Raw genomic sequence first — 54,174 nt, forward strand, 5'->3', positions numbered from 1 at the left:
CACCGTCGCGGCCAGGATGATGGGCCACTCGGTGACGATCCACACCCGCACCTATCACCACTGGATCACCCGGCGTGATCAGCAGCAGGCGGTGGATGCAGCCCTAGCCCGGCAACCGGCCTGACAACACCCTGTCTGCTTGTTTTCACTTCAACGATGACCTCATTTCTGAGGCCGCTGGCCTACCGCTACCGCTGGATTTACGACACGGTCACGGCGGTGTCGTCGCTGAGTGTTGGCGGGGTGGAGCGCCTGCGGGGCCTCGGGCTCGAGGCGGTGCAGCCCCATCTCAAGCCCGGCGCGTCGGTGCTGGATCTCTGCTGCGGCAGTGGCGAAGCAGCGGCCCCCTGGCTGGCGGCGGGATACGCAGTGACGGGGCTCGATGTCTCCCCCCGGGCCCTGGATTTGGCCGCCCAACGTCACCCCAAGCTGAAACGGGTGGAAGGGCTGGCCGAAGATCCGCCCCTGGCCGATGCCAGCTTCAGCGCCATCCAGCTGAGCGTCGCCCTGCACGAATTCCCCCGCAGCGATCGGGAACGGGTGCTGCGCAGTGCCCTGCGGCTGCTGGAACCGGGCGGCTGGTTGGTGCTTGTGGATCTGCATCCGGCCGGACCTTGGCTGAAGCTTCCCCAGCAACTGTTTTGTGCCCTGTTTGAAACCGACACCGCCACCGCCATGCTGGAGGACAACCTCCCCACCGAGCTGGAGCAACTCGGGTTCAGCAGCGTGAGCCAGGAACTGCTGGCGGGTCGGGCCCTGCAACGCATCACGGCCACTAGGCCTCGATAGAACCAACACCTCCTCTCCCCATGAGCACCAACGACCTCGATCAATCCGCCGCGGAACTGGGCATGGGGGGCAAGCTCGCCCCAGAAACCGACGATGCCGGTTACCGCAAACGGATGGAGCGGCGCCAGCAGGTGCAGAAGCAACGGGTGGAGGAACGAAACAAGGAGAAAGGGCTGGTGCTGGTGTTCACCGGCCAGGGCAAGGGAAAAACCACCGCCGGGCTTGGGCTGGTCCTGCGCACCCTTGGCCATGGCGAGCGGGTGGCGATTGTTCAGTTCATCAAGGGGGGCTGGGAGCCTGGCGAAGCACGGGCACTGCAGGCCTTCGGTGAGCAGGTGAACTGGCATGCCCTGGGGGAAGGCTTCACCTGGGAAACCCAGAACCGAGAGCGGGATCAGCAACTGGTGGAGGCGGCCTGGCAGAAGGCCCTGGGCTATCTGCGCGATGCCAGCGTGAAATTGGTGCTGCTCGACGAGCTGAACGTGGCCTTGAAACTGGGCTACATCGAGGCCGGTGCGGTGATCGCCGGATTGAACGAGCGACCGGAGCTCACCCACGTTGCGGTGACCGGCCGTGGTGCACCAGCCGAGCTTGTGGAGCGGGCCGATCTGGTGACGGAGATGACCCTGGTGCATCACCCCTTCCGCGAACAGGGGGTGAAGGCCCAGGCGGGCATCGAGTTTTAAGGGTGGAACCAGCCGGTCTCAGGCCGCTTCAGCCGCCTCGAGATCATCCTGAAGATGACGGGTGGCCGCGGTGAGCACCGAAAGCCCACTCACCAAAAGAGCGCGATGCACCACCGGTTCACGCCAACAGTCGGGATCCTGACTGGCCCGTTCCAGGGCTGAAAGCGTGAGACGGGCCATCACACCGCTTTGGGTGGCATCGGTCTCTGGCATCAAACAGCCGCGGTTTCCCCATCCAAGCGGCGATCAGAGGCTTGTGCCAGTGCTTGCTACTGTCGAAAGGATCTGGACCGTAGATGACCTACACACGCGTCCTGCTGAAACTCAGCGGCGAAGCTCTGATGGGATCTCAGGGCTATGGCATCGACCCAGCCATTGTTCAGTCGATTGCCTCCGATGTGGCCAAGGTGGTGGCCAATGGCACCCAGCTGGCGATCGTCGTGGGCGGCGGCAACATCTTCCGCGGGCTGAAGGGGTCTGCAGCGGGCATGGAGAGAGCCACAGCTGACTACGTCGGCATGTTGGCCACGGTGATGAACGCCATCACCCTCCAGGACGGGCTTGAGAGGGCTGGTGTTCCCACCCGAGTGCAGACCGCCATCGCCATGCAGGAAGTGGCGGAGCCATATATCCGTCGCAAAGCGATCCGGCATCTGGAGAAAAACCGGGTGGTGGTGTTCGGTGCCGGTTGCGGCAACCCGTTCTTCACCACCGACACCACCGCTGCCCTGCGGGCCGCCGAAATCAATGCCGATGTGGTGTTCAAAGCCACCAAGGTGGATGGGGTTTACGACAAAGACCCGGCCAAGCACGCCGACGCGGTGAAGCACGCGCAGCTCAGTTATCAAGACGTGCTAAGCGGCGAGCTGGGCGTGATGGACAGCACCGCCATCGCCCTTTGCAAAGACAACAACATCCCGATTGTTGTCTTCAACCTGTTTGAACCTGGCAACATCGGCAGAGCCGTGGCCGGGGAACCGATCGGGTCCCGCATCGGCGATCCCTCTTAAACAACGCCAACCCAGTTCGCACGCCTCCTCCCTCAGCAACCATGTCGACCCAGGACCTCGAAGCCAGCATGCGCAAGTCGGTGGAGGCCACCCAGCGCAACTTCAACACGATCCGTACCGGCCGGGCCAATTCCTCCCTGCTGGATCGCATCAGCGTGGAGTACTACGGTGCTGACACGCCGCTGAAGTCGCTGGCCACTCTGTCGACCCCGGACTCCCAGACCATCCAGATCCAACCGTTCGACATCAGCGCCCTGGCCTCGATCGAGAAGGCCATCGCCATGAGTGAGTTGGGCTTCACCCCCAACAACGACGGCAAGATCATCCGCATCAACGTGCCGCCCCTCACCGAGGAGCGCCGCAAAGAGTTCTGCAAGCTGGCCTCGAAGTACGCCGAAGAAGGCAAGGTAGCCCTGCGCAACCTGCGCCGCGACGCGATCGACAAGATCAAGAAGCAGGAAAAAGAAGGCGAGTTCTCCGAAGACCAGAGCCGCGATGAGCAAGACAGCATTCAGAAAACGCTCGACAAGTTCATCGCCGAACTGGAACAGCACCTGGCCACCAAGGAGGCCGACATCCTCAAGGTGTGAGCAACGAATCAGATCGGACCCACGACGTCCTGATCGTCGGGTCCGGGGCCGCTGGCGGTGCCGCGGCAGTACATCTCGCTTTAGCAGGCCATGACGTTCTGACGCTGGAGCGCGACGCCGAGCCGCGGATCAAACCCTGTGGAGGAGGCATGGCGGCCTCAGTTCAGCAGTGGTTCCCCTTTTCATTGGAGCCAGCGGTGGAGCAGGTGATCGATCAGGTGGATTTCAGTTGGTGCCTAGAGGATCCGGTGGTGGCCGAGTTGCCAGGGGATGCACCGTTCTGGATCGTGCGCCGCGAAACCCTGGATCAACTGCTTTCGGATCAGGCCATTCAGGCTGGGGGAAAACGCCTTTCAGGCATTGAGGTCAATGACATCCGGCGCCATGGAGACGTCTGGCACGTCACTGCAACCGACGGACGCCATTGGCAGGGGCGGGCCGTGGTGATCGCCGATGGTTCGGGATCTCCTTGGCCCCAACGGCTCGGCCTGGGGGCCAAACAGCCCCAGATGGCCACCACCATGTCGGTGCGACTCGAGGGTAAAGGCAAACTCAGCGATGGCACCACACGCTTTGAATTTGGCCTGGTGAAACAGGGCTTCGCCTGGGCCTTTCCCCTCGCCGGTGGTGTGAACATCGGTGTGGGCAGCTTCATCGGCAAGCAGGATGCCGACCCGGAGCAGGTGCTGGCTCAGCTGTTGCCGGATCTGGGCTTCGCCGCCGATGCAGGCATCCGTCAGCGCGGCCAACTGCGGGTATGGAACGGCCATCACCGTCTTGATGGCGACGGCATTGTGGTGGTGGGGGATGCGGCATCGCTGTGCGATCCCTTTTTGGCGGAAGGGCTGCGCCCCGCCCTGATGAGTGGCTGCGAGGCGGCCCGATATCTAAGCCCATGGCTCAAGGGCGACAGCAAGGATCTGCGGGGCTACAGCCGCAGCATGCGGGAGCGCTGGGGTGAGTCGATGGCCTGGGGCCGGCGCATTGCCCAGGTGTTTTATCGCTTCCCCGGTGTGGGGTACCAGCTGGGGATCAAGCGGCCTACCGCACCACGGCGCATTGCGCAGATTCTCTCCGGGGAAATGGGCTATGGCGACATCGCCCAACGGGTGATCAAACGGCTGCTGCTGCAGCGCAACTAAAGACCGAGACTGAGCTGCTGGCTGCCATTGTCGGGCTGCTGTGGTTTGCGCCGGCGGCGAGCCGTTGTTGGCTTCAACCCCGCCTTACGTGAACCATGCTTGCGCTGAATCGCATCGGCATGGCGATCAAAACCGGCTGATCGGCGAATCTCCCAGATGCGATCTTTGGCATCCTGCATCGATGCGGTGACATCAACGATCGGTGCTGGCATGCCACCACCCAGCATCCAGGGCTCATGGATATGAATCGTGGGCACATCCTTGAGTTCAGGGCACCACTGACGGATGAACAGCCCCTGGGGGTCGTGGTCCATGCCCTGCTTGATCGGGTTATAGATCCGAATCGTGTTGATCGAGGTGCTGCCCGACTGCATCTGGCACTGGCTCCAGTGAATCCCCGGTTCGTAATCGACAAACTGACGGGCCAGATGCAGGCCACTGTCTCTCCAGGGCAGCCAGAGGTTGTAGCTGGCAAAAGACATCAACATCGCCCGCATGCGGAAGTTGATCCAGCCATGGACCCGCAAGGCGCGCATGCAGGCATCCACAAAGGGAACGCCGGTGCGACCTTCGCTCCAGGCCGTCAAGCGCTTGGCGTCAGCTGCACGAATACCGCGCATGAACGGATGGAAATCGCTGAATTCAATCGCCGGCTGATCCTCCAGCTTCTGAATGAAATGGCAGTGCCAGTGCAGCCGTGATTCAAAGCTGCTGACGCCGCGGCCGCGGTGGGTGCGGCTGGTCTGCAGCACTTCCCGCATCGAGAGACAACCCCAGGTGAGATAAGCCGACAGGCGCGAACAACCGGTGAACGCGGTGTTGGGGCTCGACATCGACCGTTGATAGCTCTGGGAACGGTGCTGCAGAAAGTCGTTCAACTCCCCCAGGCCGATCGAACGCCCACCGATCTGACGCTGCGGACACGCATCCGAAAGCAGCTCTGAACAGGGGCGCTCCGGGATCACTCCAGGATCAATGTCCTCCAGCGATTGCAATGCAGCCGGCACGGGTTTGATGGGCTCCGTCATCTGAACCTCCCAGCGTTTGGCCCAGCCATTGCGGCTGCGCATCCGGCGCGTCACCCCGAACTGCGGGATTTCCGTCCAGGCGATGCCGTGCCGACGGGCCCAGGCACCAACGCGTTTGTCGCGCTGATACGCCCAGCCGTTGCCGGTTTCCTCATGGCTCCACAGCCCATCGATGCCGAACTGACGCCGGGCCCGTTCCAGCACCTGCACCACATCCCCAGCGCGCACCACCAGGGGTTGGCCCCGATCAGCTAGGGCCTGGCGCAACTCCAGCAGCGACTCCCGGCAAAACATCCACTGCCTCTCGGAGGCATCGGGCTGCTGCCACAACTCCGGCTCCACCACATACAGCGGCAGCACCAGACCCCGCTCCACAGCAGCTGCCAAGGGCCGGTGATCAACGATGCGCAGATCACGCTTGAACCAGACGACCTGCAGCGCTGCCATTCACTGCAATGAAGGGAACCCGGTTCTAGTGGATCCGGAGCTTCAGCCAAGCTTCAATCCACTGCCATTTTCATGACATCGGCAAAGCGAGTTTTCACCGTGTTGCGGAAAGCCACCACATCCAAACGGCGCGTCATCAACGCGGCAGCGAGGAAACAAACCATCTGCAGGCCGAACACGCCGCCATAGGCAGCAAACAAATCACCACCGTTCCAGGCTTTGAATAAGGTGAGCAGCCCGCCTCCACTGATGGTGGCCAGGCCGCAGGAATAGGCATAGCCGGCCCCCCAAAAACCAAGCAGAAAGCCGGTGCGTCCGGGCTGCACAAAGCTGAACATCAAGTTGAGGCAGGCATTCATGCACACCCCCAGCGACAGGCCAAACAAGCCAACGGCAGACCGCAACCGGGGGATCGACTGCTCCGCCCCAGCGCACAACATCAGCATCAAGGCCAGTGCAGCCAGCACCGCACCCACCTTGGCAGTGCGGATGTTTCCGGCACGCTCAATCAACCAAAAGCCACTCAGACCCAGGCCAGCGAAGAAGCCCAGGGCAATCAACACATTCAGCGCTGTGGTGGCACAGACACTCATGCCAAAGACTGCAGCGCCGTAGTGCTCAAGCACCGCGTCATTGAGAAACATGCTGAACGTGAACAGGCACAGCACCCCGAGGAAGCGGCCGGCCTGGGGGATGGTGCGCAGTTGAAACAACAACTGGGGCAAAGCCAACCGCTGGGGAACATCGGGCGGGACCGGCCCGGCAGTCAGCATCAAGCCTGTGGTGCGGCGCTCCACGCCAAAGACCGACACCACCCCAAGCCCCACCAGCAGCAGCAGCAGCAGCGGCGTCACCAGCGACAGACGCTCCAAACCAGCCAGCACCGCGGTGCGACTGGCATCAGCCGCACAGGCACTGCCGAACACCTGATTCACCAGAACACTTCCCAGCAACACCCCCAGGAGACGCATCCCCCACACCACCGACAGCACCCGCGGCCGTTCGGCTTCCGTGGTGCGATCGGCGATCAAGGCCGAAAAGGCGGTTCCACCAGCAGCAATCGCGATGCCGATCCCAATAAAAGCCAGGATCAAGAGACCGATCAGCAGCGCATTCAGCTCACCACCGGAGGACTCCATGCTGTTGGCCAAGCGCAGCATCAGCTGGCAGGCCACAGCGAACAACAGGGCAATCGCGACAGTGCTGCTGATGATGAAGAGCGTGCGCCGCAGCCGGCTGATGGGGATGCGATCGGAACGATGGCCGAACCAGACGCGGGTGAACCCCATCAACTGTTGACCACCCACAGCAACAGCCGCCAGCACCGCCGGGACCTGGATGTCTTGAATCAACAGACGATTCAGCAGTCCCAGGATCAGGACGCCGAGGATCCCCAGGCTGAGCTGGAACAGCCCCAAACGCAGACCAAGAGTCAGCGGGCCCAAGGCAGAATTTCAAAAACCTGAGGCAGGTATCACTGGACATCAAAAAAATCGATCGTGATTTGTTCGCGCAGGTTGCCGCTGAGGCTTGGCAGCATCCCCGCCTGCGCCTGAACCACAATTTCCACCGGGAACAGGATTCGGTTCAGCGCTTCCTCAACGCGCTGCAGCCCAGCACCTATGTGCGGCCCCACCGCCACCGGCGCAACGGTTCCGGCACAGGCTTCGAATGTTTTCTGGTGCTGCAGGGCGCCATCGGACTGCTGCAGTTCAACAGTGAGGGCGAGATCCAGCAGCAGCTCCATCTCAGCACCAAGGGGCCCACCCACGGCATCGAGATTGCAGAAGATCAGTTCCACACCCTGGTGGCCCTGGAGGCCGACAGCGTGATCTTCGAACTGAAACAGGGGCCCTACCAGCCCGCTTAAGACAAGGACTTTCTCAACGGCTTCCCCCAGGAGGGCACAACGGAGGCCGCCAGGCAGGAGTCGCAGTGGCGCGACCTTCTCTCAGGATCAGGCCTGACGTGAGGCTTCACGCGAGCGCTGCTTCTCATCCAGCAGTTCCCCTTCCAGTTGCTCGATCAAACGACTCACCAACGCCTGAAATTCCGGCTGGCAACCACGAAACGCCGCTTTGTGACGGATCGGCTCGTTGCGCATGCGCAGATCCGTGAGCATCAGCTGCAGCGAATCGATCCGGGCGTTGGAAGTCATGAACAGCGTCGGCGTTCCAGAACGAGGTTATGACGCAGCTGCTTCAAAGCTCCAGCTCCCGCAGCAGACTGTTTTGGGTCTCCCGGCCGAGGACGGCATGGGCCGCCATGGCACCACTCGCCGCCACGGGGGGGATGCCGATCCCGGGGAAGGTGCTGGCACCACAAAGCCAGAAATTGGCCAGGGGCGTCGTCACGCCCGGGAAGAGACCTTCAGCTGCTGAAAGGGCAGGGCCATAACTGCCCTGATGAACATTGAGGAAATGGCTGTGGGTCAGCGGCGTTCCCTCCATGATCAGCTCACAGCGATCGCGGATGTCGGGAATACGGCGTTCCAGCACCCGCCAGAACACAGCACATCGCTCCTGTTTTCTCTGCTGATACGCCGCGCTGTCGCGCTCCAGATCAGCCCAGAGCTCCCAGGGTTCGCTGGCCGGGGTGTAGGCATGCAGCACATGGCGACCAGCCGGCGCCATCGAGGCATCCAACACCGACGGAATCGACAACACCACAGCATTGCGCTCGGCGTCGATCCCACGCGCCCAGTCATCCACCCAGACGGTGTGGATCGGCAGATCCTCCAGGCCCGTGGCATCAAAGCCCAGATGCAGATGCAGGAAGCCGTTGCAGGCCGGTGTGGCCTGACGCTGACGCTGCCACTTCGGCGCCACGGACTCCGGCAGCAGACCAAGGGTGGACCAGATGTCGGCATTGCAGATCACCTGCCGCGCCGCAATCTGCGTTCCATCGACCAACGTCACACCCACGACGCGATCCCCCTCCACCCGCAGCTGCTGCACCGCCTTGCCGGTGTGCAGGCTGCCGCCGTGAGCTTTCAAGCCACGCACCAGGGCCTCAACCACCGCTGCACTGCCGCCAACGGGATAGTCGAGATGGGCATCCGGCTCAAACCACTCGCCGAACAGCGTGGCCATGGCTGCGGCGTTGGTGTCTCCCATTGGCATGCCGCTGATCAGGAAGGAGAGCAGATCCACCCAATGGCGCAGGAAAGGATCGCTGAGGTGACGATCCACCAGGGGCCCAAAGGAACCGGAGAGGTGACGCATCGCCGCAAGATGCGGCAGCAGACGTCCACCGCGCTTCAGAAGTTGCGCCATGCCATCCACCCCAGGCCGCAGGGCCAACAAGGGCAAAGCATCGGCAGCGGCGGCAATCGGCTGAAGCGCCTCCACAAAACGCCGCCATTCGGCGGCCACCTCGGGGCCGCGCAGACTGCGCACCACAGCCTCAAAGTCGTCGTGCCCAACGGCGATGCGCAGATCCCCTTCCGGCAACAGCACATCCCAGCTGCGATAGGGAATCACCTCCAGGGTCTGACCCAGCGCGCGCAACACCTGGGCCAGGGGATTGCTGCTGGGCCAACGCCCCAGGCCACTCCAGAGGGATGGACCGGATTCGAAGTGGTAACCATGGCGTTGAAAGCCATGGGCGGCTCCACCGGGTTGGTGATGGGCTTCCAGCACCAGCACCTCACAGCCGGCGCGGGCACACAAACCTGCGGCACAGAGCCCACCGATGCCGCTGCCGATCACCAGAACGTCGACGTCGCTTCTGATCATCCGCTCAGCATCCGCGTCATCATTGTGGTCATTGGCGCAAGACGATGCGCACTCGACTGCTGCTTCCCATGCTGATCCTGGCCTTGGCCTGGGGGCAGGAGCTGATCGACCAACTGCTGTTTGCGGGGCAGTGGAACCTGCCGATGGGGCCGGATCAACCGTGGTGGGGGGTGATCACAGCGCCATTCAGCCATGCCGGCTTCGGGCACCTGATCTCCAACAGCCTGGCGTTTCTGCCCCTGAGCTGGCTGGTGCTCAGCCGGGGGATGCGCGATTACCTGAGCGTCTGGCTGTCGGTGCTGCTGATCAACATTCCGGTGGCCCTGTTCTGGCCCGCCCGCAGCCATGGACTCTCGGGCGTGGTGTATGGGCTGCTGGGCTATCTGCTGCTGATCGGCTGGCTGGAACGCCGGATCCTCTCCATCGCTCTGGGCCTGGTGGCGTTCTGGCTTTACGGCTCAGCCCTGATCGCCTTGATCCCCGGTGTATCACCAGCTGGCGTCAGCTGGATCGGCCACAGCGCAGGATTCATCGGCGGCCTTGTGGCGGCTCTTGCGGTGTATCGCGAGCCCACCGCCAATTGAAGACAGCCAATTGAAGACGGCCAGTTGAAGACAGTCAATTGAGCTCAGTCCTGGGCCAGAACCTCATCGAGGAACGCCAAGGGGCGTTCCATTGTGGCGGAGTAGCCGAGCAGGCTTTGATCGCGGTGGCAATAGATCACGCTGTCATCGGCGTCGAGCAACACGGTGGCGCCGCGCTGGGTGATGTAGTCGTCACAGGGCACGTAGGTGCGCCAGTTGCGGAGCACTTCATTCATGTTGCGCAAACGCTTGGTGGCGAGCTCAAACGGTCGCTGGAACCCAGCACCACCGGCCTGGCGGAACAGAGCCCCCCGGAAGCGCGGCAGAGGAAAGGCTTCAACCCACTCTTCGTCGTCGAAGATCTGGGCCGCCGAGCGATCTCCGGTGTAACCGCGCAACACCTCGCGCAGGGTGCCCGGCGAGCCGACGCCGGCGCACATCAGCAGAAAACCAGGCCAGGGCCCACCGGGGAGCTTCAAGCCGCTCTCCAACCCCAGGGCCTGATGCAACAGCGGCGATGGATCGGCGATCAGCTGCTGCAGGGGAAACCCGGTGAAGGCCGCGAAGCGCTCAGCACTGCCGGCGTTGCCGATGCCGAACAGCTGAACCTTGACCCCAAGCGCCGCCAACTGGGGAAGCCTTGGCACCAGCGCCTGGGCGTATTCGATCGAGTCGAAATCCCCTAGCTGGCCCTGCACAACAACAAGGCGCTTGCAGCCGCTCTCCATGCCGGCGACTCCGGCCAGCCGTTGCAGCAGTGGATCCAGTGGAATCATCCCGACAGGCTGACATTTCTCCTCCGAGAACGTGAATGGCGCTTGCGCACCGCCTGAGAGACTCAAGTCAAAGGCAGGAAGCAGATGGGCAAGAAATCTGGCTTCACAAGTGCTGAGATCGAGGAGATCAAGCGTCTGTATCTGCAGGAAGGGCGATCGATCCTGCAGATCCCCAAGATCCTGGGCAAAGGCAGTGAAAACTCCGTGCGCAACGCCCTGCACAAGGCCCGGGTGAAGCATGCGCCGGAGGAACGCACCAAGCTGGAACGATTCAAGCCCGATCAAGTTTTTGGCAACGTCACCCTTTTAAAACGACTCAAAAAAGCGAAAAAACTGAAGTTCCATGCCCGCTGCTCCTGTGGCTACGAATTTGACGTTGACCCATTCCGACTGACGCTGCCGGAACACCACAAAGACAGAATTGCTGCATGCCAACGCTGCAGCAAAGCACAAACAGAGGAACGCTCCAAGCCTGAAGCCTGAGAGAATCAATCAAGATAAGTTCAACAGAGCACACAAAACCAACAAATATTTCAACAGCTTCACAGCAACAAACACAAAATCCCACAACTCGCATCACCCCCCTTCTCCTGTCATTGCAGGGGTTAAGAGCAGAACTTGTATCAAGCTGACGCAGCCTTAACAATGGCTAAAGAGCAAGGTATCAAGCAGAACCTTGCGACATTCGGGCGACGACGTAGAACTCAAAAAGTTTCTATCCATCCCTATTCACGCCATGGAACTCACTTTCTTGGGCAACAAATATGCAAAGACAGAAGCAGTATCAACGAGGCCAACAATCCAACTGAAATACATGGGCAAAAGCTATCGGGCTGAGCAAATCAAATCCGTTCGCAATTGCGTTGCTCTGACCTACCGCGGCGTCTCCTACTCCAAAGCCTGAAGGATCCTTAAGGCAGGGCACTGAGAACGCAGCCGACGTGACGGCATAACGCTGCAGGATCGGCACAATGGCGCGATCAGACTTCTGATCACAGTCCTGATCGCGTCCAGTTCTTTGGCCTGGCCGGTAAAGAGTGCGGAACCAATCTCCCTCGTGGTGGTTCCCTTCGATGCCGCATGGGGGTCGCGACGTCTTCCCGTTCAGCCCGCAGGGTTGCTGCCGCCACCTCCAATCCCTGCACCGAGTCCAGCCAGCGAAGCCAACGCTGAACCAAGGCCGCAACGCCAACGCTGGTGCCGGGGTGGCTGTTGAACGGGACTAGCTGTTGAGCCCGGCGGCTGTTGAACACAGCACGGCTGTCACCTGGAAGCGTTCTGTGTAAACCGAAAGGAGAAGCCCCCTTTCCAGCCCTAACGATGCGAAACGCGGCGCTGTTGATGGCGAGCCTCCTTCTGGGATCCATGGCTCTTGCCGGTGGCAAGCGGGCCACAGCCCAAGGGCCGTCCGAGCAGTTCGCCACCGCTGAGGCGATGCGGGTGATCCCGAAGGGGGCAACGATCACCAACACCACTTGCAAGAGCATTGATGTGGGAGCCAGCAGCCGCTATCAGTGCACCATCAGCTACAGCCCCTGAGCTGATCGATGAAAGGCTGGCGTGCTGCGTGTTGGAGCCTGATCCTGCTGGGGATCCCGGCTGCGGGGCGCGCCGAATTTGAGCAGTGTCGCTTGATCGATCAGGTGCTGAATCGCCTGGGCAACGCCATGGCCATCAACCGTTTGATCATTGCGGAAGGCAAGGACAGCACGGCTGTCGATGCGGCGAATGATGCTCTGGCCGAACAGAACGAGAGCTACCGGAGCACCAAGCGCCAACGCGCCAACGCGCCAACGCGCCAAAGCCGGCTGCGATGGCTGGCAACGGGACTGACTGGCTGACGGGCTGTTGTCTGACTGACTCACTGACTCACTGACTCACTGGCTCACGCCAGGCAAGCTGGTGAAGCGCTGATCGAGAGACCTTGGCCGTCACCGTCTGCCAGAACTGCGGAAGCCGCCGGTTTCGTGCCGACCGATCCATGGCCGGGCGGCTGGTCTGTCAGAACTGCGGCCTTGCGGCCGGTAGCCGAGCTGCACGGTCCACACCGCACAGCAGGCGGCGCAGCAACGCAAAACGCTGGCTGGTGATCCTGCTGATCGCGGTGATCGTGCTGGTGGTGATCACGTCGTAAGCAACTGCACCACCTCAGCGGTGTTCGCCGACAAAGGCTTGGCGGCCAGCTGGTCGATGGCCTGACGCATGACCATTTGACGCTCGGGGCCGTAACTGCCGCAGCGACTGAACACCTTGGCCATCCGTGATGCGGTGATCGGATTGCGGGAGTCGACCGCTGCGATCTGCTCCGCCATGAACCGGTAGCCACTGCCATCGATGGCGTGAAATGCCTGAACATTGGCGGTGAATCCACCGAGAACAGCGCGAAGGGAATTGGGCGCCAGGGGATCGAAGCGCGGGTGCTCCAGCAGCTGTTGAACCCGCTCCAACGCGTTGGACCTGGGGGCCGATGCCTCCATCGCGAACCAGGCATCCAGGATCACGGGCTTGTCTTGCCAACGCTCGTAGAACAGCGCCATCGCCTGCTCACGCTCGGCGCTTTCCTGCGGTAGCAAGGCCCGCAGGGCTCCCCGTGCCAGGGTCATCGAGGGGCCGGAAACAGCAGCCAATGCCTCCGCTTGAACCGTTGCATCACCAGCCGCGGCAAGCCAGCGCCAGGCCAAGGCGGTCAGGGCCCGGCCGCCCTGACCCGCCGGCCAAGCCAGGGTCCAGTTAGCCCGGGCCAGCTCCAGAAGGCGACGCAGGGACGACTGCAATTGAACGCCCATCTCATGGGTCCACGCCCGGAAGGCTTGATCCAGCGCCAGCGGATCCACCGGGGATTGCAACGCCTCCAGTTCCGCCATGCCCGGCAGCGCCAGCAGCGCCGCCAGATCCATGCCATCACAACCGTCGTAGGCACAGATCCGCTGATCGAGGGCCTGAATCAGCGCCGCTTCCACGGCAGGCTTCGGCTGGTTTTCAGCCCGCGCCAACAGCACCTGGCGTGCAAGGCGCTGGGCCGCATCCCAGCGGCAGAACGGGTCATCATCCGAAGCCAACAGCTGCAAGCACTCCTCCAGCGGCTGCTCCAAACGCACCTGAACCGGGGCCGAGAAGCGGCGCAGCACCGAAAGGGCAGGGGGGGTGTCGCCAGGCTGGCCCTGCAAGGTGATGCTGGCGCGCTCAGCCTCCATCACCAGGAGCTGCTCCTCACCAACACGGCCTTGCTCCCCTACCAGGGCCATGGCAACCGGCAGCACCAGGGGCTGTTTGTCCGCCTGCCCCGGCGTCGGAGGCGTCGTCTGGTGCAAGTCCACCGTGAGCTCACCCGATTCAGGGTTCCACTGCCGATCAATGCTGAGTTCCGGAGTTCCTGCCTGGTGGTACCAGCGCTTGAAGCGTTCCAGATCAAAGCCCAGCGGCTCGCCCTGGCTGGTGGCGCCATCGGCGATCGCCTGAACGAAGTCTTCCGTCGTGGCGGCTGTGCCGTCGAAGCGTTGCACGTAAACCTCCATTCCCTTCATGAACCGCTCGGGTCCCAGCAGGGTGCGCAGCATGCGGATCAATTCCGCACCTTTTTCGTAGATGGTTGTTGTGTAGAAGTTGTCGATCGCCTGGTATTCCGCTGGCTTCACTGGGTGGGCCGTCGGGCCAGCATCCTCACGGAATTGGGTGTTGCGCAACATCGCCACATCCTCAATGCGCTTCACCGCCTCCGAATGCAGATCCGCGGTAAAGCACTGATCACGGAACACCGTCAGGCCTTCTTTGAGCGACAGTTGGAACCAATCCCGGCAGGTGATTCGATTTCCGCTCCAGTTGTGGAAGTACTCATGGGCAATCACACTTTCGATGCGTTCAAGTTCTGCATCGGTGGCCGTTTCCGCATCCGCCAGAACAAGCTTTGAGTTAAAAATATTCAGACTCTTGTTTTCCATCGCGCCCATGTTGAAGTGTCGGACGGCGACGATGTTGTATTCATCCAGGTCGTATTCAAGGTTGTAAACCGATTCATCCCATTGCATGGATCGTTTCAACGAAGCCATGGCATGGGCCGTGAAGGGTTCATCCCCCTCCTCCACATGCAAGCGCAGGGTGACCTGCCGGCCCGACGCCGTTGTGTAGTGATCACGAATCTCCCTGAGGTCTCCGGCCACCAGGGCGAACAAATAGGAGGGCTTGGGGAAGGGGTCATCCCACGTGACCGCATGACGATCAGCGCCGACGGATTCCTTCTGAACCGGATTGCCATTGCTCAACAGCACAGGGCAGCTGCTGCGGCTGGCCTCAATCCGCACCTGCCAGCGGCTCAGCACATCCGGACGATCAGGGTGCAGGCTGATGCGCCGGAATCCCTCGGCCTCGCACTGGGTGCTCAGCAGACCACCACTGGCGTACAGGCCTTCGAGCGAACTGTTGGAGTAGGGATCCAGACGGCAACGGGTTTCCAGCACAAACGGCTGGTCCGGCACGTTGGGGATGGTGAGACGTCCGTCGGCAAAGCTGTATTCCTCTGGCGACAACGGCGCCTGGTCGATCACCAGGGATTCGATCGCCAGATCAACGCCGCACAGCACCAAGGGCTCTCCAGGCCGACGCGGTTCAAGGCTGAGCCTGGAGGCAACGACGACTTGGTCGTCCTGGATGTTCACGTCCAGGGCGATGGAAGGGAGTTCAAAGGCCCACGGCGTGTATTCCGCCAGACGAATCGAAGCAGCTGGAGTCATGGCCGAACCACGCGAGGACCGAACGATCCTGACGGACGACGCTCAAAACCGGGACGTTTCAGCCAAGCTGCCGACCATCAAGCAAGCAACGGCATCAGAGCAGAGGAACAGACACAAAAAAACGCCTGACCTCAGCAGGCCAGACGTTTTCAATCGTTTGAGCCTGGGAAGATCTTATTTTTTCGAAGGCTTCAACGAAGCAGCAGCTTTTTCAAAGCGTGCTTTTTCTGCAGCGGGAACTGATTTAGGGCAGAACTTCAGCGCACCACCAACGATCATGAATCCTGCATTGTTGAGAAATTGCTTCTCAGGCAAGGCATCTTTGGTGCCGGGAAGCAAACCACCGTGCTTGCCATAAATGACATGCAACTGACCAGCGAGGGCCACGGCCAGAGACTTGTTGAAATCGATCTTCTGCGCCCTCGCCTCACAGAAGGTGGCAATCGACATCACGCCGTAGGTGTTGACCTCCATGGCCGTGGCAGGAGTGGGCTTGTCCTTGGAGGCCTGAGCCAGAGCCGTTGCCGGTGACAGGAAGGGGGCAGCCAGCACGAGAGCTGCGGCAGCGAATGAACGACGAATCACCTTGGGTCCCGGCAGCGTCAAATTTTTCGCAACTTACCGCCCATGCCAAAGCTGGCCGAAGCTCAGGCGCGGTTGTTGAACTGGGCCATCAGCGCAACGGCGCCGTTGAGTCGTCCTGGATCAATCGTCTTCGATCAGTCGTCCTCGATCAGTGGCAGGGGATCGGACATTCGAATCTCATGGTGATGCTCAACGATCGAGAGATCACCGTTCTCCCAGCTGTAGATGGCGCGGTAGCGGTAGCGGTCCTGATCGACAAGGCGAATGTGCTCAAGGATGTCCCACTGCTGGTAGTGGGATTCCAGGATGGTTTCGTGCTCATCCACCTGACGCAGCCGTGTACGCACCGGGTCTCCCGTCAAATAACCACGACTTCTCTGGAGTTGATGGCCCCACAACGTGGCTTCCATCACGCCACTGCGTTCAAACCAGGGCTTGCGGGCAAAGAATTCATCGGAATGTTGGTCCTCCTGGTCAGACCACCAGCTGAAGCGGTAGCGGCTCTCACCCACCTCAGGGTGTGCGAACGCCTCCATTTTCAGGTTCATGTCCAAGTGGAGAACCTGGTCGTCACTGAAGGTGTATTGCCGTCGGGAACGCCACAAGCCCAGATTGCGGCTGAACCAGCGACGCAGGTTGCTGTCCACCTGAATCGAAGGCTGAGCAGCCGCTCCGCCGGGAACGGTCAGAGGAACACGGTTTTGCGCAGAAAAAAGCGACATGGACCGCGTCAATGACGCAACGGAGTGTTCCTGTTCGTCTTAGCGCTGCTGGCGCCGCAGTCAAAAACCCATAAGGTGAGCATCGGTTTTTGCTGTCTTGCAGTCCGCGTGGTCAAGGACGCTCCCAAGACACGGCAAACCCTGAAGCTGTTGCTGGTGGCAGCTCGACATCACCTGTCGGGTCAGGACCTCCGTTCCCTGGTGCAGTTCCTGGAACGGGAGGACCTGGGCTTCGAAGTCACCCTGCAAGTAGCCGATCCCGCCCAGCAACCCGAACTGCTTGAGCTGCATCGCCTCGTGGTGACGCCAGCGCTGATCAAATTGGCGCCCAACCCCAAGCAGGTGTTCGCGGGAAGCAACATCCTTCAGCAACTCAAAGGATGGGTGCCCCGCTGGAAACAGGATGGGGTGGTGAGCGGCCTTGGCCTGAGCCTCAGGCCCACCGAACTCGACGGCAGTCGCACCCAGAAGGAACTCCAGCTGGAGGATCAGCTGCTGGTGCTGCGCCAGGAGAACGAAACGCTGATCGATCGCGTTAGTGCCCAGGAACGCCTGTTGCGCATGGTGGCCCATGAACTGCGCACCCCACTCACGGCAGCGGCCTTGGCTCTGCAAAGCCAGAAGCTGGGCCAGATCGACATGGATCGCTTTCAGGATGTGATCACCCGCCGCCTGGAAGAGATGGAGGCGCTGTCGAAGGATTTGCTGGAGGTGGGCACCACCCGATGGGAAACCCTGTTCAACCCTCAAAGGCTTGACCTGGCCAGCGTTTCAGCCGAAGTGATCCTCGAGCTCGAAAAATTGTGGTTGGGGCGCAACGTCGAAATCAAAACCGATATTCCCGCTGACCTGCCCAAGGTTTTCGCTGATCAGCGCCGCATGCGCCAGGTGCTGCTGAATCTGCTCGAAAACGCCCTGAAGTACACCAACGACGGCGGCCACATCTCGCTCACGATGCTGCACCGCACCAGCCAGCGGGTGGAGGTGAGCGTTTGTGACAGCGGCCCGGGCATTCCGGAAACAGAACAGCAGCGAATTTTTCTGGATCGGGTGCGGCTGCCGCAAACCTCCGACCAAACCACCGGTTACGGCGTGGGGCTGTCGGTCTGCCGCCGCATCGTTGAAGTGCACGGCGGCAAGATCTGGGTGGTGTCGGACCCTGGCGAAGGTGCCTGCTTCACCTTCACGGTGCCGATCTGGCAAGGACAAGGTGTCGAATGGGGTCAAGCTGTCTTGACGGAGGGTCCGACCAAGCCCTAGTGTTCACAAGTGATCAGGAGCACAGACAGCTCGCTGGTTACGGCCTCGCCCCCATCGTCTAGAGGCCTAGGACACCTCCCTTTCACGGAGGCGACAGGGGTTCGAATCCCCTTGGGGGTATGACCTCTTCACCAAACCTCTTTTTGGTGATGAATTGAGTACCAATTCACGTTTCTAATGATGCCTTAAGGCCCAAGATCTTTGGGTCATCAAAAGCTTCCAAACTGCTGCGCAGTCGCTTCTTGTTCAGCTGTTTCTGCGGTGGGCTTCCTGCACAACGGCGTTGAGGTTGCTGGAGAGATCGTCCCGCAGCCGCTCCTCGATCAGACCGATCGGCATGCCAAGACAGCCTTGAACAGTCAGCTCATAGAGCAGTGAGCTGCCATCGGGACGCTGACGGATCTGCCAGGACCCTTCAAAACGTCGAAAATCCCCTTTCACCATGCGGAACTGCAGCAGTCCGTCTTGGCGGTATTCCGTCAGCTCCAACTGAACCTGGGCCGAGAAGCGAAGACCCAGCAGCTGCTGGCTGCCCACTTGTTGAAGGCGCACCGTCTGACCCTGGCGCTGAATCAGCTCACTGGTGCTGAGGTTGGGAATGAATCGGGACAGATTCTCGTAGTCCGTCAGCACATCCCAGAGCAGCTGAACAGGCAGTGGAGATTTGAGTTCAGCGGCAAGACGCCGCGTCCCCTGGGGCAGCCGCTCCATGGTCTGCTCGATCGCAGTCCCTGAATCTGCGGAGGTTTGAAGCCCTCGTCCAAACATTGTCTGGGGGAAAACCAAAAGAGACGCCGAGATGAGGGGCCGAACCCGAGGATCTTAATGAGGTCGCCTGGATCACATCAGATTCTGTTCCGAACAGCAACCTTTTTGTGTGAAATCAAAGGCCACGCCTATAGTCGCGCCACCAAAGGCAGGTGATTTCTATGCGGGTGTCCAATGCAGCGTCAGAGCACTGCAATGAGGCTCTGTTCACTGTTGTGGCCAGTGGTCCCCAGGTCGGCTCCAACCCGTCCGTCGTGCGGACCTACACCGTTGCGATGAACCAGTTTTCCGCACTTTTCAAACGATTGGGGGCCACTGGCGCCAAGATCGTTTCTGTGAATGGTGCAGGCGAAGAGCGTCCCACCGCTCCTGTTGCCAGCACCCCGGCACCTGCCAAACAACCCGCCAAAAAACCCGCCAAGAAAGCCGTGACGTCAAGCGCCCCGAAGAAAAAGCCCCACGCCGACGTTCCGGTCAACACCTACAAGCCCAAAACACCGTTCATGGGCACGGTCACGGAGAACTACTCCCTGCTCAAGGACGGTGCGATCGGCCGTGTGCAGCACATCACCTTTGATCTGGCCGGCGGCGACCCGCAGCTGAAGTACATCGAAGGCCAGAGCATCGGCATCATTCCCGAAGGAGAAGACGCCAACGGCAAGCCCCACAAGCTGCGCCTGTACTCCATCGCCAGCACCCGCCACGGCGACAACCTGGAGGGCAACACCGTCTCCCTATGCGTTCGCCAGCTCGAATACAAGAACGACGCCGGTGAGCAGATCTACGGCGTCTGCTCCACCTACCTGTGCGACATCGAACCCGGCACCAAGGTGAAGATCACCGGTCCGGTCGGCAAGGAGATGCTTCTCCCTGATGACGAGGACGCCAACATCATCATGCTCGCGACGGGCACCGGCATCGCTCCGATGCGCACCTACCTGCGTCGCATGTTCGAGCCCCGTGAACAGGAAGCCAACGGCTGGAAATTCCGCGGCAAAGCCTGGTTGTTCATGGGCGCACCCAAAACCGCCAACCTGCTCTACGACGAGGACTTCCTCCACTACGAGAAAGAGTATCCCGACAACTTCCGCTACACCAAAGCGATCAGCCGGGAACAGCAGAACGCCAAGGGCGGCCGGATGTACATCCAGGACCGCGTTCTGGAGCACGCTGAAGAGATCTTCGCGATGATCGAAGACCCCAAGACCCATGTGTACATGTGCGGCCTGCGCGGCATGGAGCCGGGCATCGACGAAGCCATGACCGCCGCCGCGGCCGCTAAGGGGCTCGACTGGGCCGAACTGCGTCCCCAGCTCAAGAAGGCTGACCGCTGGCACGTGGAAACCTATTGATCGACCAAGCGCTGATCCATCAGCCAACGATCGTCTCCAGTCCACCCCGAGGGGTGGACTTTTTTTTGGGTTGGCAACAAAGGCTGACGCCAACACGGAAACAAAGCGGCGAGTCCATGTCTGTTGCCAGTTCCGTGCCTAAACCAGCGTCAGAAGCCTGGAAACTCCATGGTTGCCACGATGACGAACCCCCTCAGGGTTGGACTGCGTCAGGAGCGCGTGATCGCGCCGCAGTGTCTGGTGATCTTCGGCGCCAGCGGTGATCTGACCCACCGCAAACTGGTGCCAGCCCTGTTTGAACTGTTCAAGCAACGGCGTCTGCCCAGTGAGTTCGCCCTGCTGGGCTGTGCGCGACGGCCATGGAGTGACGAGGAGTTCCGCGGAAAGATGGCGGAGGCACTGGCCAGCACGATCGAGGACGATCCTCAGGCCTGGGAGCAGTTCGTGGGCAAGTTGTTCTACGAGCCGGTCGACCTACAGAACACCGATCAGATGCTGAGCCTGCACACCAGGCTCGAGCAGATCGATCAACAGTGCGCCACCCGCGGCAACCGCACCTTTTATCTCTCCGTCTCCCCCAAGTTCTATGGCAGTGGCTGCCGTTCACTGGCCGACGCGGGCCTGTTGAAGGACCCCAAACGCAGCAGGGTGGTAATCGAGAAGCCCTTCGGACGCGACTACGGCAGTGCCCAGGCCCTCAATCGTGTGGTGCAGGCCTGCGGTCAGGAGAACCAGATCTTTCGCATCGACCATTACCTGGGCAAGGAAACCGTTCAGAACATCATGGTTCTGCGGTTTGCCAACACGATCTTCGAGCCGATCTGGAACCGCAATTACATCTCCAGTGTTCAGATCACCGCCGCTGAAACGGTTGGCGTGGAGGAAAGGGCCGGGTACTACGAATCGGCCGGTGCCCTGCGGGACATGGTGCAGAACCACCTGACCCAGATGCTGGCGATCACCGCCATGGAACCACCAGGGCGCTTTGACCCGGAGGCCATCCGCAACGAAAAAGCCAAGGTTCTCCAGGCTGCCCGCCTGGCCGATGAGCTCGAACCCTGGAACTGCTGCATCCGTGGCCAGTACGGACCCGGTGGTTCGGCGGAATCGCCCCTGGCCGGATACCGCCATGAACCCGGTGTGGATCCCAACAGCACCACCGAGACCTACGTGGCGATGAAGCTGTTCATCGACAACTGGCGCTGGCAGGGGGTCCCGTTCTACGTGCGCACCGGCAAACGGCTGGCCAAGCGCACCAGTGAGGTGGTGCTCACCTTCCGTGAAGCACCGGTGCATCTGTTTGATGCTGCCACCGGAGGCCCAACCGCCAATCAGCTGATCCTGCGCATCCAACCGGATGAGGGGGCCGAATTCCGCTTCGAGGTGAAGTCACCCGGATCTGGCATGCGCAGCCGCCCGATCGACATGGAGTTCTCCTACGACGAATCCTTCGGGGAACCCTCCGATGAGGGCTATGTGCGGCTCCTGGCTGACGCCATGCTCAGCGACCCCACCCTGTTCACCCGCAGCGATGAGGTGGAAGCGGCATGGCGGCTCTACACCCCGCTGCTGGAACTGATTGAAGACAGCCCCTGGCAGCTGCCGGTTCATCCCTACGAATCCCGCACCTGGGGACCTGCCGCCGCGGATGCCCTGCTGGCGAAGGACGGACTGCTCTGGCGACGCCCCTGACCGCGCACGTTCACAGCCCTGTTGTTCAGCTCTCCACGTCTCGTTCATCCGTCACCATGTCCCCTCAGCTCACCCTGCAAACCCCGCTCGAACTGGCACCGGCGGAGGTGCCCCACTACCTCGAACAGCTCTGGTCCCCCGAGCAGCAGGGCAGCACGGGCACCGGGGCCAACACTTTCTGCCTGCTGATCTGGCAACCCGCCTGGGCCGAGCAGCAATTGATCCGCAGTGGTCGTTTATCAGGCCCCATCACGGGACAGCAATCCGCCCCCTTGATCGCTGCGGGCCGCCTGGCGGTGCTGGATGCCGACCTTCCCCTGAGCACACCGCCCCTGGATGGGGCTGTGGTGAAGGCGGTGGCTGATTTGGAAGGGCAAGCCAACGCCGAAGACCTGCGTGGGCAGTACATCGATCCGGCCCTAAGTGCACTGATGCCCCGGCGCCTGATCACCCTGGCGCCCACCATCGATGCGGCCCAGCCCCTGGAAACACTCGTGGCCGCCTACTGCCCGCTGCCTGAAGAAGGCGGTGGTACCGCCGCCTGCGGCGATGTGGTGGTGCTGCGGGGCGGCCATGGCGCCCTGCATGAGGGCCTTTCGATTCTCGACCCCCTGCTGCCGGAATCGATGCCGGCCTGGGTCTGGTGGAACGGCTGCATCGACGAAGCACCGGAGCTGATGCAACGGCTCACCAGCGCACCACGACGCCTGATCATCGACACCGCGTTGGGGGATCCACATCAGTGCCTTGAGCTGCTGCGTCACCGCGTGGAGAGCGGCCAGGCGGTGAACGATCTCAACTGGCTGCGCCTGCGCAGCTGGCGCGAGACCCTGGCCATGGTGTTCGACCCGCCGCAACGGCGTGATGCCCTCAGCCACATCACCCGTCTCAACATCGACGTTGAGGGCCATCACCCTGCCCAGGGGCTGCTGCTGGCCGCCTGGATCGCCGATCGACTGGGCTGGACGCTGCTATCGACCGCTGCTGTCGAAAACGGAACCACCGCCCAGTTCAAGCGCTCCGATGGCACCGAGGTGAGCTTCCAACTGATGGCCGTGCCAGTCGCTCAGCCCAACGTGCACGCCGGCCAGATGGTGGGGCTGCGGCTGATCGCTGAACCGGAGAACGGCCAGGGGGTGTGCGTGATTCTCTGCGCTGAATCCGGGGGCTGCATGCGTTTGGAGGGGGGAGGCATGGCCAACCTCGAGCTGCATGAGGAAGTGGTTCCCGTGCAGCACGACACCCCTGAAATGGATGTGGCCCGCCTGCTGGGCGGCGGTCACGACAGCACCAATCCACTGCTGGCCGCTGCGGCTCCGCTGGCTGCCAGGCTGCTGGGCTGATCCGCATCTGAGCCATGGCCGCTGTCATCGCTGCACCAGCCAGTGGCAACGGCAAAACCCTGTTGAGCCTGGCGCTGCTGAGCTGGGCCCAGCAGAACGGACGCCGGATCCAGGCCTTCAAGGTGGGACCGGACTATCTCGATGCCCAGCTGCTCAGCCAGGCCTCGGGGCAGGCCTGTCGCAACCTCGATCTCAATCTCTGCGGTGAAACCTGGGTTCGCCAGGCCTTTCACGGTTACGGCGGTGCCTCTGAGCTGACCCTCGTGGAAGGGGTGATGGGGCTCTTCGATGGCATCGGCAGCAGTACAACCGGAAGCACCGCGGACGTGGCCCGCCTGCTGGACCTGCCGGTGGTGCTGGTGCTGGATGCCGGTGGTCAGGCCGCCTCCCTCGGCGCCATCGTGCGCGGATTCCGCGATCACGATCCCCAGCTGCGCATCGCCGGCGTGGTGCTCAACAAGGTCAGCAGCCCCAGGCACCGGGAGCTGCTGGCCGACGTGCTGGAGCGCATGGAGGTGCCATTGCTGGGCTGCTTGCCACGCAGCGAAGCCCTGGCCCTGCCGGGCCGGCATCTCGGCTTGGCCCCGGCCCATGAATTGGAGGCCCCCGAGCAGCGACGCCAGGCCTGGGCCGCTCTGGCCAGCCAGCACCTGAACCTGGAACGCCTGGTCCCCCTGCTACAGGCGCCCCGCCCCGGGCCGCATCCCCTGGCCAGCATCCCCATGGAGCAGGGCCAGCCCCTGCCGGTGGCTTTGGCCAGTGATGCCGCCTTTCACTTCCGCTACCAGGAAACCAGTGAACTGCTGGAGCACATGGGCATACCCGTGCTCCGCTGGAGCCCTCTGGCCGATGAGGCCATCCCTGCAGACGCCAAGGGCCTGATCCTGCCGGGCGGTTTCCCCGAACAGCACGCTGCCCAGCTCAGCGGCTGCACGCGAAGCCTGGGCTCGCTGCGGGCGTTCGTGCAGCAGCGACCTCTCTACGCCGAATGCGGCGGGATGCTTGTGCTCGGAGAGCAGCTGACCGACCTCGATGGCACCAGCCACCCCATGGCGGGCCTGCTTCCCTTCACAGCCAAGCGCGGCCCGCTGCAGGTGGGCTATCGCCGCCTGCAGGCGCGGCGGGACAGCCCTGTGGTGGAGAGCGGTCAGCAGCTGGTGGGCCATGAATTTCACCGCTGGGAACTGCACACCAACCGGCCGTCCTCCGACAGGTCAGTGCTGTGGGACATTGAGGGATGGAAAGTCCATCGACATTCGGAAGGATGGGTCGATCAGACGGTTCACGCGAGCTGGGTTCACCTGCACTGGGCAAGCTCTACGACGATCTGCTCCCGATGGCGCGCCGCGCTCGAATCCGGGGAGAGAAGATCGCCAAACGCTTCGTCAGCCGCCAGCAGCCCCCGCGGGTCCAACCCTTCTCCGAACGCTGGCGCTGGGTGATCGAAGGTCGCGTTCAGCGGGTGGGGTTCCGCGCCAGCTGCAATCGGCGCGCCCTGGATCTCGGCATCAGCGGCTGGGTGCGCAACCTGAGTGATGGCCGTGTGGAAGTGCAGGCCGAGGGGCCACCGCTGGCCTTGTCTGAACTGCGGGCCTGGTGTGAGGTCGGGCCGCCGGGCGCCCGGGTGGTTCGGGTGACCCCCAGCCAGCTCCCGGTCACGGGCGACGACTGGTTCGAAGTGCGCTACTGAGACGAAGTGCGCTGAGACATAGACGCGAAAAAATTGGGAAGGAGGTCTCCACGCTCCGCCCATCTCGCTACGGCTGAAGCAGGACCTTCGCGCCTGCCGCATGCTCCGCTTTGGATTTGTCCTGTTGATCACTGCGCTGCCCCTACTCGGCATGGAGGCCATGAGCACGCGACGGGAAACCACCAAGCAGGCGTTCGATTCCGCGACAGAAGCCCTCAACGCCTGTCAGAGCTGGCGGCTCAGGGAAGGACAGTTTTCGGCCCTGATTCCCGCCGCTGCACCGGTGTCAACACAGGCGCGACCTGTGCAGACCGACATCCGCAGCTGCGAGGCCGATCTGGACCATGCGCTGGTGCTGGGGCGCCGTTACAGCGTGGTGCCCGGCATGCACTACAACAAAACACTGCGGTCGCTGCTCCACCCGATCCATCGCACCTTTCCTTACCTGCTGCCAGATGGCACAACTGGCGAATAAAGCCCCAGGCATGTCTTGAGCAACTTTCTTGACACCGAAGACAAAGCCTTCTGGAGAGCCCTGCTCGGCGTTGTGAGTTTGGGGGTGAGCATTGGCCTGGCGGCCCTGATCCTGCGCCTCTGAGCGCTGATCCTCGGATTCACTCGGAATCCCGCGTGGTGTCGAATTGGCGCTGCCAGGTGGCGAGCAGATCAGGCGACGTCTCGCCGCCGAGCAACCAAACCCCCGTGCGGGCACGGGACACGGCCACGTAACAGAGCTGCTGGCGGATGGCTGGATCGGCCCGGAACACATCCGGCGCCACGAAGACATCCCCGAAACTGCTGCCCTGACTGCGATGCACCGTGAGCACCGCCGCCGGCCCCAGGGAAGCGAAGGCATCGCGAATCAGGAAGTACTGCCGCCAGATCGCGCGACCGTTTTTCTTGCCGGCATCACGGGCCTGCTTGCGCAGCCGCTGCATCACCGCATCAAGCTCCTGACGCCCAGCGCTGCCAATCGGCGGCTGCAGGCGCAGGGTGAGCTCCAGATCCCCCGCATTCACCGATGCGGAGAGGGTCTCGATCACCGGCACGGGCCCATCGGCGGAGGAGAGGCCAAAATCCGCCAGGTCACAGGCCTCCGGCTTGACGTCCCGCACCGTCACTTCGCGATTGGAGCCGAGCACCATGTCGGGTTCTTCACCGGCCTCCTCTCCGTCCCTTGAGGCCGGGGCCATCACCGCGGTGCGACTGATCAACACCTCACCGGGCAGCACCGGCATCTGATCCGCCATCTCCCCATGGATGGCCCGGCGCGCATGGGGCACCAGACGATCCAAGGTGCGGTTGGTGTAGCAGAGGATGCGTGCTGCATCGGGGTTGTCTTGCACCGAGGCGTCGCGCAATGCACGCCGGGCCCGATCCAGCCACTCCCGTTGCACGAGGCTGCGCACCTGCCCCTGCGGGGAACGAATCGGCGGCAGCAGCGGCGGCATCTGGCAAGGCAGGCGCCCCTCCCGCAGCCCCGCCGCCAACTGCAGCACCGGGCCTTGATGCCGCACCACCTGGGTCAAGCTGGCGGAACAGGACCGTTGCATCGCAAACACGGGGCTGTTCGGCTCACCCACCGGGGGCAACTGGGCGGGGTCGCCGACGAACACCAGACGGGTCTTGAACGGATGGGCGCACTGGAGGGCAATGCCCAACAGGGTGCTGTCCACCATCGAGGCTTCATCAATCAGCACCAGGCCCAGGTTCTCCAGGGCCATGGCCGTCTGCTCGGTGGGTTTGCAGAGTTCAGCGTCGGCGGAGCGCTTGAGCTTCAGCCGCAGCAAGCGATGAATGGTGGAGGGATACCAGGTGGGTTGGAGACCCTCCAACTCCAACGCCTGGCGCAGAACGCCCACCGCTTTATGGGTTGGTGCCACGACGGTCCAGCAAAGACCGCTGTCCTCCACCTGGCGCAGCAAGCGCATGGAAAGGAAGGTTTTGCCGCTGCCGGCAAAACCGCTGAGCACGAAGGGCGTGCCATCCACGGGCTGCTTGAGCCAGGCCGCAAAGGCGTCCGCCGCTTCCTGCTGATCAGCGGTGAGGTCCGCGGCAGCGGTCACCCCAGCCCAGCTCCAAGACCCGACAGCAGATGGAGCGGTGATCCCACAAATTCCAATCCGGGCAGAGCAATGGCTGGACCCATCAGGCTGCCCACCAGTACCTGCAGCCGGCTGTGGCCAAGGCTTTCCTTGAGGGGGTTTTCCGGAGCGTCCGGCCAGAGCGAATCAGGCAGAGCATTGACCCGTTCCGCCGTCAGCCCGGCGGCGCGACGAATGCCACTGGCGTCGTACATGACGACGAACGCCACCATCGCCGCAAGGGCGAAGAGGGGGTGATCAAAGCCCAGGGTCCAGCCCACACAGGCCGCCGTGCCGGTGACCAGGGCGGAGTGGCTCGACGGCATGCCGCCGGTTTCGATCAGCACCGCCGGACGCCAACGGCGATGCAGGAGCAACTCAAGGAACAACTTCGACAGCTGGGCAACGCCACAGGCCATCAAGCCCCAGGTGAGCGAACTGTTGTCGAAGAACTCCCGCAGCACCGCATGGGAGGGCGTGGCGTCGATCATCGGTCGCGGCTGGTGATGAAGTCAGCCAAGGCCAGCAGGGGAATCGCCTTCTCAGCCCAGGGTTGCAGCGCCTCTTTCGCTTCATTTACCAAAGCATCGGCCCGACGGCGGGACTCGTCGAGCCCGAGAAGCTTGGGATAGGTGGTCTTGTCGGCGATGAGGTCCTTGCCGGCGGTTTTGCCGAGCACCTCGCTGCTGGCGGTGATGTCGAGGATGTCGTCGATGATCTGAAAGGCGAGGCCGATCCCCCTGGCGTAGGTACGAAGGGCCTTGATCATCGCCTCATCGGCGCCGCCGATCATCGCCCCGGTGATCACACAGGCACTCAACAGCGCTCCGGTTTTGTGGAGGTGGATGTACTCGAGGGTTTCAAGATCCACCTCCTTGCCTTCGCTTTCCAGATCCACCACCTGGCCGCCCACCAGGCCAGGGGCGCCGGCCACCAACGACAGTTCTCCCACCACCTTGAGCAGACGCTCAGCCGGCACATCCGGACTGCGCAGCGCCACCATTTCAAAGGCGCGGGTCAGCAGGGCATCACCGGCAAGGATGGCCACGGCTTCGCCGTACACCTTGTGGTTGGTGGGACGACCACGGCGCAGGTCGTCGTCATCCATGGCCGGCAGGTCGTCATGGATCAACGACATGGTGTGGATCATTTCCAGCGCCACCGCCGTGGGCAGGGCCTGCGTCGCTTCCCCGCCCGCCAGCTCGCAGGCTGCAAGGCAGAGAATCGGGCGCAGGCGCTTGCCACCGGCAAGCAGCGAATAGCGCATCGCTTCCCTGAGGGACTCCGGCCGCTCCGGACCGAGCGATCCATCGAGGGCCGCTTCCACCCGCTCTTTGGCCTTGCCGAGATAGGCCTTGAAATCGAACTCGGCGCTCATGGGTGGACCCTGGCTGGCGGGATTCTCTCAGGCCGAGCCCTTAGCTGCCGAGGGGAACCCAATCCATCGGATGGGGTGTTCGCATCTCGCGTCCCTTGCCCGGCGCCGTGGTGATGGCCAGGTCGTAGGACACCGAATAGCGGGGGCTGCTTCCCCTATAGGGGAGCACCCGATGGCGCAGGTCCGAAGGGAACAGCAGAACACGGTGGAGAAACGGCGCGAACACCCCACCGGAAACCGCCGCATCGCGGTAGGGAATCGCCATCACATGGCTGAAGTAATCGTCGGGTGCCTCAAATTCCAGCTCCCCGCTCTCGTTCGCAGGATCCGTCAACACGTAGAACACCGCGCTCAACTGGCTGTTGCGGTGGCTGTGCAGATCCACCGTTCCGCCATTCCTCGCTCACACCACAGGCCAGGCCTTCTGGATGTGGGCCACAAGACCGTGCTCCGGGCCCAACAGCGCACGGAGATAGGCCGAAACGTGCTCAGCCAACTGCCCGTTCAGCCACTGGAACGCATCCATGCGATGCAACTGATCCAGGCCGGCATGGCCCAGCAGATCTCCGGTGAGGTTGTTGCGATCGCTGAACTCAGGGTGCTGATACACCTGGGCATCGAACTGCTCCAGCTGCTGCTGCATGGCTGCGGCTGTGGCGGCATCCGGCTCAAAGTCCACCTGCAGAACGGGGGTGGGGAACAGCCAGTGCAGCGCCATGGAACCGATCAGGGCACGAGATCGTCCAAATCATGGTCAAGGTTGTGGCGTCTGCACCAAGCCACAACGGTGTTCACCAGAAGCATCGTCACCGTCATCGGTCCCACACCGCCGGGGACGGGCGAGAGCGCAGCAGCGATCGACTCGACTTCAGCCGCACGAACATCCCCACACAATCCGCCTTCCGGCTTGCGGTGAATGCCCACATCCACCACCGCAGCCCCCGGCCGCACGTGCTCGGCCCCGATGAACTCAGGACGGCCTGCTGCCACCACGAGGATGTCGGCTTCGCGGGTGTGGGCCGCCAGATCGGCCGTGCGGGAGTGGGCGATGGTGACGGTGGCGTTGGCGGCCTGCAGCATCAAGGCCATCGGCTGCCCCACGAGAATGCTGCGGCCGATCACCACGGCGCGCTTGCCCGCAGGATCGATGCCATTGCTGCGCAGCATCACCATCACCCCAGCGGGGGTGCAGCTGCGCGGGCCCGGCTCCCCCTTGAGCAGCCGTCCGAGATTGAGGGTGTGCAGACCATCGGCATCCTTTTCAGGATCAATGGCCATCAGCAGTGGCCCCTCATCGAGGCCAGAAGGAAGAGGCAGCTGCAGGAGGATCCCGTCTACTGCAGGGTTGGCATTCAGCCGTTCAATCGTCTGAAGCACCTGCGCTGGAGGCGTGTCGCCGGGGAGGTGATCACCAAAGCTGGCCACCCCGATCCGAGCACAGGCTTTTTCCTTGTTGGCGACGTAGACGGCGCTGGCAGGATCATCACCAACCCGCAGCACCGCCAAGCCCGGCGGTCGCCCCGCCTCAGCCAGACGCCGTTCGATCAGGGTTTGAAGACGATGCTCCACATCCCTTGCCAGCACCTTGCCGTCCAAACGCAGGGCCATGGCATTCCCATGCACTCCCTCCAGCATGCCCTCTGAGGAGAGCTAGCGTTAATTCGCTACAGGGTCCTTTTTGGTTCGTGTTCCACGGCTGAGCAGCCTTTGGCGGAACTGGGTGCGGCTCGAAGGCCCAGGGCGACGCCTGCTGCGCTGGACGCGACTGCAAACCTTTGTTGTGCTGCTGCTGTGCCTTTGCGTGGCCGCAGCCTCGAGCCTGCCCTGGCTGATCAAGCCAAAACTTCAACCCGGATCGCTGGCCCCGTTTGAAGCCATCGCTCCAAAGGATGCTTTGGTGCAGGACAGCACCGCCCTCGAGCAGCAGCGGGCATCGCTGGTGGCGCGATCGGTGGTGCAGGTAATCGATCAGGAGCAGACCCAAGCACTCAAACAACGGCTCGAGCAGCAACTGGTGCAACTGCAGGAGGTCACCAACACAGGATCTGGAGACCGAATCGGGCCGGTGAACCTGTCTGATCAAGAGAAGAGGTGGCTGGAACGACGCAGCGAATGGGAGCATCTGGCCTGGGATAAAGCGGTGCGCAGCACCGCTGATCGCATGCTCAGCCAAGGGCTTGTGAGCAACCTGGCCATTGAGCAATTGCGCAAGGCCGCCGACCAGCAACTCAAGGCGGTTGCCATGCAGCCAGAGGCGGCGCGCACCCTGGCCGGCAAGGTTCTCACCAGCGCCATGCGCGGCAGCACCAACCTGCGCACAGACCCGAACCTGAGCAAGCAGCTGATCGAGGAACAGCTGACCAAACAGGCCATCCCCACCATCGAGGTGCGCAAGGGGGATCTGATCACCCGAAAGGGCGAGCTGATCAGTCCCCAGGCCTACGACGTGCTGGATTATTTCGGCCGCGTGCGCCGCGAACCCCAACCGTTGATCTGGTTCCAACGGTTCGTTGAAGCCGCTGCAGCCTGCGCCGTGATGCTGCTGGTGATGCGGCGTGAGCGACCTGGCCTGGAGGTGCGCCACGCGCTGCTGGCGGTGGGCCTGCTGCTACTGGTGCAGGGAGCCAAGCTCTGGTTCAAAAGCTCCGTGAGCCCCCTGGCGGTGCTGGTGGCGCCCACCCTTGTGCTGGCGGAAGGCCTCGGCACCGGCTGCGGCTTGGTCTGGATGGGGGTGGCCGCTCTGCTCTGGCCAGAACCCGTCCAGGGGTTGGGAGACGGTCGCCTGATTGTGGCGGCAACGGTGGCCGCCGCTGGGGCCTTGATCGCAGGTCGTCAGCGCAGCCGCGGCCAGTTGCTTCAACTCACGGTGCTGCTGCCGATCGGCGCCTTTGTGGGGCAGTGGCTGCTGCTGCAGCTGCAACCGATCACCAGCCTGCGGCTCTGGGGAAATCTGAATCCAAGCCTGGATGAACTGGCCACCGATTCCTTTTTGCTCGGTGTGCTGCTGATGTTCAGCCTGCTGCTGATCCCGATGCTCGAGGGCTCCTTTGGCCTGCTAACCCGGGCGCGGCTGCTGGAACTGGCCGACCAGGAGCGCCCCCTGCTGCGCCGCCTCTCCTGCGAAGCCCCGGGAACTTTCGAACACACCCTGATGATCTGCGGCCTGGCGGAGGAAGGGGCGCGGGCGATTGGTGCGGATGTGGATCTGATCCGGACCGGCTCGCTGTATCACGACGTGGGCAAGCTGCATGCACCGGACTGGTTCATCGAGAACCAGAAGGATGGCCCCAATCCCCACGACGCGCTGGATGACCCCCAGGCGAGTGCGGCGGTGCTTCAAGCCCATGTGGATGAGGGCCTGAAGCTGGCGCGGCGCCACCGCCTGCCCCGGCCCATCGCCGATTTCATCCCTGAGCACCAGGGCACCTTGAAAATGGGCTACTTCCTGCACAAGGCCCAGGAGCGCGGCGGAACCGTTGAGGAGCGCCGCTTCCGTTACCGGGGCCCGGTACCCCGCTCCAAAGAAACGGCGATCCTGATGCTGGCCGACGGCTGTGAAGCGGCGCTTCGATCACTTCCCCCCGACACCTCCGATGCCCAGGCGGTGGACACGGTGCGGCGGATTGTGGAAGCGCGGCAGCGGGATGGACAACTGCGCAAAAGCAGCCTCAACCGCAGCGAAGTGGAACTGGTGATTCGTGCCTTCGTGCAGGTATGGCGGCGGATGCGCCACCGCCGCATCCCCTATCCAATCCCCGCCCGACGCTGATCGCAGCGTCTAGTTCAGCACTCACGAGTTCAGCACTCAGTGACAAAGCGAACCTCCTGCGCGATCAAACGGACGCGCACCTGGGTGAAGGGATGGCGAAAGCTCAGGGCCTGGGCATGCAGATGCAAGCGGCAGGACCGGCCGGCATCCCCATAGATGGGATCGCCCACGATGGGGTGACCCCGTTCGGCCAGATGGGCCCGCAGCTGATGGGAGCGCCCCGTGAGCGGACGCAGCCAGAGCCGCGTGCTGCGGGCACCAGCGGCGCGGGCTCTCCAGATCGTCAGCGCCAGACGTCCCTCCGGGTGGCTGCCGTAGCGCGGCGGTTGGCGCGACAGGCGCGCCAACGGGCTGGCGATGCAACCGCGGCCGTGGAGTTCCCCCTCCACATCCGCCTGATACAGCTTGTTGATCCGCCGTTCAGCAAACAGGGCACTGAGGCGGCGCAGGGCGTCAGCGCTTCGGGCCAAGAGCAGCACCCCGGAGGTGTCGCGGTCCAGGCGGTGAACCAGGCGCAGGCTTTGGTCCTGCTGCTGCAGGCGGGTGATCACGGAATCGCTTTGCTCGGGCCCCAGGCCCGGTTGGCTCAGCAGGCCGGCGGGCTTGTCGACCGCCATCAGCCACGGGTCCCGCATCAGCAGCTTCAAGGGGAGAGCCGCTGGGCGCAGTGTTTTTCAAACAAGGCCACCACCTGCTCCGCGGGCTGGGCCTGAATCAGCCGGGCTTCCGCCTCAACGTGATGCTGGCTGGAGTGGTACAGCTGCAACTCATGAAAAGGATTGGGCTCCTGCTGGCGGGCCAGCTCCACCTCACGGCTGAGCAAGGCCGCCGGCATCAGGTTGCCGCCATGGCACGACTGCATCACATGGGCTGATTCATGGGCCAGCACCACCCAAACCACGGCGGGATCGTCAGGCAGGTTGTTGCCGCACATCAACAGGGCCTGCTTGCCCTCATGGAAGGCCCCTAGCAAGCCCAAAGGGCAGTCGGGCGCCACCAGGGCCTTCACGCCCGCCCGCTGCAGCAGCCGCAGGTAACTGGCGATGCGATCCCAGGTTGAGGCTTGAACAGCACTGCCCGTGAGCTGCAACACCAGCAGAACCAACAGCGCAGCCCTGAAACGGCGACCCATCAAGCCAGGGACCACAGAACAATCTCATTGGTCTCAAGATCGGCTCAATCCGGCTTGATTCCCACCGAAGTTCTACAGATTTTCAGTCGTCAAGCAGCTGCTCCACGGAAGTGACCTTCTCAGCAAACGACTGCTGCCGATCGGTGCGGGTGTTGAGCTTGAGCGTTGTGTAAAGACGCGGGGCTCCCATGCCGTGCAACTCGGCATGACACGCGCGCACACAGTCCATCACCTCGTCCCATGGGCCTTCGATCGCTGTGCCATTGGGACCCAGCTGGTGGGTCAGGCCCGTGGCGGCGATCACCCGCTCACAGGCGGCGATGTAGGGCGAAAGACTGACGCCCACACCGATCGGCACCACGCAGAGGTCAACGCTGACCCACATCAGCCCGCCATCGAACTGGATCGGCTCAAGCAACTGACGGGGTAGTCGATAGTGCGCCAACTGCCGCTGTCGGTTCGCACTTCAACCGCAATGCCCTGCTGACCCATGGAACAGCGGGACCCTTGTCCCGTGCACCAATCGCTGGCATCAGCGAGGGCCAGTTCCAACGTGTCGTAAGGGGCGTCGAGCACCGGATGTGGCTGACCGTCGAGGCCAACCAACCGGTAGCGGGAGCGATGCTTGGCCATCGCAGTCCAATCCCGGAAGTGTCACCATCTTCCCATGGTCCCGACCCAGCGGCATTCCCACACTGGAGCCAGCAACGGGACTCAAAGGGCATGAGTGAACAGCTGCAGCAGGCCTACAACGCCTTGATGGTGAAGGCTCCGGGGGCAGCGTTTCAAAAAGCACGGGCCCTGTATCTCAACAAATATCCACTTCCCCAGGCCGATGGCAGTGCTCCGCTGAGGCTCTACGTCTGCGATGAGCGGATGGAGGAATCGATTCAGCCCGCCAACGATGGTGATCCGAATCACCGCCTGGCGATTCTCAGCTCACGGCCGGGGCAGTTGGCCGTGGTTCACTGGCAACAACCCCATCCGCCCGAGCCGGAGCAGCTGCGCCGCTACCTGCAGGACACCTGGTCGCTCAACCCGGACGAACTGGAGATCGAGGCACTCAGCACCTCCTGGTTCCGGGAGGGCGGGCATCAAAGCCGCTTTGCTGCACCGATGGGGTTGGGCTGGCAACAACAAACCCTCTTAACCCTCAAGGAAGAAAAGTAGAAGCAATTCCGCAGAACGACGAAAGCCGCGCAACCGCATCGCTAGCGAGAAGAAATAGCCCGCTCTGCCGATGCTCAGCAAGTACGCCGAACGCTATGTGCTGCGGTCCTGCTCGGAGGGCGGCTACCTCGGCATCAATGCCGTGGACCAACGCATCGAGAGCCAAGCCTCCCTCGACAGGGCATGGATTTTTCACAGCCACGATGGCGCTGTGAAACACGCCCTTTGGATCCGCGAGGTGTTCGGAGAAGCACCAGACTTGGTGAAGCTGGATCTTTGAACTGAAGAGTGGTGGTGATCAGCCGTGGATGAAATTGCGCAGGCGGCGTGATTCGGCGGCTTGATCCTGCTGAAGCTCAGCTGCCGTTCGCGCGTGGTGTTCGCGCTGCTGTGCAGCGAACACATCCGCCTCACTCAGGGCAAAGCCGTGCTCGGCAGCGAGCCCGAGAAACCGATCAAGATCCATGGGCTGCTAGAGGGCCTGGGCCAGATCAGGGTCGATGTCGCGAAGCTTGAGAAACCGATCCAGATCCTCGAGAGACATCCCTGCACCACTTGTTGCGTGCTCCCGTTCAAGTCAGCATCGACCCAAGTGGGGAGGTTGCATGCTGTTGAAACTGATCAGCTGCGGCAGCCTGGCGCTGGTGAGTGTGCTGGTGGTGACCCTGCTGCAGGGTTTGCGGCAGCACAACCAACGCATCCATGCGCTGCAAGAGCGGATCGATCAGCTGGAGGAGCGCACACCGAACAGCGCCCACAGTGAGCTGCTCAGCCAACAGATGGGTGTGATGCAGGAACGCATGGACGCCTTCTCGGCCATGCGCACCTCGGTCGCTTCACCCCTTCACCGCATCCCCGCTGGCATTGGGCAGGATGAAGCGCTGCAAGAGAACGAACAAGACCAACACCGGCAGGATTGACACCACCGAGCCGGCGGCAACGATCCGCCAATCCAGCGAAAAGCTGCTGGAGAGCTGCTGCAACCCCAGAGGCAAGGTGTAGAGGGACGGGTCGTCGAGGATCACCAGCGGCCATAGGAAATCACTCCAGGTGCCGATAAACACGAACATCGCCAGGGTGATGAGATCGGCTTTGGCGGCAGGAATCATCACGTTCCACCATTCCCCCAGCCGGCTGCAGCCATCGATGCGTGCCGCCTCCTCAAGCTCCTTGGGTACACCCAGAAAGCTCTGGCGCAGCAGATAAAGCCCAAAAGCGGTGGCCGCCTGGGGAATCACCAGGGCCAGCAGGGTGTTGCGCAGCCCCAGCTGCACCATCAGCAGATACAGCGGAATCATCACCACCTGGAACGGGATCAGGATCGTGGCCACCACCAACCCCAGCACCAGGCCCCGGCCGGCGAAGCGCAGCCGGGCCAGGGGATAGGCAGCCAGGGAGCAGAACAGCAGGTTGGCCAGCACCGCCAGGCCACTCACCACGGTGCTGTTGAACAAATATGTGGTGAGGGGATTGTCCTGGAACAGCCGCACGTAGGCATCGAGGCTCGGCTGGGCGGGCAGCAACGCCGGTGGACTGCTGAAGATGTCTTCCGCCGGGCCCTTGAGCGAGGTGCTCACCAACCAGAGCAAGGGCGTAAGCACCAGCAGCGCCAGAAGAATCAGCAGCACCAGCTGAACAACCCGGGCGGTGGAGGTGCGCATGGCGTCGGCTCTAGAGCGTCGGTCGGGTCTCCAGAACAACAGGATCCTTCTGCGGATGCAATGACTGGCGCTCCTCACCGGCCACCAGGCGATTGAGGGCGTTCACGAAGGCCATCGCAGCCGCCACCACCACATCGGTGTCTGCAGCGTGACCGGAATAGAGCGCACCATTGCGGCGCAGGCGAATGGTCACATCGCCCATGGCATCGATGCCCTCGGTGACCGACTTCACCGAGAACTCAATCAATTCATTGGGCACACCCGCCAGATCATTCAGGGCACGGCAGACGGCATCCACCGGACCGGTGCCCACCGCCGAGCCCGTGGTTTCACTGCCCTCTTCATCCGAAAGGGTGACGGTGGCGGTGGGGCGCAGGCTGCTGCCGCAGCTGACCTGCACCAGCTTGAGCTGGAAACGGGCTTCCGGCTGCTGCACCTGTTCGCTGACGATCGCCTCCAGATCACGGTCGGTGATCTCGCGCTTGCGATCAGCGAGTTCCTTGAAGCGGGCAAAAGCCTCATCGAGGTCCTCACGGGTGAGGTCGTAGCCCAGCTCCTCCAGGCGAGCGCGAACGGCACTGCGGCCGCTCAGCTTGCCAAGGGAGATGCGGTTGTCAGACAAGCCCACCGTCTGGGCGTCGATGATTTCGTAGGTGAGCCGATTCTTGAGAACGCCGTCCTGGTGGATGCCGGATTCATGGGCGAAGGCATTGGCACCAACGATGGCCTTGTTGGGCTGCACCACCATGCCGGTGAGATTGGAGACCAGCCGTGAGGTCTTGGTGATCTCTTCGGTGCGCACAGCCGTGAGTGGCGTGGGGCTGTCCTCCTCCCGGCCAAAGAAGGGGTTGTAGTAGCGCCGCCGCACATGCAGCGCCATCACCAACTCCTCGAGGGAGGCATTGCCGGCCCGTTCGCCGATGCCGTTGATCGTGCATTCGAGCTGACGGGCGCCGTTCTTGACGGCCTCGAGGAAATTGGCCACGGCCAGACCGAGATCGTTGTGGCCGTGCACCGAGATCACGGCATCGCCGATGTTGGGCACGTGCTGATTGATGCCAGCGATCAGCGCACCGAACTCCGAGGGGGTGGTGTAGCCGACGGTGTCGGGAATGTTGATCGTGGTGGCACCCGCGGCAATCGCCGCCTCAATCACCTCGTAAAGGAACTCCGGATCGCTGCGGCCGGCGTCTTCACAGGAGAACTCAACATCCTCCACAAGAGAGCGGGCGTAACTCACCATCTCGGGGACGATGCCGAGCACATCGGCACGGCTCTTGCGCAGCTTGTGCTCGAGGTGGATGTCGCTGGTGGCGATAAAGGTGTGAATGCGGCGACGCGGGGCTGGGGCCACGGCATCGGCGCAGGCCTTGATGTCGGCCCTTGAAGCACGGGCCAGGCCACAGATGATCGGGCCGTTGTCGCCACCCACCTGCTGGGCAATCCGCTGCACGGCAGCGAAATCCCCGGGGCTGGCGAAGGGGAACCCCGCCTCGATCACATCCACACCGAGCCGCGCCAGCTGCTGGGCAATGGCCAGCTTTTCCTCCAGGTTGAGGCTCGCCCCGGGCGACTGCTCACCATCCCGAAGGGTGGTGTCAAAAATCAGGACGCGACCGGGGTCCTTGGCCATGGAAGGGGCTCCAGCGGAGGTCTTAGTCGGAATGACTATGAGTTAACCCATCTTAGTTCAGCCCCCGAGGGGAATCGGATTAAATTCAGCCACCGTTTGGGCTTGTTCGTGACCAAAGGCGCTGTCGCCCTGGTGTTGCATGCCCATCTGCCCTACGTGCGGTCGGCACAACCTGGCTCCTTGGAGGAGGACTGGTTTTTCCAGGCCCTGATCGAGTGTTATCTGCCGCTGCTGGAAACGCTGGAGCTGGCCAGCGCCGACCCCAACCAGCAGCCCAAGCTCACCATCGGCTTATCGCCGACGCTGCTGTCGCTGCTCAGCGATCAAGACCTCAAGCAGCGCTTTCCCCAGTGGCTGAACGAACGGCTGGATCTGCTGCCGAAGGCCGACCCATCCCTGCGCGCAGGCGCCGAGCACCTGGCGGCCACGATCGAGCGGCATCAGCGGGCCTGGCAGAGCTGCGACGGCGATCTGATCCAACGCTTCGCCGCCCTGCAACGCCAGGGGGTGGTGGACCTGCTCACCTGCGGCGCCACCCACGGCTATTTGCCCCTGCTGCGCCATCACCCGGAAGCGGTGCGCGGGCAACTGCGCACGGCGGTGCGGGAACACCAACGCCTCGTGGGCGAACGCCCCTTGGGGATCTGGTTGCCGGAATGCGCCTATTACGAGGGGCTGGATCGCTGGATGCGCGATGCGGGGCTGCGCTACGCCGTGCTGGACGGCCATGGGTTGCTGCACGGCCGGCCCAGGCCCCGCTACGGGGTGTACGCCCCGATCTGCAGCCGCAATGGGGTGGCCTTCTTCGGGCGTGACAGTGACGCCACGCTGCCGGTTTGGTCGGCCAAGGACGGCTACCCCGGCGATCCCCACTACCGGGAGTTCCACCGGGATCTGGGTTGGGACCTGCCGATCGAAGAGCTCAAGCCCTTGGGGCTCGACCAGCCGCGACCGCTCGGCCTGAAGCTGCATCGGGTCACCGACCACAGCGCTCCGTTGGACCGCAAACGCCCCTACGAACCGGGGGTGGCGGCGGAACGGGTGAAAGAGCATGCCGCCGATTACCTGCAGGGCCGCCGGCGGCAGTTGGATCAGCTCGGCGCTGCCATGGACGTGCCCCCCCTGCTGGTGGCCCCCTTCGATGCCGAACTGTTTGGCCACTGGTGGTTTGAAGGGCCGGCTTTTCTCAGCCAGCTGTTCCAACAGGCACCTCAGGAAGGGGTGAGCTTCATCCGCCTGCGCGATGTGCTGAACAGCGTTGGCCAGCTTCAGCTCTGCGATCCCTGCCCCTCCAGCTGGGGGCAAGGGGGCTATCACGACTACTGGCTGAACGACAGCAACGCCTGGATCATTCCTGAGTGGGAAAAGGCCAGCGCCGCAATGGTGCTGCGCTGCAGCCGCGGCGTGGGCAGCGAGCAGGCGATGCAGTGGCTGCAGCAGGCAGCACGAGAGCTGTTGCTGGCGCAGTCGTCGGATTGGAGCTTCATCCTCCGGGCCGGCACCACCACCGAACTGGCCAAAGAACGGGTGCAACGCCACCTGGGCCGCTTCTGGCAACTGATGCAGGCGATCGACGGAACCAGCGAATTGCCGGAGGGCTGGCTTGAAGAGGTACAGACGGACGACCGCCTGTTCCCGCTGATTCAGCCGTTGGACTGGGCTCCGGTCCAGCCCACGGCTCAGCCTTCTGCGCCGAGCGCATAGATAAACGCCTCCCTCAAATGAGGGAGGCGTGGATGTTCACCACTCCCTCAGTTGAGGGATCGGGTCTTTCCCGAAAAGATCTCAAAAACGCGGCGCCTGATCCTTCGCCGCCCCGAGCACCAATCCCCGCCGCAATTCCCAAGGCGAAAGGGCGAACAAACGCAGCATCACCCCCATCAAGCGCGGCAGGGGCAAGGTGTTGGTGAGGAAGCCAAACCACTCCTCCCGCGGCAAGGAGAAGAAGGTGGCGAAGTGGGTGCGCAACAACGCCTCGTTAAACCCCATCAACCGACCCAAACCGAATTGATAGAGCTGATAGCGCAGCACCAGTTCGATCGGCCATAGCGCTTGCCAACCCCGTTGCGCCAGGGCTGCTGAACCAAGGCTTGGGTTAGCGAGGGCTTGGGAGATGGCCTGAGCCAGATCCGGACCGCGCCTAAGCAGCGATCCCACCATGTAGCCCGAGGCCGGATGCACCATGCTCGCCGCACCCCCAAAGGCCAGCACCGGCTGGTTGCGCTCCGGCAGCGGCAGGTTCATCGGGAAGAGGCAGAACTCCTCATGAATCACCTCGGTGATCTCCACGCCGCGCCGATCCAGGCGCTGTTGGAGCCGTTGCTTGAGCACGTCATAGGGAACGCCCGGTGCCAAGGCGAGGGAGGTTTCTTCCACGAAGAACACCCCATCGCCCAGATCCATCGCGTACAGAAACGTGGGCGGTTCGCTGCGCTGCTCCTCACTGAGGTGATCGCAGCGGTAGTCCATCAACACAAACCGCCCCGGCTCAATCGGCGGTTTGGAGAAACGCCCCACCACGCCGTAGGCCGCCTGGCCCGCCACCGGCCCCTGATCCGGGCGGCGAATGTGAGGCGTGCGCGACCCAGAGGCATCGATCACCAAGCGCGCCTGCATGGTGGTTCCCGATGCGCAGCACACGCTGGTGGTGGAACCATTCACGTCCACCCGCTCAACGGTGTCTTGATGCCAGACCACGCCATCGGCCCGCTTCAGCCAATGGCGCTGCAGAGCCGCCCGATCGAACAGGCCGTAGTCAATCCCATGGCCATGGCTCTGATCTTGAGCCGTTGAGCCGCCTTTGCCGAAATAACTGACGGTGTCGCTCCAGCGGTGCTCCAGCAGCTGCTCAAGCCCCACCGCTTTGAGTTCATCGGCCCAGATGCCATAGGTGTTCGGCCAGTGATCGTCGACCGGATCCGGGGCAATGCCGGCAACAGCCACACCCCGTTGGTTCAGTTCCGAGGCGATGCAGAGGGCAGCAGGACCGCCCCCCAGCACCAGCACATCCACCGGCTCAGCCAAGGTCAGCTGTCCTGAGCGTTGTTTTCAGTGTTAGCCGCTTCGGTGTCACTCGATTCGCTGTCGTTCGACGTGTCGTCAGCGGAATCTTGCTCCGCTTCCGGCGGTACCAGCACCACCTTCAGAAGCCGGTCGCCCTTGTCGAGCTTCTGCAGACGCACCCCCGTAGCAGCACGGGACTGCTGAGGGATGGCATCGGCGCTGGTGCGCACGATCACCCCTTTCTCGCTCACCAGCAGCAACTCTTCACCGGCACCGAGCACACTCAGCCCCACCAGCTCGTCGGAGTCGGTGCGGAACTTCATCGCGCGCAGGCCCATGCCGGCCCGCTTCTGCAGGCGGAATTGCGTCACCGGAACCCGCTTGCCCAGACCCGAAGCCGACGCCACGAGCACCCAGGGTCCCTCGCTGGCTGCATCGTCTTCATCGTCTGCGCTGGCGGCCACCTGATCGGCGAGTTCCACTGGCAACACATCCATGCTCACCAGGGCATCGCCATCGCGCAGGTTCATCGAACGCACGCCGCGGGCTGTACGCCCCAAAGGCCGCAATTCCTCATCACTGAGGCGGAAGTGGATGGTCATCCCGGCTTTGGAGCCGATCAAAACACTGTCGCCGGGCACAGCCAGGCGCACCCAGGTGAGGGCGTCGCCTTCCTCCAGGTTGATAGCGATCAGACCATTGGAGCGGATGTTGCTGAAGGCCGAGAGGCGGGTGCGCTTGATGAAGCCGCCTCGGGTGAGCATCACCAGGTCGGTGTCGTCGCTGAATTCCGACACCGGAATCAACGTGGTGATCGCTTCTTCCCGGGGGATCGGCAGCAGCTGCACCACCGGTGTTCCCTTGGCCGCACGGCTGCACTGGGGCACGCGGTAGGCGGGCAGGGCGTACGACACACCACGGTCGCTGAACAGCACCAAGGTGTCGTGGTCGTTGCAGCTGATGAACAGCTTCACCGCATCTTCACCCTGGCTGCGCGTGCCCGCCTTGCCGCGGGTGCCGCGGCTGGTGGCCTCGAATTCGCTCACCGGCATCCGCTTGAGGTAGCCGGTCTCGGTGAGCAGCACCACCGACCGCTCGTTGGCGATCAGGTCGATGTCAGACAGGCCACCGCCGAGGTCGAGGATTTCGGTGCGGCGCGGCGTCGGGTAGCGCTCCCGCAGCTGGCCGAGCTCGTCCTGGATGATCCCGAACACCCGCTCACGCCGGCCAAGGATGTCCTTGTAGTCGGCGATCTTGGTGACGAGGTCCTCATGCTCGAGCCGGATCTTGTCGGCCTCAAGAGCGGTGAGACGACGCAGCTGCATCTGCAGAATGGCGTCGGCCTGGATGTCGGAGAGGCCATGGCGATCCTGCAGCTGTTGCCGTGCCGTGGCCGTGTCGGGTGCAGCCCGGATCAAGCCAATGATCGGATCGAGCTGATCGAGGGCCAGCAGCAGGCCCAGCAGGATGTGGTCGCGCTCTTCGGCCTTGCGCAGCAAGTAGCGGGTGCGGCGTTCGATCGTCTCGACCCGGAAGTCGAGGAACACCTCGAGCATCTTGCGCAGGGTGAGCAGGATCGGCTCCCCGTTCACCAGCGCCAGCATGTAGGCACTGAAGTTACTCTGCAGAGGTGTGAGCTTGAACAGGTTGTTAAGCACCACCTGCGGGTAGGCGTCGCGGCGAAGCTCCACAACGATCCGCATGCCGTCGCGGTCGCTCTCGTCGCGGATGTCGGAGATGCCCTCAAGCTTCTTATCGTTGACCAACTCAGCGATGCGCTCGATCAGCGCCGCTTTGTTGGTCTGGTACGGCAACTCGGTGATGATCACCGCATCGCGATCGGGACGCCCCGGTGCCTCGATCGTTTCGATGTTGGCCACGCCGCGCATCGTCACCGAGCCGCGGCCACCCAGGTAGGTCTCACGGATGCCTTCACGGCCCAGGATCTGACCGCCGGTAGGGAAGTCAGGGCCGGGGATCAGCTGGATCAACTCCTGATCAGTGATCTCCGGGTTCGCGATCAACGCGAGCAAGCCATCAATCAGTTCATTGAGGTTGTGGGGCGGGATGTTGGTCGCCATCCCCACGGCGATGCCCGCCGAACCATTCAGCAACAGCTGCGGAATCCGCGCCGGCAGCACCGTGGGCTCCTGCTGGGAGCCATCGAAGTTGTCGGCGAAATCAACGGTCTCGGCCTCGATGTCCTCCAGGAGGCTGTCGGTGGTGAGCGCCTGCAACCGCGATTCGGTGTATCGCATGGCCGCCGGTGGGTCGTTGTCCACCGAACCGAAGTTGCCGTGCCCATCGATCAGGGGCATCGACATGGAGAAGTCCTGGGCCATGCGCACCAGGGCGTCGTACACAGCGGTATCGCCGTGGGGGTGATATTTGCCGAGCACTTCGCCCACCACACGGGCGCACTTGCGGTAAGGCCTGTCGCTGGTGAGGCCCAGCTCGTACATCGCGTAGAGAATCCGGCGATGCACCGGCTTGAGGCCGTCGCGGGCATCGGGCAGGGCCCGACCCACGATCACACTCATCGCGTACTCCAAATAGGAGCGCGACATCTCGTTGCGCAGGTCCGTCTGAATGATCCGATCGTCGGAATCGCCGGGACCGCCGCCGCCAGGCCCCACAGAATCCGTCATACGTGCTTCAGACGTCCTTTGTCAGTCTATCTCGGACAGTGGAAGCAACAGAAAAATCCGGATAAACTGCCGAACGCTTTCAACTGACGTGATGGGTCCTGTCGACGAGCCGCGCCCTGAAGCCGAAACCCCAGGCAGCGACCCCACCCCCACACCGGAGCCCACGCCCGCCGCAACACCGGAACCTGAGCCGACTCCGGCACCCACGCCAGCACCAACACCGGCTCCCACTCCGGCACCAACCCCCGCTCCAACACTAGACCCGGTGATTGCTTCCACCGTGTCGATCCCTGCTCAGGAGAGCGCCGATGAAGACGGCGGCGAATGGGAGCTGCTGGTGGGCAAGGTGAAGGACTGGCTCGAGCAGAACGATCTGGCTGAGCTCTGGACCAAAGCCCAGCTGCCGCTGCGGGTGGTGGGCGGCCTGATCGTGTTCAGCCTGGTGGCGACGGTTTACTCCGGCGTGCTCAGCACCATCAACAGCATCCCTCTGGTGCCAGGCCTGCTGGAGCTGGCCGGCGTGATCTGGCTGGTGAACTTCGCCCTGCGTAACCTGATCCGCAACAGCGATCGGGACAACTTCATCAAGGGCGCCCGCTCCACCTGGACCCGCGTGACAGGCCGATCGAGCTGACCCGATCAAGCTGAGCCGATCATCCCGATTGGTAGCTTGATCTGACTTTATTGAAGTCGCGCGGTGGACATTCAGCTCGGACGCTCCAAGACCGTTCGCCGGGCCTACGGAATCGATGAAATCGCTCTGGTGCCTGGGGGTCGCACGGTGGACCCCGAGGTCACCGATACCCGTTGGACCCTGGGCGGCATCGAGCGCGAGATCCCGATCATCGCTAGCGCCATGGACGGCGTGGTGGACGTGGGCATGGCCGTTCGCCTGTCCCAACTGGGCGCCCTCGGCGTGTTGAACCTTGAGGGTGTTCAGACCCGCTACGAAGACCCCAACCAGGTGCTGGATCGCATCGCGGCCGTCGGCAAGGACGAGTTCGTCCCGCTGATGCAGGAGATCTACAGCCAGCCGGTTCAGGAGGCGCTGATCCGCAAACGCATCCAGGACATCAAGGCCCAGGGCGGCATTGCCGCCGTCAGTGGCACTCCGGTGGCAGCCATGCGTTTCGGCAAGGCCATCGCCGAAGCCGGAGCCGACCTCTTCTTCGTGCAGGCCACTGTGGTCTCGACGGATCACACCGGTCCTGCAGGCCAGGAGACCCTTGATCTGGAAGCCCTGTGCCGCGACATGGGCGTTCCCGTAGTGATCGGTAACTGCGTCACCTACGACGTGGCCCTGCAGCTGATGCGGGCTGGTGCCGCCGGCGTGATGGTGGGCATCGGTCCCGGTGCCGCCTGCACCTCCCGTGGCGTTCTCGGCGTGGGCATTCCCCAGGCCACCGCAGTGGCCGACTGTGCTGCCGCCCGGGCCGACTACGAAAAGGAAAGCGGTCGCTACGTGCCGATCGTTGCCGACGGTGGCATCGTCACCGGCGGTGACATCTGCAAGTGCATCGCCTGTGGCGCCGACGCCGTGATGATCGGTTCACCCATCGCCCGGGCCGATGAAGCTCCCGGCCGTGGCTTCCACTGGGGCATGGCCACGCCTAGCCCGGTGCTGCCCCGCGGCACCCGCATCAATGTGGGCAACACCGGCAGCATCGAGCGCATCCTGCGCGGCCCGGCCAAGTTGGACGACGGCACCCACAACCTGCTGGGCTGCCTGAAGACATCGATGGGCACCCTGGGCGCCCAAACCATCAAGGAGATGCAGCAGGTGGAGGTGGTCGTGGCACCCTCCCTGCTGACGGAAGGCAAGGTTTACCAAAAGGCCCAGCACCTCGGAATGGGCAAGTAGGGCAGGGCTAAATTGGAGCTGTGCGGGCTTCGGCCCACACACCCCTCACACCCCCCGGCCCGGCGCGATCGGGCTTTCACTCTTTGTGGAGAGCGACTGTCACAGTTCCCTTCTCAGCAGGGAAGACCTGTGTTTTCGCTCGAAACCGTTGCTAAATTCTCCCTACATTCCCCTGCTCATATGTCCAGCGCTGCTGCTGTCACCGACGCATCCTTCGAGCAGGACGTGCTCCAGAGCGACGTGCCGGTTCTTGTGGACTTCTGGGCACCCTGGTGCGGACCCTGCCGCATGGTGGCTCCGATCGTGGAAGAGATCGCCAAGGAATTTGACGGCCAGATCAAGGTGTTCAAGCTCAACACCGACGAGAACCCCAACGTCGCCAGCCAGTACGGCATCCGCAGCATCCCGACGCTGATGGTGTTCAAGGGCGGCCAGAAGGTTGACACCGTCGTGGGTGCTGTTCCCAAGGCAACCCTGTCAGGCACCATTTCCAAGTACCTCTGAATCCGTCCCCAGAACGGATCGACCGGTTGAGTCTGAACCTCGGGTTAATCGATTACGGCATGGGCAATCTCCACTCCGTGGAGAAATGCCTCGAGCGGCTTGATCAGGACTGCTCGTTGATCCATAACGCCGAAGATCTAGAGGGCGTCGATGCGCTGATCCTGCCCGGGGTCGGCGCCTTTGATCCGGCCATGGCCAACCTCAGTGCCACCGGACTGGTGCCCCACCTGCTGCGCTGGGGCCAGGAGGATCGCCCTTTGCTCGGCATCTGCCTCGGCCTGCAACTGCTGTTTGAGCAGAGCGATGAAGGCAGCGATCCAGGCCTCGGGCTCTTGGGCGGACGGGTGAGCCGCCTGCCCAGTAACAGAGGCGAACGCATCCCCCACATGGGCTGGGCACCGTTGAAGCATCACGGCAGCTGCCCACTGCTCAGCAGCGATGCCCCCTCGGAATGGGTGTATTTCGTGCACAGCTACGCCGCTGTTCCCAGCGATCGAAATGACCTCAAGGCCTCGGCCCCCTTCGGCGATCAGGAGGTGACCGCTGTGGTCTGGCGGGGCCGCGTCGGCGCTTGCCAGTTCCATCCGGAGAAGTCGTCCGATGCCGGAGAAGAGATGCTCAAGCGCTGGTTGACCTGGCTGCGCAACGGGGCTGAACCCTGCCCATGAGCGGTGGCGGGCAACTGCGCCTCAGCGGGGGGCGACGGCTGCTGAGCCCCGGGGGTCGCACGGCTCGGCCCACCACCTCAAGGGTGCGCGAAGCGGTGATGAACATCCTCGCCCCGCACCTGCAGGACTGCCGCTGGCTCGATCTCTGCAGCGGAAGCGGCGTGATGGGCTGTGAGGCCCTGCAACGGGGGGCGCGCTGTGTGGTGGCCGTTGATCAAGACCCGCAGTGCATCCGCATCACCCGCAGCAATCTCAGTGCCGTGGCGGCAAGCCGTTCACCGGCTCCGGAGATCCGCACCGAACGGCGGGAACTGATTACATGGCTGCGCAAGGGCTGGAGCCAGGAGCCCTTCGACATCGTCTATTTCGACCCTCCCTACGACCAGGGCCTCTACGAACCCTGTCTGATCGCCCTCGCCGCGGGGAATTGGCTTCACCAGGATTCTCTGGTGGTGTGTGAACACCGCTCCAACCTGAACCTAGAACCGGGCTCAGATTGGACGGTGGTGGATCAACGCCGCTACGGCATCAGCAGCGTGATGCTGCTCAGCCCCCCAGAGCGCTGCCACCACGGCGGTACTGGTTCCATGCCGCCACGAACAGACCCATCAGCGTGACGGGGATCAGACCCAGAACGATGCCGCAGAGCAGAGGTTCGATCATTGCGTCGCGTCAGCAATCAGAATTAGGGAGAATTCTCTCATTGGAACTCCAGGTCTGTGGTCCAGCCGTCACGAATTGCGGCCGAATCGGCATCAGCTGATGCAAATGATTCGAGCGATCGGGGTCGCGGCCTGATCGCCGCACTCGTGGTGTCGGCTGCGACGGCTTGCGTGGTGCTGGTGCTGTGGGTTCTGGGCAGCGCCCAGCAGGACCCCTACATCAAGGCCAGCCTTGAGTTGCAGGGAGCCGTGGACCATGGCGGACAGCTGTTCAGGATCAACTGCGCCGGCTGCCACGGCCTTGCCGGCCAGGGGTTGGTGGGCCCTCAACTTCAGGGCGTCAGCAACCAGCTCAAAGACCCCGTTCTGGTGCACCAGATCATCAGTGGCGAAACTCCCCCCATGCCGAGCTTTGAGATGGAACCGCAATCGATGGCCGATCTGCTGGCCTACCTGCACACCCTCAGCTGAGCCGCTGCCTTGAATGCTGTCGTCGTGCTGGTGGAGCCGGCCGGCCCCCTGAACATCGGAAGCGTGGCCAGGCTCTGCGCCAATTTCGGGCTGAGCGAACTGCGCCTGGTAGCCCCCCGCTGTGACCATCTCAGCGAGGAGGCCATGCTGATGGCCGTGCACGGCCAGGCGCTGCTTCAGGCGGCCGTGGTGGTGCCCGACCTGCTGACAGCCATCAACGATTGCCGCCGCACCGTGGGCAGTTGCGGACGCCTGGACCATGGCGAAATCCCCCTGCAAACACCCGAGCAGGCCCTGGGTTGGTTGCTGGCCGGCGATGGCAGCAGTCCCAGCTCAGACGCCCCCATGGCCTTGGTGTTTGGACGGGAAGATCGCGGCCTCAGCAACAGTGAGCTGCGGCTCTGCCAGAGGGTTCTCTGCCTGCAGAGCGGGGAGGCCTATCCCTCGCTGAACCTCTCCCACGCCGTGGCGGTGGTTCTGCATGAGTTGGCCCGCCTCAACAGCGGGAGCACTGAAACCCGCTGCATCGAGCCGCCATCGCCGGACCCGGCAGCCGCCAAGGCGCTTTCAGCCTGTCTTGACGACGCCACCGACCTGCTGCTGGAGGCCGGTTTCCTGCTGGAGCACACCGCCTCCGCCCGCATGGCCAAGGTGCGGGATCTGCTGCAACGCGCCACGGTGCGCGCCGAAGAGGTGGCTCTACTGCGGGGAATGGTGCGCCAACTGCGCTGGGCCATCCGCGCCAAGCGCCCCTAATCTCTGCCGAACAGTCACGGCTGAAAGGTTGAGCAGCAGTCGTTCGTCACGTCGCTCCGCCGGCTGGAGAGGTCCGGCCCAGCTCATCCTGCGGCTGGTGTTGATGGGGGTGGGTCTTGGACTGCTCACCGGCAGCGGCCTGCGGCTGCTGGCGCCCCGCGTTCAGCAACAGGAGATCGCCCTGCCCAGCTGGCTGGCCGATCAAGCGCTGATCACCACGCTGCTCGGTGACGCCGTGGAGCCGCCCAGCACTGAAAATGCCTCAGGGAAGAAAACTTCTTCTGTCGTGGCGAAGGGCCTGAAGCAGGCACGCTTCGCCCCCAGGCAGGAAATCAGGGCGCTGAGTGAGCGCTGGCTGGAGCTGGCCGCGCAACAGAGCGATCTGCAGGCCAGCGCCTACATGCTGATTCTCGACGACGGACGCTTTGCAGCCATGCAGGCCGAACGGCCGATGGCTGCCGCCAGCTCGATCAAGACGCCGATCCTGCTCGCAGTGCTGGAACTGCTGGATCAGGGAACACTGCAGTGGAACGAACCGCTCACGCTCACGGAAAAGCTGGTGGGGGGAGGCGCCGGATGGATGGCATCCCGGCCCCTGGGCAGTCGCTTCCCCACCCATGAGGTGGCCACGGAAATGATCCGGGTTAGCGACAACTCCGCCACCAACCTGATGATTGCCCGGGCGGGGGGAATGGATGCGATCAACGCCCGCTTTCAGGAGCTGGACCTACCCTCGACCGTGGTGAACAACTGGCTGCCGGATCTCGACGGAACCAACACCACCAGTGCCAGAGATCTCAGCCGGGCCATCGCCTTGGTGGACAGCGGTGAGCTGCTGGCTCCACGCAGCCGGGATCTGTTTCGCGAGGTGATGGGCACTTCGATAACAAACACGCTGCTGCCCAGGGGCTTGATGCGCGGCCTCGGTGGCGCCCAGGGCGAACCGGACGCAAGCCTGGCCCGCAAGGGATACCGCGTCTACAACAAAACAGGTGACATCGGCATCGCCTACGCCGATGCGGGGCTGATCGAACTCCCCGACGGACGACGCGCTGTGGCGGGATTTCTGGTGGAGGGCCCCTTCAATGACCCCCGATCCACCGAACTGATCCGTCAGCTCGCCGCCGCCATGGCACCGCACCTCAAACCCATCCCTGTTCCGCCCAAGCCATGAAGCTCGCTCCGCTGTTGTCTGCTGCCTGGCTGGCTGTTGCAGCCATGCCCGGCGCTGCGGAGGTGATTGAGCGTCAGCAGAGCGTTCGCCCCCTGCCGGGAGGCCTCGACAGAGTGCTGATGGTGAACGACAACAACCCCGAACTGATCGATGACGACGGCATCCTGATCTCAACCTTCCCCGATGGGAAGGCGGCGTCGGTTCCGGTGGTGCTCAACGGTCGCTTCGACCTGTTCAGCCACCACGTGTATGCCGGTGATACGGAGGGCAGCCCCAGCTCAACCCTGTGGCTGGCGGTGCTTGCAGCTCCGCTGGGGAATGCTCCTGTGTCCCTGCAGCTGCTCTCGGGCAGCACTTCGCTCTCGCAGGCCACAGGGCCCGGCCAGACCCAGGCCCCCTTTCTTCCCTTGCCGAGCCTGATGCCGGAAACCAGCGACGTGGTGGCGTCTGGCCCCGGCAGCCGCGTGGCCGGAGATCTGTTGGCCGGCCGCCGCGCAGCGGAACTCACCAACCGCCGCTGGAGCCTGGCACCGGGCGCACCCACACAGCTGCTGCTGCTGCCCATTCCCGTGGCCGGTCTCGATCCCCTGCTCAACGGCCGCAACCTGCAACTGCGCTTCCACAGCTCCGGCCCTGTGGCGCTGGCCACCCTGGCCGCCCACGGTGAAAACGGAAAGGCTCCAAGCGAACAGCACTGGCTGCAGCTGCTCAAGGAGCAACGCATGAGCAGCAAGGAGCACCAACCCACCCCACGGGGGAGCAAAGGCAAAATCATTTATTCCCGGGTGAGCGGTGTTCAGATCGGCAGCAGCTGGCGGGCCCACATCACCGACCCGGGAAGCCCGGTGCTGGCCGCACCCACGGCCCCCATCTCCTGGCCAATCAGCAGCCTGGAGCGCGGCACCCTCGCCACTAACCAGGTGCAAACCGCGGAACTCAAACGCTTTTACCCCGGCACCGCCTGGGCGGCCCATGGTAACTACGGGGTGGAGTACGACCTCACCCTGCCGCTGCAAAACACCGGTTCAGCCGCGGTCACGCTGCAGTTGTCGCTGGATTCGCCCCTCAAAGGCAACAGCACCACCTCTCTGCTGCGCTTCCGCGATGACCTCAACGGTCCGGTGATGTTCCGCGGACCAGTGCAGACCATGGGTCTGGAGGATCCCGAGGGTGGTTCCAAGGGGCGCCAGACCCAGCACCTGGTGCTGCGCCAGGGGCAGCGGGGACCGTCCTTGGGACAGCTGATGCTCCAGCCAGGGGAGGCCAAGCAGGTGCGCGTTCGCCTGATCTATCCCGCTGATGCCACGCCACCGCAGGTCATCACCGTGCAGCCTGTGAAACAATCCTGAGCACGCCTAGAGAATTGCTCGTGACTGCACCCCGGAAGCGCAGGGTCTTCCCCTTCACTGCGGTGATCGGTCAAGAGGAGATGAAGCTGGCCCTGCTTCTCAACGTGATCGATCCGCGCATCGGCGGCGTAATGATCATGGGAGACCGTGGCACCGGCAAATCCACCACCATCCGTGCCCTGGCTGATCTGCTGCCGGACATCGACGTTGTCGCCGGCGATCCCTACAACAGCTCGGCCAGCGATCCCGACCTGCAAAGCAGTGAGGTGCGCGAGCGGATGCAGCAGGGGGAAACCCTGAGCACTGAACCGCGGCAGGTGCCGATGGTGGACCTTCCCCTCGGTGCAACGGAAGACCGCCTCTGCGGCACCATCGACATCGAGAAAGCCCTGAGCGAAGGCGTGCGCGCCTTTGAACCCGGCCTGCTGGCAAAAGCCAACCGCGGCCTGCTCTACGTGGATGAGGTGAACCTGCTCGACGACCACCTCGTCGACGTGCTTCTCGATTCAGCGGCCTCCGGCTGGAACACGGTGGAGCGGGAAGGCGTCTCCGTGCGCCACCCCGCGCGTTTCGTGTTGATTGGCTCCGGCAACCCCGAGGAAGGCGAACTCCGCCCCCAGCTGCTCGACCGTTTCGGCATGAGCGTGGAAGTGCGCACCGTGCGTGATCCGGAGCTGCGGGTGAAGGTGGTGGACCAGCGCACCTCCTTCGATAGCGACCCCGATGGCTTCAGCACCGCCGTGGAGGGCAATCAAAACGCCCTGCAACAGCGGGTGGTGGAGGCCCAGCAACGCCTCGGCCAGGTGACCATCGATGAGGACCTGCGTCTGCGCATCTCCGCCGTCTGCGGCGAGCTCGATGTGGATGGTCTGCGGGGTGACATCGTCACCAACCGTGCTGCCCGGGCCCTGGCCGCCTTCGAAGGACGCACGGAAGTGAGCGAGGAAGACGTGGCCCGCGTGGCCTCCTGCTGCCTGCGCCACCGTCTGCGCAAAGACCCCCTCGAGCAGGTGGATTCCGGCGACCGCGTGGTGAAGGTGTTCTGCAAGGTGTTTGAGCGCAGCGAGAGCAGTGACCGCGCTGATTTCGAACTGGCCCTCGCCGCCTGATCCCCCCACAATCAGCCCATGCGGATCCTCGGCATCGACCCGGGCCTCGCCCGGGTGGGCTACGGGGTGATCGACATCCAGGACGGATGCCAGCGCATGCTCGATTGCGGCATCATCCAGACCGATTCCGATCGCTCCGACGGTGATCGCATGGTGGAGATTGCTGGCGACCTGCGCCAGCTGATCCGGATCTGGCGCCCAGAACTGGCGGCCGTGGAGAAGTTTTTCTTTTACCGATCCAGCAACACCATCAATGTGGTTCAAGCGCGTGGCGTGGTGGTGATGACCCTGGCCCGCTTCAAGATCCCGATGGTGGAGTTCCCACCCATGCAGATCAAACTCGCCGTGGCGGGGTTCGGCCATGCCGAGAAGGATGAAGTGCTGGAGGCGGTGATGCGGGAGTTGAACCTGGAGGAACCGCCCCGCCCGGACGATGCGGCCGATGCCCTGGCGGTGGCGCTGACGGCCTGGTTGCAGCGATGAGCAGCAAGCCAACCCTCCGCCGTCACTTCAAAGCGCAGCGTCATCTGGGGGAAGCCGCCACGCGATCCATCCAGAACGCCGTGGCGGCGCTGATCGACCAGTCCAACTGCGGTAACCGCCATGTGGGGGTCTACTGGCCACTTCCGGGGGAAGCGGATTTACGGCCGCTGCGGGAGGGTCCCCATCCGCCCTTGGCCTTGCCAGTGGCCAATGGCAACGGCCGGCTCATCTACCGCAGCTGGGGTGAGGACCCGCTTCAGCCCGATGGCTGCGGCATTCCCGCTCCTGCCGCTGGAGATGCTCTGCAACCCGATCAGCTGGCGCTGCTGCTGGTGCCGGCTCTGGCGGTGGACGGCGCGGGAATCCGCCTGGGCTATGGCGGTGGGTATTACGACCGGCTCAGGGCTGATCCCGCCTGGGCTGCCGTGCCGGCCTGGGTGGTGCTGCCCTCAACCTGCCTTGCGGCCGAAGCGTTGCCTCGAGAGTCCTGGGATGTTCCGTTCACCGGCTGGATCACGGAACAGGGAGCTGGTCGGCCCGCCTGAGGGGCCGCATCATGGGCACCATTGATCGCCCTTCCATGCTGCGTCTGCTGGCTCCACTGCTTCTGCTCGGCTCAGTGCTGCAGGGCGCGCTGCTGGCCCCTGCCAAAGCCCATCAGATCGAAAGTGCTCTGCAGTATCTCGATGGCGATCTGCAATTGAGCAGCAGCTTTTCCAACGGTGAGCCCACCCAGGGGGCCGTTGTTCGCCTGCTCAATGCCGATGGCACGCCAGGGCAGGAACTGGGCCGCACCGATGCCGAGGGACGCCTGAGCCTCGATCTCAGCAGCGTTGGCAACGGCACCGTTGATCTCCAGGTGGACGGAGGTCCAGGCCACCGCGACTACCTCGAACTTCCCGTTCAAAACGGCGAAGTGGATCTGAATGAGGTGGTCATGTTCCCCTTCAGCCTGGTGATGGTGGGGCTGCTGGTTAGCGTGCGACGTCGAAACGACTGAGCCCCACATGGCCACCAGCACCGGCAGTGATGCCCTCGACCGGATGGTGGAGCGCCTGGGCGGCACCGCCGATCCAAAGCGCCGCTATGAGTACGTGCTCTGGTTGGCCAAGAAGCTTTCGCCCATGCCGGCCGAGGAGCAGACCGACGACATCAAGGTGAAGGGATGTGTGTCGCAGGTGTTTGTGCGGGGTGCCCTCAATGAAGGAGTGATGCGCTGGCAGGGGGACTCCGATGCGCTGATCACCAAGGGACTGCTCGCATTGTTGATCCAAGGGCTGGATGGATTGACGCCGGCCCAGGTGCAGGCGGTGGACCCGGCCTTCATTGCGGCAACAGGCCTGCAGGCCAGCCTGACGCCATCCCGCGCCAATGGCTTCCTCAACATCCTTCTGGCCATGCAGGAGCAGGCCCGTCAACTGGACAGCTGACCCAAGCGCTGATCAGGACAGGGACAGGAACAGAAGCCGAATCACGTCAATACATAGAGTCGCTCGCAAACGTTCCAACACGGATCACAGGGGATGGCAGCAAAGGTCGGCGTGGGTCTGCTGGGACTGGGCACGGTTGGCGGTGGAGTGGCATCGATCCTCCAGAACCCCAGCGAACGTCACCCGCTGGTGGGTGAACTGGAGCTGATCCGCGTTGCCGTCCGCGATCTGAACCGCCCCCGGCCCGTGGCCCTGGACGAAAGCCTGCTGACCACCGACCCATCGGCGGTGATTCAGGACC

The 54,174-nt window shown here is 63.2% G+C and carries 63 protein-coding genes, 1 tRNA gene and 2 pseudogenes (2 of these 66 cut by a window edge); 41 read left to right on the top strand and 25 right to left on the bottom strand.

The window, feature by feature from the left end; all coding sequences use genetic code 11:
• The 3 genes in view from DXY33_RS10680 to cobO are tightly spaced (at most 32 nt apart) and all read left to right on the top strand, a layout consistent with a single transcriptional unit that may run on beyond the window.
• Positions 1-124, top strand: partial view of a site-specific integrase gene (locus DXY33_RS10680; protein ID WP_115132868.1) — the final stretch only. Its footprint begins 1,031 nt before the window's first position; 124 of the gene's 1,155 nt are visible here — the last part of the coding sequence; its start codon lies beyond the left edge, outside the window; the stop codon is at positions 122-124.
• Between the two features lie 32 nt (positions 125-156).
• Positions 157-789 (top strand): class I SAM-dependent methyltransferase, encoded by a 633-nt coding sequence (locus DXY33_RS10685; protein WP_115132869.1) that lies wholly within the window; start codon positions 157-159, stop codon positions 787-789.
• Positions 790-809: 20 nt separating this feature from the next.
• Positions 810-1,475, top strand: coding sequence for a cob(I)yrinic acid a,c-diamide adenosyltransferase (gene cobO, locus DXY33_RS10690; protein WP_115132870.1), 666 nt, complete (start codon positions 810-812; stop codon positions 1,473-1,475).
• 18 nt (positions 1,476-1,493) lie between these two features.
• Here the strand turns inward: cobO and DXY33_RS10695 are convergent, their stop codons facing one another.
• Positions 1,494-1,688 carry a hypothetical protein gene (locus tag DXY33_RS10695; protein ID WP_114988539.1) on the bottom strand — a complete coding sequence of 65 codons (195 nt, stop codon included), beginning with the start codon at positions 1,686-1,688 and terminating at the stop codon, positions 1,494-1,496.
• Between the two features lie 83 nt (positions 1,689-1,771).
• Between DXY33_RS10695 and pyrH the strand changes: the two genes are divergently transcribed.
• From pyrH to DXY33_RS10710, 3 genes are read left to right on the top strand one after another with little or no spacing between them, the layout of a single operon-like run.
• Positions 1,772-2,485 carry a UMP kinase gene (gene pyrH / locus DXY33_RS10700; protein WP_115008677.1) on the top strand — a complete coding sequence of 238 codons (714 nt, stop codon included), beginning with the start codon at positions 1,772-1,774 and terminating at the stop codon, positions 2,483-2,485.
• A 41-nt stretch (positions 2,486-2,526) separates the two neighbouring features.
• Positions 2,527-3,075, top strand: coding sequence for a ribosome recycling factor (gene frr / locus DXY33_RS10705; protein WP_115132871.1), 549 nt, complete (start codon positions 2,527-2,529; stop codon positions 3,073-3,075).
• On the top strand, positions 3,072-4,217 hold the full coding sequence (locus DXY33_RS10710) for a geranylgeranyl reductase family protein (protein ID WP_115132872.1): 1,146 nt from the start codon (positions 3,072-3,074) through the stop codon (positions 4,215-4,217). Before frr ends, DXY33_RS10710 begins: the two co-directional genes overlap by 4 nt.
• On the opposite strand, the gene DXY33_RS10715 is transcribed toward DXY33_RS10710, so the two are convergent.
• Together DXY33_RS10715 and DXY33_RS10720 are read right to left on the bottom strand one after the other, a co-directional pair.
• Positions 4,214-5,692: a deoxyribodipyrimidine photo-lyase gene (locus DXY33_RS10715; protein ID WP_115132873.1), complete on the bottom strand. Its 1,479-nt coding sequence runs from the start codon at positions 5,690-5,692 to the stop codon at positions 4,214-4,216. The genes DXY33_RS10710 and DXY33_RS10715 overlap by 4 nt on opposite strands.
• A gap of 53 nt (positions 5,693-5,745) precedes the next feature.
• Positions 5,746-7,137, bottom strand: coding sequence for an MFS transporter (locus tag DXY33_RS10720; RefSeq protein ID WP_115132874.1), 1,392 nt, complete (start codon positions 7,135-7,137; stop codon positions 5,746-5,748).
• 59 nt (positions 7,138-7,196) lie between these two features.
• On the opposite strand from DXY33_RS10720, the gene DXY33_RS10725 reads away from it, so the two are divergent.
• Complete coding sequence (locus DXY33_RS10725) at positions 7,197-7,562, top strand: WbuC family cupin fold metalloprotein (protein WP_371634806.1); 366 nt, start codon at positions 7,197-7,199, stop codon at positions 7,560-7,562.
• A gap of 87 nt (positions 7,563-7,649) precedes the next feature.
• Here the strand turns inward: DXY33_RS10725 and DXY33_RS10730 are convergent, their stop codons facing one another.
• Together DXY33_RS10730 and DXY33_RS10735 are read right to left on the bottom strand one after the other, a co-directional pair.
• A complete protein-coding gene (locus DXY33_RS10730; RefSeq protein ID WP_114988545.1) occupies positions 7,650-7,850 on the bottom strand; it encodes a hypothetical protein in 201 nt (66 codons plus the stop codon).
• A gap of 43 nt (positions 7,851-7,893) precedes the next feature.
• Entirely contained in the window at positions 7,894-9,429 is a 1,536-nt protein-coding gene (locus DXY33_RS10735; protein ID WP_115132875.1) for an NAD(P)/FAD-dependent oxidoreductase, read from the bottom strand.
• A gap of 44 nt (positions 9,430-9,473) precedes the next feature.
• On the opposite strand from DXY33_RS10735, the gene DXY33_RS10740 reads away from it, so the two are divergent.
• Positions 9,474-10,013 (top strand): rhomboid family intramembrane serine protease, encoded by a 540-nt coding sequence (locus tag DXY33_RS10740; RefSeq protein ID WP_115132876.1) that lies wholly within the window; start codon positions 9,474-9,476, stop codon positions 10,011-10,013.
• Between the two features lie 44 nt (positions 10,014-10,057).
• Here the strand turns inward: DXY33_RS10740 and DXY33_RS10745 are convergent, their stop codons facing one another.
• Positions 10,058-10,789: a peroxiredoxin-like family protein gene (locus DXY33_RS10745; protein WP_115132877.1), complete on the bottom strand. Its 732-nt coding sequence runs from the start codon at positions 10,787-10,789 to the stop codon at positions 10,058-10,060.
• An 84-nt stretch (positions 10,790-10,873) separates the two neighbouring features.
• On the opposite strand from DXY33_RS10745, the gene DXY33_RS10750 reads away from it, so the two are divergent.
• The 5 genes from DXY33_RS10750 to DXY33_RS10770 all read left to right on the top strand — a co-directional run bounded on the left by DXY33_RS10750 (position 10,874) and on the right by DXY33_RS10770 (position 12,923).
• Positions 10,874-11,272, top strand: coding sequence for a hypothetical protein (locus DXY33_RS10750; protein WP_115132878.1), 399 nt, complete (start codon positions 10,874-10,876; stop codon positions 11,270-11,272).
• A 253-nt stretch (positions 11,273-11,525) separates the two neighbouring features.
• A complete protein-coding gene (locus DXY33_RS12950; protein WP_115132879.1) occupies positions 11,526-11,693 on the top strand; it encodes a DUF4278 domain-containing protein in 168 nt (55 codons plus the stop codon).
• Between the two features lie 437 nt (positions 11,694-12,130).
• Positions 12,131-12,328, top strand: coding sequence for a hypothetical protein (locus DXY33_RS10760; RefSeq protein ID WP_244276029.1), 198 nt, complete (start codon positions 12,131-12,133; stop codon positions 12,326-12,328).
• Between the two features lie 8 nt (positions 12,329-12,336).
• Complete coding sequence (locus DXY33_RS10765) at positions 12,337-12,630, top strand: hypothetical protein (RefSeq protein WP_244276030.1); 294 nt, start codon at positions 12,337-12,339, stop codon at positions 12,628-12,630.
• Between the two features lie 83 nt (positions 12,631-12,713).
• Positions 12,714-12,923, top strand: a complete 210-nt coding sequence (locus DXY33_RS10770) for a TFIIB-type zinc finger domain-containing protein (RefSeq protein ID WP_115132881.1) — start codon at positions 12,714-12,716, stop codon at positions 12,921-12,923.
• Here DXY33_RS10770 and pepN read toward each other — a convergent pair.
• The 3 genes from pepN to DXY33_RS10785 form a co-directional block, all read right to left on the bottom strand.
• Positions 12,913-15,516, bottom strand: a complete 2,604-nt coding sequence (pepN, locus tag DXY33_RS10775) for an aminopeptidase N (RefSeq protein WP_115132882.1) — start codon at positions 15,514-15,516, stop codon at positions 12,913-12,915. The two genes, DXY33_RS10770 and pepN, sit on opposite strands and share 11 nt — an antisense overlap.
• Positions 15,517-15,690: 174 nt before the next feature.
• A complete protein-coding gene (locus DXY33_RS10780) occupies positions 15,691-15,990 on the bottom strand; it encodes a cAMP phosphodiesterase (protein ID WP_244276032.1) in 300 nt (99 codons plus the stop codon).
• A gap of 245 nt (positions 15,991-16,235) precedes the next feature.
• Positions 16,236-16,823: a hypothetical protein gene (locus DXY33_RS10785; RefSeq protein WP_115132884.1), complete on the bottom strand. Its 588-nt coding sequence runs from the start codon at positions 16,821-16,823 to the stop codon at positions 16,236-16,238.
• Between the two features lie 108 nt (positions 16,824-16,931).
• Between DXY33_RS10785 and DXY33_RS10790 the strand changes: the two genes are divergently transcribed.
• Both DXY33_RS10790 and DXY33_RS10795 read left to right on the top strand, forming a co-directional pair.
• Positions 16,932-18,083 (top strand): histidine kinase, encoded by a 1,152-nt coding sequence (locus tag DXY33_RS10790; RefSeq protein WP_115132885.1) that lies wholly within the window; start codon positions 16,932-16,934, stop codon positions 18,081-18,083.
• A gap of 47 nt (positions 18,084-18,130) precedes the next feature.
• A tRNA-Glu gene (locus DXY33_RS10795) sits at positions 18,131-18,203 on the top strand.
• A 126-nt stretch (positions 18,204-18,329) separates the two neighbouring features.
• Here DXY33_RS10795 and DXY33_RS10800 read toward each other — a convergent pair.
• Positions 18,330-18,851: an SRPBCC family protein gene (locus DXY33_RS10800; protein WP_114988555.1), complete on the bottom strand. Its 522-nt coding sequence runs from the start codon at positions 18,849-18,851 to the stop codon at positions 18,330-18,332.
• 161 nt (positions 18,852-19,012) lie between these two features.
• On the opposite strand from DXY33_RS10800, the gene DXY33_RS10805 reads away from it, so the two are divergent.
• The 6 genes from DXY33_RS10805 to DXY33_RS10830 all read left to right on the top strand — a co-directional run bounded on the left by DXY33_RS10805 (position 19,013) and on the right by DXY33_RS10830 (position 25,403).
• Complete coding sequence (locus DXY33_RS10805; protein WP_115132886.1) at positions 19,013-20,203, top strand: FAD-binding oxidoreductase; 1,191 nt, start codon at positions 19,013-19,015, stop codon at positions 20,201-20,203.
• A gap of 168 nt (positions 20,204-20,371) precedes the next feature.
• Positions 20,372-21,895: a glucose-6-phosphate dehydrogenase gene (zwf, locus tag DXY33_RS10810; protein ID WP_115132887.1), complete on the top strand. Its 1,524-nt coding sequence runs from the start codon at positions 20,372-20,374 to the stop codon at positions 21,893-21,895.
• Between the two features lie 56 nt (positions 21,896-21,951).
• A complete protein-coding gene (locus tag DXY33_RS10815; protein WP_115132888.1) occupies positions 21,952-23,238 on the top strand; it encodes a glucose-6-phosphate dehydrogenase assembly protein OpcA in 1,287 nt (428 codons plus the stop codon).
• A 14-nt stretch (positions 23,239-23,252) separates the two neighbouring features.
• On the top strand, positions 23,253-24,680 hold the full coding sequence (locus DXY33_RS10820) for a cobyrinate a,c-diamide synthase (RefSeq protein ID WP_115132889.1): 1,428 nt from the start codon (positions 23,253-23,255) through the stop codon (positions 24,678-24,680).
• Positions 24,608-24,928, top strand: coding sequence for an acylphosphatase (locus DXY33_RS10825; RefSeq protein ID WP_244273035.1), 321 nt, complete (start codon positions 24,608-24,610; stop codon positions 24,926-24,928). The genes DXY33_RS10820 and DXY33_RS10825 overlap by 73 nt, the downstream gene beginning before the upstream one ends.
• A gap of 100 nt (positions 24,929-25,028) precedes the next feature.
• Positions 25,029-25,403, top strand: a complete 375-nt coding sequence (locus DXY33_RS10830; RefSeq protein WP_115132890.1) for a hypothetical protein — start codon at positions 25,029-25,031, stop codon at positions 25,401-25,403.
• Positions 25,404-25,542: 139 nt separating this feature from the next.
• Here the strand turns inward: DXY33_RS10830 and DXY33_RS10835 are convergent, their stop codons facing one another.
• From DXY33_RS10835 to folD, 5 genes and pseudogenes are all read right to left on the bottom strand, one after another.
• The gene (locus DXY33_RS10835) at positions 25,543-26,994 is read right to left on the bottom strand and encodes an ATP-dependent RecD-like DNA helicase (protein ID WP_115132891.1); all 1,452 of its coding nucleotides are present in this window, start codon (positions 26,992-26,994) and stop codon (positions 25,543-25,545) included.
• Positions 26,991-27,503, bottom strand: coding sequence for a divergent PAP2 family protein (locus DXY33_RS10840; protein ID WP_115132892.1), 513 nt, complete (start codon positions 27,501-27,503; stop codon positions 26,991-26,993). The genes DXY33_RS10835 and DXY33_RS10840 overlap by 4 nt, the downstream gene beginning before the upstream one ends.
• Positions 27,500-28,390 carry a geranylgeranyl diphosphate synthase CrtE gene (gene crtE, locus DXY33_RS10845; RefSeq protein WP_115132893.1) on the bottom strand — a complete coding sequence of 297 codons (891 nt, stop codon included), beginning with the start codon at positions 28,388-28,390 and terminating at the stop codon, positions 27,500-27,502. Before crtE ends, DXY33_RS10840 begins: the two co-directional genes overlap by 4 nt.
• 40 nt (positions 28,391-28,430) lie before the next feature.
• Positions 28,431-29,108, bottom strand: a pseudogene (locus DXY33_RS10850) (TIGR02466 family protein).
• A gap of 8 nt (positions 29,109-29,116) precedes the next feature.
• Positions 29,117-29,998, bottom strand: coding sequence for a bifunctional methylenetetrahydrofolate dehydrogenase/methenyltetrahydrofolate cyclohydrolase FolD (gene folD, locus DXY33_RS10855; RefSeq protein WP_115132945.1), 882 nt, complete (start codon positions 29,996-29,998; stop codon positions 29,117-29,119).
• A 70-nt stretch (positions 29,999-30,068) separates the two neighbouring features.
• Between folD and DXY33_RS10860 the strand changes: the two genes are divergently transcribed.
• Positions 30,069-32,159, top strand: coding sequence for an HDIG domain-containing metalloprotein (locus DXY33_RS10860; RefSeq protein WP_115132894.1), 2,091 nt, complete (start codon positions 30,069-30,071; stop codon positions 32,157-32,159).
• 29 nt (positions 32,160-32,188) lie between these two features.
• Here the strand turns inward: DXY33_RS10860 and DXY33_RS10865 are convergent, their stop codons facing one another.
• From DXY33_RS10865 to DXY33_RS10880, 4 genes are all read right to left on the bottom strand, one after another.
• Positions 32,189-32,794, bottom strand: a complete 606-nt coding sequence (locus DXY33_RS10865) for an RluA family pseudouridine synthase (protein WP_244276034.1) — start codon at positions 32,792-32,794, stop codon at positions 32,189-32,191.
• An 8-nt stretch (positions 32,795-32,802) separates the two neighbouring features.
• Positions 32,803-33,291, bottom strand: coding sequence for a hypothetical protein (locus DXY33_RS10870; protein WP_115132895.1), 489 nt, complete (start codon positions 33,289-33,291; stop codon positions 32,803-32,805).
• 82 nt (positions 33,292-33,373) lie between these two features.
• A complete protein-coding gene (locus DXY33_RS10875; RefSeq protein WP_115008649.1) occupies positions 33,374-33,676 on the bottom strand; it encodes an MTH1187 family thiamine-binding protein in 303 nt (100 codons plus the stop codon).
• Positions 33,676-33,924, bottom strand: coding sequence for a hypothetical protein (locus tag DXY33_RS10880; protein WP_115132896.1), 249 nt, complete (start codon positions 33,922-33,924; stop codon positions 33,676-33,678). Before DXY33_RS10880 ends, DXY33_RS10875 begins: the two co-directional genes overlap by 1 nt.
• A 90-nt stretch (positions 33,925-34,014) precedes the next feature.
• Here DXY33_RS10880 and DXY33_RS10885 point away from each other — a divergent pair, with 90 nt between their 5' ends.
• Together DXY33_RS10885 and DXY33_RS10890 are read left to right on the top strand one after the other, a co-directional pair.
• Entirely contained in the window at positions 34,015-34,461 is a 447-nt protein-coding gene (locus DXY33_RS10885) for a hypothetical protein (RefSeq protein WP_115132897.1), read from the top strand.
• A gap of 70 nt (positions 34,462-34,531) precedes the next feature.
• The gene (locus DXY33_RS10890) at positions 34,532-34,741 is read left to right on the top strand and encodes a hypothetical protein (RefSeq protein ID WP_115132898.1); all 210 of its coding nucleotides are present in this window, start codon (positions 34,532-34,534) and stop codon (positions 34,739-34,741) included.
• An 18-nt stretch (positions 34,742-34,759) separates the two neighbouring features.
• Here the strand turns inward: DXY33_RS10890 and DXY33_RS10895 are convergent, their stop codons facing one another.
• Positions 34,760-34,927 (bottom strand): hypothetical protein, encoded by a 168-nt coding sequence (locus DXY33_RS10895; RefSeq protein ID WP_371634813.1) that lies wholly within the window; start codon positions 34,925-34,927, stop codon positions 34,760-34,762.
• A gap of 139 nt (positions 34,928-35,066) precedes the next feature.
• On the opposite strand from DXY33_RS10895, the gene DXY33_RS10900 reads away from it, so the two are divergent.
• Positions 35,067-35,381: a hypothetical protein gene (locus DXY33_RS10900; protein ID WP_115132899.1), complete on the top strand. Its 315-nt coding sequence runs from the start codon at positions 35,067-35,069 to the stop codon at positions 35,379-35,381.
• On the opposite strand, the gene DXY33_RS10905 is transcribed toward DXY33_RS10900, so the two are convergent.
• Together DXY33_RS10905 and DXY33_RS10910 are read right to left on the bottom strand one after the other, a co-directional pair.
• Positions 35,298-36,122, bottom strand: a complete 825-nt coding sequence (locus DXY33_RS10905; RefSeq protein ID WP_115132900.1) for a carbohydrate ABC transporter permease — start codon at positions 36,120-36,122, stop codon at positions 35,298-35,300. The genes DXY33_RS10900 and DXY33_RS10905 overlap by 84 nt on opposite strands.
• A 10-nt stretch (positions 36,123-36,132) precedes the next feature.
• Positions 36,133-37,755 carry a 2-isopropylmalate synthase gene (locus tag DXY33_RS10910; RefSeq protein ID WP_115081872.1) on the bottom strand — a complete coding sequence of 541 codons (1,623 nt, stop codon included), beginning with the start codon at positions 37,753-37,755 and terminating at the stop codon, positions 36,133-36,135.
• 108 nt (positions 37,756-37,863) lie between these two features.
• On the opposite strand from DXY33_RS10910, the gene DXY33_RS10915 reads away from it, so the two are divergent.
• Entirely contained in the window at positions 37,864-39,459 is a 1,596-nt protein-coding gene (locus DXY33_RS10915; protein WP_115132947.1) for a glycoside hydrolase family 57 protein, read from the top strand.
• A gap of 81 nt (positions 39,460-39,540) precedes the next feature.
• On the opposite strand, the gene crtL is transcribed toward DXY33_RS10915, so the two are convergent.
• Together crtL and gyrA are read right to left on the bottom strand one after the other, a co-directional pair.
• Positions 39,541-40,779, bottom strand: coding sequence for a lycopene beta cyclase (crtL, locus tag DXY33_RS10920; protein ID WP_115132901.1), 1,239 nt, complete (start codon positions 40,777-40,779; stop codon positions 39,541-39,543).
• 2 nt (positions 40,780-40,781) lie between these two features.
• Positions 40,782-43,406: a DNA gyrase subunit A gene (gyrA, locus tag DXY33_RS10925; RefSeq protein WP_115132902.1), complete on the bottom strand. Its 2,625-nt coding sequence runs from the start codon at positions 43,404-43,406 to the stop codon at positions 40,782-40,784.
• 91 nt (positions 43,407-43,497) lie between these two features.
• On the opposite strand from gyrA, the gene DXY33_RS10930 reads away from it, so the two are divergent.
• The 5 genes and pseudogenes from DXY33_RS10930 to rsmD form a co-directional block, all read left to right on the top strand.
• A complete protein-coding gene (locus tag DXY33_RS10930) occupies positions 43,498-44,040 on the top strand; it encodes a CAAD domain-containing protein (RefSeq protein WP_115132903.1) in 543 nt (180 codons plus the stop codon).
• Between the two features lie 63 nt (positions 44,041-44,103).
• Positions 44,104-45,267 (top strand): GuaB3 family IMP dehydrogenase-related protein, encoded by a 1,164-nt coding sequence (locus tag DXY33_RS10935; RefSeq protein ID WP_115132904.1) that lies wholly within the window; start codon positions 44,104-44,106, stop codon positions 45,265-45,267.
• Between the two features lie 180 nt (positions 45,268-45,447).
• Positions 45,448-45,771, top strand: coding sequence for a thioredoxin (gene trxA, locus DXY33_RS10940; RefSeq protein ID WP_006851354.1), 324 nt, complete (start codon positions 45,448-45,450; stop codon positions 45,769-45,771).
• A gap of 26 nt (positions 45,772-45,797) precedes the next feature.
• Positions 45,798-46,439, top strand: a complete 642-nt coding sequence (gene hisH / locus DXY33_RS10945; RefSeq protein WP_115132905.1) for an imidazole glycerol phosphate synthase subunit HisH — start codon at positions 45,798-45,800, stop codon at positions 46,437-46,439.
• A pseudogene (rsmD, locus tag DXY33_RS10950) lies at positions 46,436-46,975 on the top strand (16S rRNA (guanine(966)-N(2))-methyltransferase RsmD); the annotation flags it as partial. The gene hisH and the pseudogene rsmD, both read left to right, overlap by 4 nt.
• A gap of 10 nt (positions 46,976-46,985) precedes the next feature.
• Here the strand turns inward: rsmD and petG are convergent.
• Entirely contained in the window at positions 46,986-47,102 is a 117-nt protein-coding gene (gene petG, locus DXY33_RS12755) for a cytochrome b6-f complex subunit V (protein WP_071823076.1), read from the bottom strand.
• 56 nt (positions 47,103-47,158) lie between these two features.
• Between petG and DXY33_RS10960 the strand changes: the two genes are divergently transcribed.
• The 10 genes from DXY33_RS10960 to DXY33_RS11005 all read left to right on the top strand — a co-directional run.
• On the top strand, positions 47,159-47,572 hold the full coding sequence (locus tag DXY33_RS10960; protein ID WP_025362444.1) for a c-type cytochrome: 414 nt from the start codon (positions 47,159-47,161) through the stop codon (positions 47,570-47,572).
• Between the two features lie 9 nt (positions 47,573-47,581).
• The gene (locus DXY33_RS10965; protein ID WP_115132907.1) at positions 47,582-48,328 is read left to right on the top strand and encodes an RNA methyltransferase; all 747 of its coding nucleotides are present in this window, start codon (positions 47,582-47,584) and stop codon (positions 48,326-48,328) included.
• A 28-nt stretch (positions 48,329-48,356) separates the two neighbouring features.
• Positions 48,357-49,502, top strand: coding sequence for a serine hydrolase (locus tag DXY33_RS10970; protein WP_115132908.1), 1,146 nt, complete (start codon positions 48,357-48,359; stop codon positions 49,500-49,502).
• Complete coding sequence (locus tag DXY33_RS10975) at positions 49,499-50,851, top strand: DUF3370 domain-containing protein (RefSeq protein ID WP_115132909.1); 1,353 nt, start codon at positions 49,499-49,501, stop codon at positions 50,849-50,851. The genes DXY33_RS10970 and DXY33_RS10975 overlap by 4 nt, the downstream gene beginning before the upstream one ends.
• A gap of 20 nt (positions 50,852-50,871) precedes the next feature.
• A complete protein-coding gene (gene bchI, locus DXY33_RS10980) occupies positions 50,872-51,960 on the top strand; it encodes a magnesium chelatase ATPase subunit I (RefSeq protein ID WP_115132948.1) in 1,089 nt (362 codons plus the stop codon).
• A gap of 18 nt (positions 51,961-51,978) precedes the next feature.
• Positions 51,979-52,443, top strand: coding sequence for a crossover junction endodeoxyribonuclease RuvC (gene ruvC, locus DXY33_RS10985; protein ID WP_115132910.1), 465 nt, complete (start codon positions 51,979-51,981; stop codon positions 52,441-52,443).
• Positions 52,440-52,988 carry a 5-formyltetrahydrofolate cyclo-ligase gene (locus tag DXY33_RS10990; protein WP_115132911.1) on the top strand — a complete coding sequence of 183 codons (549 nt, stop codon included), beginning with the start codon at positions 52,440-52,442 and terminating at the stop codon, positions 52,986-52,988. Before ruvC ends, DXY33_RS10990 begins: the two co-directional genes overlap by 4 nt.
• 11 nt (positions 52,989-52,999) lie before the next feature.
• On the top strand, positions 53,000-53,443 hold the full coding sequence (locus DXY33_RS10995; protein ID WP_115132912.1) for a hypothetical protein: 444 nt from the start codon (positions 53,000-53,002) through the stop codon (positions 53,441-53,443).
• Positions 53,444-53,450: 7 nt separating this feature from the next.
• Complete coding sequence (locus DXY33_RS11000; protein WP_115132913.1) at positions 53,451-53,873, top strand: SufE family protein; 423 nt, start codon at positions 53,451-53,453, stop codon at positions 53,871-53,873.
• A gap of 93 nt (positions 53,874-53,966) precedes the next feature.
• On the top strand, positions 53,967-54,174 hold the 5' portion of the coding sequence (locus DXY33_RS11005; RefSeq protein WP_115132914.1) for a homoserine dehydrogenase. The gene runs 1,100 nt beyond the window's last position; 208 of the gene's 1,308 nt are visible here — the first part of the coding sequence; the start codon lies at positions 53,967-53,969; its stop codon lies off the right edge, out of view.

The organism is Synechococcus sp. N26 (assembly GCF_900473975.1).
In the GTDB taxonomy this organism is placed as follows: Bacteria; Cyanobacteriota; Cyanobacteriia; order PCC-6307; family Cyanobiaceae; genus Parasynechococcus.

What these genes read in the sequence shown, in the direction of transcription:
- DXY33_RS10685 (WP_115132869.1), top strand. Translation starts at nt 157, where the DNA reads ATGACCTCATTTCTGAGGCCGCTGGCCTACCGCTACCGCTGGATTTAC.
- cobO (WP_115132870.1), top strand. Translation starts at nt 810, where the DNA reads ATGAGCACCAACGACCTCGATCAATCCGCCGCGGAACTGGGCATGGGG.
- DXY33_RS10695 (WP_114988539.1), bottom strand. Translation starts at nt 1,688, where the DNA reads ATGCCAGAGACCGATGCCACCCAAAGCGGTGTGATGGCCCGTCTCACG.
- pyrH (WP_115008677.1), top strand. Translation starts at nt 1,772, where the DNA reads ATGACCTACACACGCGTCCTGCTGAAACTCAGCGGCGAAGCTCTGATG.
- frr (WP_115132871.1), top strand. Translation starts at nt 2,527, where the DNA reads ATGTCGACCCAGGACCTCGAAGCCAGCATGCGCAAGTCGGTGGAGGCC.
- DXY33_RS10715 (WP_115132873.1), bottom strand. Translation starts at nt 5,692, where the DNA reads ATGGCAGCGCTGCAGGTCGTCTGGTTCAAGCGTGATCTGCGCATCGTT.
- DXY33_RS10730 (WP_114988545.1), bottom strand. Translation starts at nt 7,850, where the DNA reads ATGACTTCCAACGCCCGGATCGATTCGCTGCAGCTGATGCTCACGGAT.
- DXY33_RS10735 (WP_115132875.1), bottom strand. Translation starts at nt 9,429, where the DNA reads ATGATCAGAAGCGACGTCGACGTTCTGGTGATCGGCAGCGGCATCGGT.
- DXY33_RS10740 (WP_115132876.1), top strand. Translation starts at nt 9,474, where the DNA reads ATGCGCACTCGACTGCTGCTTCCCATGCTGATCCTGGCCTTGGCCTGG.
- DXY33_RS10745 (WP_115132877.1), bottom strand. Translation starts at nt 10,789, where the DNA reads ATGATTCCACTGGATCCACTGCTGCAACGGCTGGCCGGAGTCGCCGGC.
- DXY33_RS10750 (WP_115132878.1), top strand. Translation starts at nt 10,874, where the DNA reads ATGGGCAAGAAATCTGGCTTCACAAGTGCTGAGATCGAGGAGATCAAG.
- DXY33_RS12950 (WP_115132879.1), top strand. Translation starts at nt 11,526, where the DNA reads ATGGAACTCACTTTCTTGGGCAACAAATATGCAAAGACAGAAGCAGTA.
- DXY33_RS10760 (WP_244276029.1), top strand. Translation starts at nt 12,131, where the DNA reads ATGGCGAGCCTCCTTCTGGGATCCATGGCTCTTGCCGGTGGCAAGCGG.
- DXY33_RS10765 (WP_244276030.1), top strand. Translation starts at nt 12,337, where the DNA reads ATGAAAGGCTGGCGTGCTGCGTGTTGGAGCCTGATCCTGCTGGGGATC.
- pepN (WP_115132882.1), bottom strand. Translation starts at nt 15,516, where the DNA reads ATGACTCCAGCTGCTTCGATTCGTCTGGCGGAATACACGCCGTGGGCC.
- DXY33_RS10780 (WP_244276032.1), bottom strand. Translation starts at nt 15,990, where the DNA reads ATGGAGGTCAACACCTACGGCGTGATGTCGATTGCCACCTTCTGTGAG.
- DXY33_RS10785 (WP_115132884.1), bottom strand. Translation starts at nt 16,823, where the DNA reads ATGTCGCTTTTTTCTGCGCAAAACCGTGTTCCTCTGACCGTTCCCGGC.
- DXY33_RS10800 (WP_114988555.1), bottom strand. Translation starts at nt 18,851, where the DNA reads ATGTTTGGACGAGGGCTTCAAACCTCCGCAGATTCAGGGACTGCGATC.
- DXY33_RS10805 (WP_115132886.1), top strand. Translation starts at nt 19,013, where the DNA reads ATGCGGGTGTCCAATGCAGCGTCAGAGCACTGCAATGAGGCTCTGTTC.
- zwf (WP_115132887.1), top strand. Translation starts at nt 20,372, where the DNA reads ATGGTTGCCACGATGACGAACCCCCTCAGGGTTGGACTGCGTCAGGAG.
- DXY33_RS10815 (WP_115132888.1), top strand. Translation starts at nt 21,952, where the DNA reads ATGTCCCCTCAGCTCACCCTGCAAACCCCGCTCGAACTGGCACCGGCG.
- DXY33_RS10820 (WP_115132889.1), top strand. Translation starts at nt 23,253, where the DNA reads ATGGCCGCTGTCATCGCTGCACCAGCCAGTGGCAACGGCAAAACCCTG.
- DXY33_RS10830 (WP_115132890.1), top strand. Translation starts at nt 25,029, where the DNA reads ATGCTCCGCTTTGGATTTGTCCTGTTGATCACTGCGCTGCCCCTACTC.
- DXY33_RS10840 (WP_115132892.1), bottom strand. Translation starts at nt 27,503, where the DNA reads ATGATCGACGCCACGCCCTCCCATGCGGTGCTGCGGGAGTTCTTCGAC.
- crtE (WP_115132893.1), bottom strand. Translation starts at nt 28,390, where the DNA reads ATGAGCGCCGAGTTCGATTTCAAGGCCTATCTCGGCAAGGCCAAAGAG.
- folD (WP_115132945.1), bottom strand. Translation starts at nt 29,998, where the DNA reads ATGGCCCTGCGTTTGGACGGCAAGGTGCTGGCAAGGGATGTGGAGCAT.
- DXY33_RS10865 (WP_244276034.1), bottom strand. Translation starts at nt 32,794, where the DNA reads ATGCGGGACCCGTGGCTGATGGCGGTCGACAAGCCCGCCGGCCTGCTG.
- DXY33_RS10870 (WP_115132895.1), bottom strand. Translation starts at nt 33,291, where the DNA reads ATGGGTCGCCGTTTCAGGGCTGCGCTGTTGGTTCTGCTGGTGTTGCAG.
- DXY33_RS10875 (WP_115008649.1), bottom strand. Translation starts at nt 33,676, where the DNA reads ATGTGGGTCAGCGTTGACCTCTGCGTGGTGCCGATCGGTGTGGGCGTC.
- DXY33_RS10880 (WP_115132896.1), bottom strand. Translation starts at nt 33,924, where the DNA reads ATGGCCAAGCATCGCTCCCGCTACCGGTTGGTTGGCCTCGACGGTCAG.
- DXY33_RS10885 (WP_115132897.1), top strand. Translation starts at nt 34,015, where the DNA reads ATGAGTGAACAGCTGCAGCAGGCCTACAACGCCTTGATGGTGAAGGCT.
- DXY33_RS10890 (WP_115132898.1), top strand. Translation starts at nt 34,532, where the DNA reads ATGCTCAGCAAGTACGCCGAACGCTATGTGCTGCGGTCCTGCTCGGAG.
- DXY33_RS10895 (WP_371634813.1), bottom strand. Translation starts at nt 34,927, where the DNA reads ATGGATCTTGATCGGTTTCTCGGGCTCGCTGCCGAGCACGGCTTTGCC.
- DXY33_RS10900 (WP_115132899.1), top strand. Translation starts at nt 35,067, where the DNA reads ATGCTGTTGAAACTGATCAGCTGCGGCAGCCTGGCGCTGGTGAGTGTG.
- DXY33_RS10905 (WP_115132900.1), bottom strand. Translation starts at nt 36,122, where the DNA reads ATGCGCACCTCCACCGCCCGGGTTGTTCAGCTGGTGCTGCTGATTCTT.
- DXY33_RS10910 (WP_115081872.1), bottom strand. Translation starts at nt 37,755, where the DNA reads ATGGCCAAGGACCCCGGTCGCGTCCTGATTTTTGACACCACCCTTCGG.
- gyrA (WP_115132902.1), bottom strand. Translation starts at nt 43,406, where the DNA reads ATGACGGATTCTGTGGGGCCTGGCGGCGGCGGTCCCGGCGATTCCGAC.
- DXY33_RS10930 (WP_115132903.1), top strand. Translation starts at nt 43,498, where the DNA reads ATGGGTCCTGTCGACGAGCCGCGCCCTGAAGCCGAAACCCCAGGCAGC.
- trxA (WP_006851354.1), top strand. Translation starts at nt 45,448, where the DNA reads ATGTCCAGCGCTGCTGCTGTCACCGACGCATCCTTCGAGCAGGACGTG.
- petG (WP_071823076.1), bottom strand. Translation starts at nt 47,102, where the DNA reads ATGATCGAACCTCTGCTCTGCGGCATCGTTCTGGGTCTGATCCCCGTC.
- DXY33_RS10975 (WP_115132909.1), top strand. Translation starts at nt 49,499, where the DNA reads ATGAAGCTCGCTCCGCTGTTGTCTGCTGCCTGGCTGGCTGTTGCAGCC.
- ruvC (WP_115132910.1), top strand. Translation starts at nt 51,979, where the DNA reads ATGCGGATCCTCGGCATCGACCCGGGCCTCGCCCGGGTGGGCTACGGG.
- DXY33_RS10990 (WP_115132911.1), top strand. Translation starts at nt 52,440, where the DNA reads ATGAGCAGCAAGCCAACCCTCCGCCGTCACTTCAAAGCGCAGCGTCAT.
- DXY33_RS10995 (WP_115132912.1), top strand. Translation starts at nt 53,000, where the DNA reads ATGGGCACCATTGATCGCCCTTCCATGCTGCGTCTGCTGGCTCCACTG.
- DXY33_RS11000 (WP_115132913.1), top strand. Translation starts at nt 53,451, where the DNA reads ATGGCCACCAGCACCGGCAGTGATGCCCTCGACCGGATGGTGGAGCGC.